The organism is Klebsiella spallanzanii (genome assembly GCF_902158555.1).
GTDB classification, from domain to species: domain Bacteria; phylum Pseudomonadota; class Gammaproteobacteria; order Enterobacterales; family Enterobacteriaceae; genus Klebsiella; species Klebsiella spallanzanii.
Genome location: NZ_CABGGS010000010.1, coordinates 1 through 49,536 on the forward strand (window position 1 = coordinate 1; position 49,536 = coordinate 49,536).

Annotated in this window: 45 protein-coding genes, 1 tRNA gene and 3 rRNA genes; 29 read left to right on the forward strand and 20 right to left on the reverse strand. The window is 51.4% G+C overall.

Annotated elements, in window-relative coordinates; all coding sequences use genetic code 11:
• The 4 genes from FN082_RS10715 to rrf (FN082_RS10730) all read left to right on the forward strand — a co-directional run.
• A 23S ribosomal RNA gene (locus FN082_RS10715) occupies positions 1-91 on the forward strand; the annotation flags it as partial.
• Positions 92-155: 64 nt separating this feature from the next.
• Positions 156-271: ribosomal RNA gene (gene rrf / locus FN082_RS10720) — 5S ribosomal RNA — on the forward strand.
• A gap of 14 nt (positions 272-285) precedes the next feature.
• Positions 286-361: transfer RNA gene (locus FN082_RS10725), tRNA-Thr, on the forward strand.
• Positions 362-398: 37 nt separating this feature from the next.
• A 5S ribosomal RNA gene (gene rrf / locus FN082_RS10730) occupies positions 399-514 on the forward strand.
• A 180-nt stretch (positions 515-694) separates the two neighbouring features.
• On the opposite strand, the gene FN082_RS10735 is transcribed toward rrf (FN082_RS10730), so the two are convergent.
• The 3 genes from FN082_RS10735 to FN082_RS10745 form a co-directional block, all read right to left on the reverse strand.
• Positions 695-916, reverse strand: coding sequence for a hypothetical protein (locus FN082_RS10735; RefSeq protein ID WP_142981548.1), 222 nt, complete (start codon positions 914-916; stop codon positions 695-697).
• Between the two features lie 283 nt (positions 917-1,199).
• Entirely contained in the window at positions 1,200-4,310 is a 3,111-nt protein-coding gene (locus tag FN082_RS10740) for an efflux RND transporter permease subunit (protein ID WP_139540755.1), read from the reverse strand.
• 13 nt (positions 4,311-4,323) lie between these two features.
• Complete coding sequence (locus tag FN082_RS10745; RefSeq protein WP_142981549.1) at positions 4,324-5,463, reverse strand: efflux RND transporter periplasmic adaptor subunit; 1,140 nt, start codon at positions 5,461-5,463, stop codon at positions 4,324-4,326.
• Positions 5,464-5,840: 377 nt separating this feature from the next.
• Between FN082_RS10745 and envR the strand changes: the two genes are divergently transcribed.
• Positions 5,841-6,482, forward strand: a complete 642-nt coding sequence (gene envR / locus FN082_RS10750; protein WP_139540753.1) for an acrEF/envCD operon transcriptional regulator — start codon at positions 5,841-5,843, stop codon at positions 6,480-6,482.
• A 73-nt stretch (positions 6,483-6,555) separates the two neighbouring features.
• On the opposite strand, the gene fis is transcribed toward envR, so the two are convergent.
• The 8 genes from fis to FN082_RS10790 form a co-directional block, all read right to left on the reverse strand.
• Positions 6,556-6,852: a DNA-binding transcriptional regulator Fis gene (fis, locus tag FN082_RS10755; protein WP_000462905.1), complete on the reverse strand. Its 297-nt coding sequence runs from the start codon at positions 6,850-6,852 to the stop codon at positions 6,556-6,558.
• 24 nt (positions 6,853-6,876) lie between these two features.
• The gene (gene dusB, locus FN082_RS10760) at positions 6,877-7,842 is read right to left on the reverse strand and encodes a tRNA dihydrouridine synthase DusB (protein WP_139540752.1); all 966 of its coding nucleotides are present in this window, start codon (positions 7,840-7,842) and stop codon (positions 6,877-6,879) included.
• A gap of 328 nt (positions 7,843-8,170) precedes the next feature.
• A complete protein-coding gene (locus tag FN082_RS10765) occupies positions 8,171-8,911 on the reverse strand; it encodes a carbonic anhydrase (protein WP_142463234.1) in 741 nt (246 codons plus the stop codon).
• 139 nt (positions 8,912-9,050) lie between these two features.
• A complete protein-coding gene (gene prmA, locus FN082_RS10770; RefSeq protein WP_142463233.1) occupies positions 9,051-9,932 on the reverse strand; it encodes a 50S ribosomal protein L11 methyltransferase in 882 nt (293 codons plus the stop codon).
• Between the two features lie 11 nt (positions 9,933-9,943).
• On the reverse strand, positions 9,944-11,395 hold the full coding sequence (gene panF, locus FN082_RS10775) for a sodium/pantothenate symporter (protein ID WP_142981550.1): 1,452 nt from the start codon (positions 11,393-11,395) through the stop codon (positions 9,944-9,946).
• Positions 11,385-11,627, reverse strand: a complete 243-nt coding sequence (locus FN082_RS10780; protein ID WP_142463231.1) for a YhdT family protein — start codon at positions 11,625-11,627, stop codon at positions 11,385-11,387. Before FN082_RS10780 ends, panF begins: the two co-directional genes overlap by 11 nt.
• Positions 11,628-11,722: 95 nt before the next feature.
• A complete protein-coding gene (locus FN082_RS10785; protein WP_139540747.1) occupies positions 11,723-12,682 on the reverse strand; it encodes a sugar kinase in 960 nt (319 codons plus the stop codon).
• A gap of 10 nt (positions 12,683-12,692) precedes the next feature.
• Positions 12,693-13,526 (reverse strand): DeoR/GlpR family DNA-binding transcription regulator, encoded by an 834-nt coding sequence (locus FN082_RS10790; RefSeq protein WP_142981551.1) that lies wholly within the window; start codon positions 13,524-13,526, stop codon positions 12,693-12,695.
• A gap of 517 nt (positions 13,527-14,043) precedes the next feature.
• Between FN082_RS10790 and FN082_RS10795 the strand changes: the two genes are divergently transcribed.
• From FN082_RS10795 to FN082_RS10815, 5 genes are all read left to right on the forward strand, one after another.
• Positions 14,044-14,934 carry a substrate-binding domain-containing protein gene (locus FN082_RS10795; RefSeq protein ID WP_139540745.1) on the forward strand — a complete coding sequence of 297 codons (891 nt, stop codon included), beginning with the start codon at positions 14,044-14,046 and terminating at the stop codon, positions 14,932-14,934.
• Between the two features lie 188 nt (positions 14,935-15,122).
• A complete protein-coding gene (locus FN082_RS10800; RefSeq protein ID WP_139540744.1) occupies positions 15,123-16,622 on the forward strand; it encodes a sugar ABC transporter ATP-binding protein in 1,500 nt (499 codons plus the stop codon).
• The gene (locus FN082_RS10805) at positions 16,623-17,612 is read left to right on the forward strand and encodes an ABC transporter permease (RefSeq protein ID WP_139540743.1); all 990 of its coding nucleotides are present in this window, start codon (positions 16,623-16,625) and stop codon (positions 17,610-17,612) included. It abuts the gene before it with no gap.
• Positions 17,613-17,633: 21 nt separating this feature from the next.
• On the forward strand, positions 17,634-18,593 hold the full coding sequence (locus tag FN082_RS10810) for a sugar kinase (RefSeq protein WP_139540742.1): 960 nt from the start codon (positions 17,634-17,636) through the stop codon (positions 18,591-18,593).
• The gene (locus FN082_RS10815; RefSeq protein WP_139540741.1) at positions 18,593-19,645 is read left to right on the forward strand and encodes an aldose 1-epimerase family protein; all 1,053 of its coding nucleotides are present in this window, start codon (positions 18,593-18,595) and stop codon (positions 19,643-19,645) included. Before FN082_RS10810 ends, FN082_RS10815 begins: the two co-directional genes overlap by 1 nt.
• A gap of 78 nt (positions 19,646-19,723) precedes the next feature.
• Here the strand turns inward: FN082_RS10815 and accC are convergent, their stop codons facing one another.
• From accC to acuI, 5 genes are all read right to left on the reverse strand, one after another.
• Positions 19,724-21,073, reverse strand: a complete 1,350-nt coding sequence (gene accC / locus FN082_RS10820; protein ID WP_139540740.1) for an acetyl-CoA carboxylase biotin carboxylase subunit — start codon at positions 21,071-21,073, stop codon at positions 19,724-19,726.
• Between the two features lie 10 nt (positions 21,074-21,083).
• Positions 21,084-21,557, reverse strand: coding sequence for an acetyl-CoA carboxylase biotin carboxyl carrier protein (gene accB, locus FN082_RS10825; protein WP_142981552.1), 474 nt, complete (start codon positions 21,555-21,557; stop codon positions 21,084-21,086).
• A 393-nt stretch (positions 21,558-21,950) separates the two neighbouring features.
• Positions 21,951-22,550: a protein-methionine-sulfoxide reductase heme-binding subunit MsrQ gene (gene msrQ / locus FN082_RS10830; protein ID WP_142981553.1), complete on the reverse strand. Its 600-nt coding sequence runs from the start codon at positions 22,548-22,550 to the stop codon at positions 21,951-21,953.
• Positions 22,550-23,551, reverse strand: coding sequence for a protein-methionine-sulfoxide reductase catalytic subunit MsrP (gene msrP, locus FN082_RS10835; protein ID WP_139540737.1), 1,002 nt, complete (start codon positions 23,549-23,551; stop codon positions 22,550-22,552). Before msrP ends, msrQ begins: the two co-directional genes overlap by 1 nt.
• 77 nt (positions 23,552-23,628) lie before the next feature.
• Entirely contained in the window at positions 23,629-24,603 is a 975-nt protein-coding gene (gene acuI, locus FN082_RS10840) for an acrylyl-CoA reductase (NADPH) (protein WP_139540736.1), read from the reverse strand.
• A gap of 219 nt (positions 24,604-24,822) precedes the next feature.
• Between acuI and csrD the strand changes: the two genes are divergently transcribed.
• From csrD to tldD, 8 genes are all read left to right on the forward strand, one after another.
• The gene (gene csrD, locus FN082_RS10845; RefSeq protein WP_139540735.1) at positions 24,823-26,763 is read left to right on the forward strand and encodes an RNase E specificity factor CsrD; all 1,941 of its coding nucleotides are present in this window, start codon (positions 24,823-24,825) and stop codon (positions 26,761-26,763) included.
• A gap of 305 nt (positions 26,764-27,068) precedes the next feature.
• Positions 27,069-28,112, forward strand: a complete 1,044-nt coding sequence (mreB, locus tag FN082_RS10850) for a rod shape-determining protein MreB (protein ID WP_002918653.1) — start codon at positions 27,069-27,071, stop codon at positions 28,110-28,112.
• Positions 28,113-28,182: 70 nt separating this feature from the next.
• Positions 28,183-29,169 carry a rod shape-determining protein MreC gene (mreC, locus tag FN082_RS10855; protein WP_004106252.1) on the forward strand — a complete coding sequence of 329 codons (987 nt, stop codon included), beginning with the start codon at positions 28,183-28,185 and terminating at the stop codon, positions 29,167-29,169.
• On the forward strand, positions 29,169-29,657 hold the full coding sequence (gene mreD, locus FN082_RS10860) for a rod shape-determining protein MreD (protein WP_004139709.1): 489 nt from the start codon (positions 29,169-29,171) through the stop codon (positions 29,655-29,657). The genes mreC and mreD overlap by 1 nt, the downstream gene beginning before the upstream one ends.
• A gap of 7 nt (positions 29,658-29,664) precedes the next feature.
• The gene (locus FN082_RS10865) at positions 29,665-30,246 is read left to right on the forward strand and encodes a Maf family protein (RefSeq protein ID WP_139540734.1); all 582 of its coding nucleotides are present in this window, start codon (positions 29,665-29,667) and stop codon (positions 30,244-30,246) included.
• A gap of 2 nt (positions 30,247-30,248) precedes the next feature.
• Positions 30,249-31,718 carry a ribonuclease G gene (gene rng, locus FN082_RS10870; RefSeq protein WP_142466262.1) on the forward strand — a complete coding sequence of 490 codons (1,470 nt, stop codon included), beginning with the start codon at positions 30,249-30,251 and terminating at the stop codon, positions 31,716-31,718.
• An 88-nt stretch (positions 31,719-31,806) separates the two neighbouring features.
• Complete coding sequence (gene yhdP / locus FN082_RS10875) at positions 31,807-35,604, forward strand: AsmA2 domain-containing protein YhdP (RefSeq protein WP_142981554.1); 3,798 nt, start codon at positions 31,807-31,809, stop codon at positions 35,602-35,604.
• Between the two features lie 213 nt (positions 35,605-35,817).
• Entirely contained in the window at positions 35,818-37,263 is a 1,446-nt protein-coding gene (gene tldD / locus FN082_RS10880) for a metalloprotease TldD (protein WP_139540731.1), read from the forward strand.
• 48 nt (positions 37,264-37,311) lie between these two features.
• Here tldD and aaeR read toward each other — a convergent pair whose 3' ends face one another.
• Complete coding sequence (gene aaeR, locus FN082_RS10885) at positions 37,312-38,241, reverse strand: HTH-type transcriptional activator AaeR (protein ID WP_139540730.1); 930 nt, start codon at positions 38,239-38,241, stop codon at positions 37,312-37,314.
• A gap of 131 nt (positions 38,242-38,372) precedes the next feature.
• On the opposite strand from aaeR, the gene aaeX reads away from it, so the two are divergent.
• The 4 genes from aaeX (at position 38,373) to FN082_RS10905 (ending at position 41,897) form a co-directional block, all read left to right on the forward strand.
• Positions 38,373-38,576, forward strand: coding sequence for a p-hydroxybenzoic acid efflux pump operon protein AaeX (aaeX, locus tag FN082_RS10890; protein ID WP_002918640.1), 204 nt, complete (start codon positions 38,373-38,375; stop codon positions 38,574-38,576).
• 7 nt (positions 38,577-38,583) lie between these two features.
• The gene (gene aaeA, locus FN082_RS10895; protein ID WP_139540729.1) at positions 38,584-39,516 is read left to right on the forward strand and encodes a p-hydroxybenzoic acid efflux pump subunit AaeA; all 933 of its coding nucleotides are present in this window, start codon (positions 38,584-38,586) and stop codon (positions 39,514-39,516) included.
• A gap of 5 nt (positions 39,517-39,521) precedes the next feature.
• On the forward strand, positions 39,522-41,489 hold the full coding sequence (gene aaeB, locus FN082_RS10900; RefSeq protein WP_139540728.1) for a p-hydroxybenzoic acid efflux pump subunit AaeB: 1,968 nt from the start codon (positions 39,522-39,524) through the stop codon (positions 41,487-41,489).
• A gap of 138 nt (positions 41,490-41,627) precedes the next feature.
• Positions 41,628-41,897, forward strand: a complete 270-nt coding sequence (locus FN082_RS10905) for a barstar family protein (RefSeq protein WP_142981555.1) — start codon at positions 41,628-41,630, stop codon at positions 41,895-41,897.
• 58 nt (positions 41,898-41,955) lie between these two features.
• Here the strand turns inward: FN082_RS10905 and yhcN-B are convergent, their stop codons facing one another.
• The 3 genes from yhcN-B to argR all read right to left on the reverse strand — a co-directional run bounded on the left by yhcN-B (position 41,956) and on the right by argR (position 43,414).
• Positions 41,956-42,222: a DUF1471 family stress response protein YhcN-B gene (gene yhcN-B, locus FN082_RS10910; RefSeq protein WP_004106229.1), complete on the reverse strand. Its 267-nt coding sequence runs from the start codon at positions 42,220-42,222 to the stop codon at positions 41,956-41,958.
• A gap of 103 nt (positions 42,223-42,325) precedes the next feature.
• The gene (gene yhcN / locus FN082_RS10915; RefSeq protein ID WP_004106226.1) at positions 42,326-42,589 is read right to left on the reverse strand and encodes a peroxide/acid stress response protein YhcN; all 264 of its coding nucleotides are present in this window, start codon (positions 42,587-42,589) and stop codon (positions 42,326-42,328) included.
• Positions 42,590-42,943: 354 nt separating this feature from the next.
• Positions 42,944-43,414, reverse strand: coding sequence for a transcriptional regulator ArgR (argR, locus tag FN082_RS10920; RefSeq protein WP_139540726.1), 471 nt, complete (start codon positions 43,412-43,414; stop codon positions 42,944-42,946).
• Between the two features lie 413 nt (positions 43,415-43,827).
• Between argR and mdh the strand changes: the two genes are divergently transcribed.
• From mdh to FN082_RS10955, 7 genes are all read left to right on the forward strand, one after another.
• Positions 43,828-44,766 carry a malate dehydrogenase gene (gene mdh / locus FN082_RS10925; RefSeq protein WP_142463220.1) on the forward strand — a complete coding sequence of 313 codons (939 nt, stop codon included), beginning with the start codon at positions 43,828-43,830 and terminating at the stop codon, positions 44,764-44,766.
• Positions 44,767-44,897: 131 nt separating this feature from the next.
• Complete coding sequence (locus tag FN082_RS10930; RefSeq protein ID WP_139540724.1) at positions 44,898-45,542, forward strand: GntR family transcriptional regulator; 645 nt, start codon at positions 44,898-44,900, stop codon at positions 45,540-45,542.
• Positions 45,514-46,179 carry a GntR family transcriptional regulator gene (locus tag FN082_RS10935; protein WP_139540723.1) on the forward strand — a complete coding sequence of 222 codons (666 nt, stop codon included), beginning with the start codon at positions 45,514-45,516 and terminating at the stop codon, positions 46,177-46,179. Before FN082_RS10930 ends, FN082_RS10935 begins: the two co-directional genes overlap by 29 nt.
• A 210-nt stretch (positions 46,180-46,389) precedes the next feature.
• Complete coding sequence (locus FN082_RS10940; RefSeq protein ID WP_139540722.1) at positions 46,390-47,658, forward strand: SLC13 family permease; 1,269 nt, start codon at positions 46,390-46,392, stop codon at positions 47,656-47,658.
• 32 nt (positions 47,659-47,690) lie between these two features.
• Positions 47,691-48,590 (forward strand): L(+)-tartrate dehydratase subunit alpha, encoded by a 900-nt coding sequence (gene ttdA, locus FN082_RS10945; RefSeq protein WP_000045349.1) that lies wholly within the window; start codon positions 47,691-47,693, stop codon positions 48,588-48,590.
• Positions 48,590-49,207: a L(+)-tartrate dehydratase subunit beta gene (ttdB, locus tag FN082_RS10950; RefSeq protein WP_142981556.1), complete on the forward strand. Its 618-nt coding sequence runs from the start codon at positions 48,590-48,592 to the stop codon at positions 49,205-49,207. Before ttdA ends, ttdB begins: the two co-directional genes overlap by 1 nt.
• A gap of 156 nt (positions 49,208-49,363) precedes the next feature.
• Positions 49,364-49,536: oxaloacetate decarboxylase subunit gamma (locus tag FN082_RS10955; protein WP_142981557.1), on the forward strand; the 173-nt coding region annotated here is incomplete at its 3' end.

A 49,536-nucleotide genomic window follows, 5' to 3' on the forward strand; every position in this document is an offset into this window, starting at 1 on the left:
ACGTTGAAGACGACGACGTTGATAGGCCGGGTGTGTAAGCGCAGCGATGCGTTGAGCTAACCGGTACTAATGAACCGTGAGGCTTAACCTTACAACGCCGAAGATGTTTTGGCGGATTGAGAGAAATTCAGCTTGATACAGATAAACAGAATTTGCCTGGCGGCTGTAGCGCGGTGGTCCCACCTGATCCCATGCCGAACTCAGAAGTGAAACGCCGTAGCGCCGATGGTAGTGTGGGGTCTCCCCATGTGAGAGTAGGGAACTGCCAGGCATCAAATTTAGTGTGCTGATATGGCTCAGTTGGTAGAGCGCACCCTTGGTAAGGGTGAGGTCCCCAGTTCGACTCTGGGTATCAGCACCAGTTTTTAGGTTAAAGTTCGGCGATTTGAAAGAATTTGCCTGGCAACGATAGCGCGGTGGTCCCACCTGACCCCATGCCGAACTCAGAAGTGAAACGCCGTAGCGCCGATGGTAGTGTGGGGTCTCCCCATGTGAGAGTAGGGCATTGCCAGGCACCAAATAAGTAGAAAGCCCATCCGTCAGGATGGGCTTTTTGCGTTTATACAGGTGAAAATTTTTGTAAGGTGCTCTCGAACAGATAGTGATTTTATCCTGTTGAGGCGCGAATTCTTACCTTAGAGGAAAAAGGTACCGGATATCTCGCCGGTACCTGCCGTAGCCGAAAAGAAGGGAATTAACGAGTTAATGCAACAATGCCAAGCGTCAAGCCTGCTACCGCAGCGGCGCCTCCGGCAATAGCGCCAGCGGTTTCCCAGTTGTCCTGAGTCGTTCCTTTCACACAGGTATTTGTGTGAACTAATCTACCTTCCGAATCATAGACCGGTACGCACGGAGAGTCATGTGCACAGCCGGCGAGTAACGTTGCCAGCAATGTCACAATAATAAATTTATTCATGATGTTACCTCTAAATAATCCGCTGAGTTGTATTGGTGAGCCCACACATATACGGAACAACTTATTTTATCATCGAGGATATAGAAGGCTGATAGAGATAAATAATCTCAATTTATGATTAACGTAAATATCGTGAAGAAAGTTATATGAATATGTAGGAATAATATGATTTTCGGTCCGGTAAAAGTATTAAAAAATAATAAATATATTTAATTTCATCAGGATAGATATTGAATCTTAGATAAGAAAAAGGCACCTGAACGGTGCCTTTAGAAAAGAATACTTATTCTGCGTGCTTCGTAAATCGCCGCCTTACGACAACAAAGAAAACGGGCACGAAGAAGATAGCCAGCAGCGTTGCCGTCAACATTCCCCCCATAACACCAGTACCTACAGCATTCTGGGCTCCGCTACCTGCCCCATGGCTAATAACCAAAGGCAGAACCCCCAGGATAAAGGCCAGTGAAGTCATCAGGATAGGGCGCAAACGCATGCGAGATGCTTCAAGCGTTGCTTCGATGATTCCTTTGCCTTCTTTATCCATGAGGTCTTTCGCAAACTCGACAATAAGAATGGCGTTTTTGGCGGAGAGGCCGATAGTTGTTAATAGACCAACCTGGAAATAAACATCGTTATTTAGTCCCCGGAATGAAGCCGCTAATAATGCCCCAACGACACCTAACGGAACGACGAGCATGACTGAGAATGGAATAGACCAGCTTTCATAAAGGGCGGCAAGGCACAGGAACACCACTATAAGTGATATTGCATACAAAGCCGGGGCCTGATTACCGGACAGGCGTTCTTGCCAGGACATTCCCGTCCAGTCATAACCAATACCTGTTGGTAGTTTACTGGCCAACTGTTCCATCAAAATCATGGCATCGCCGGTACTTTTACCAGGCGCGGCTTCGCCCAAAATCTCCATTGACGGTAGTCCATTATATCGCTCGAGGCGCGGCGAGCCGTAAACCCAGCGTGAGGTCACAAATGCGGAGAACGGAACCATTTCACCATTAGCGCTGCGGACGTACATATTATTGATATCACTCGGCAGCATACGGAATTTGGCATCGGCCTGAACATAGACCTTTTTCACTCGCCCATGATCAATAAAGTCATTTACGTAGTAGCCCCCTAGCGCTGCGGAAATTGTTTCATTGATATCAGATAGTGATACACCCAATGCCTGGGCCTTCTCTTGATCGACATCGAGCTTAAACTGCGGCGTGTCTTCAAGCCCGTTTGGTCTAACACGTACCAGCTGATCTGGATGTTCCTTCACCATGCCAAGAAGCTGATTTCGCGCCTGGGTCAATGCACTATGGCCAAGGTTACCCTGATCGATAAGCTCAAAGTCAAAGCCGGTAGCCGTACCCAGTTCGATAATTGCGGGCAGATTGAAGGGGAAGACCATCGCATCTTTAATCTGGCTGAAAGCGCCGGTGGCCCGTTTAATGATCGCCTCAACGCCATTTTCTGAACCACTGCGTTCTTCCCAGGGTTTCAGACTGACAAACGCCATACCGGAGTTTTGCCCCTGGCCGCTAAAGCTAAAGCCGTTGACGGTAAAGACGCTTTCAACATTCGCTTTCTCTTTATGCAGGTAGTAATCAGTCACCGTATCAAGAACTTTCTGCGTGCGTTCCTGCGTAGCGCCGGAAGGGAGCTGGATCATGGTCATAAATACCCCTTGATCCTCATCAGGAAGAAATGACGTTGGCAGACGCATGAATAACACAGCCATACCAACGACGATTAGTAAATAAATGATGAGATAGCGCCCGGTACAGCGCAAGATCCCGCTAACGCTGTTGGTATAGTGATTGACGCTACGATCGAATTTCGCATTAAACCAGCCAAAAAAGCCTTTCTTCTCATGATGATCGGCTGATGCTGGCTTCAGTAGCATGGCGCAAAGTGCAGGGGTCAGGATCAGCGCGACCAGCACGGATAGCGCCATGGCGGAGACGATGGTGATAGAAAATTGCCGATAAATTGCCCCTGTAGAACCGCCAAAGAAGGCCATTGGGACAAAAACTGCCGATAGAACCATGGCAATACCAACCAGCGCCCCCTGAATTTGCGACATTGATTTTTCCGTCGCCTCTTTTGGGGAAAGCTTCTCTTCAACCATCACGCGTTCGACGTTTTCCACCACCACGATAGCATCGTCGACCAACAGACCTATTGCCAATACCATGCCAAACATGGTTAGCGTGTTGATGGAGTAGCCGAAAGTTGCCAGTACGGCGAATGTGCCAAGCAGGACGACCGGAACCGCAATGGTGGGGATAAGCGTGGCTCTGATGTTCTGTAAGAACAGATACATCACCAGGAAGACGAGGATTATTGCTTCAAATAGCGTCTTCACGACTTCATGAATAGAGATCTTCACGAACGGCGTGGTGTCATAGGGATAGACAACCTTCATCCCCTGTGGGAAGAAGGGCTGTAATTCGGCAAGCTTCGCTTTAATCGCAGCAGCAGTATCGAGCGCATTAGCGCCGGTAGCAAGCTTAATCCCCAATCCGGAAGCCGGTTTACCATTAATTCGGGCGACGACGTTATAGTTTTCGCCTCCAAGCTCAATACGAGCCACATCTTTCAGATGAACAACTGAGCCATCAGCATTCACCCGTAGCGTCACCTTGCCAAACTCTGCAGGGTCTTTCAGCCTCGTCTGAGCAATGATGGACGCATTCAGCTGTTGGCCTTTAATCGCTGGCGTACCGCCAAGCTGACCCGCGGCAATCTGATCGTTTTGTACCTGCAACTGGTTGATGACGTCGACAGGCGTCAGGTTGTACTTATTCAGCAGGTTGCCATCCAGCCAGACGCGCATTGCATACTGCGCGCCGAAAAGCTGTACATCACCAACGCCGTTAAGGCGGCTGATGGTATCTTTGACGTTTGAGGCGACATAGTCTGATATATCGTCCTGAGTGGTACTGGGATTATCGGAGATGAAGCCTGCGACCAACAGGAAGCTGCTGCTCGATTTCTCCACGCTGATCCCCTGCTGTTGAACCTCCTGCGGCAGCAGCGGCGTAGCGAGCTGGAGCTTATTCTGCACCTGCACTTGTGCGATATCCGGGTCCGTGCCCGACTTAAAGGTCAGGGTGATAGTCACGCCGCCGGCTGAATCGCTGGTAGAGGACATGTACATCAGGTTATCAATACCGTTCATATTCTGTTCGATAACCTGTGTGACGGTATCCTGCACTGTTTGCGCATCTGCACCGGGATAGGTTGCGGAAATGGCAACAGCCGGTGGCGCGATCGTTGGGTATTGAGCAATAGGCAGTTGCATAATGGCAAGGCCGCCAGCAATCATCATGATGATGGCCAGTACCCAAGCGAAGACTGGTCGATGAATAAAAAACTTAGACATAGTGATTCATACCTTATTGCGCGACAGATGCCGCGGTGTCCTCTTCGGCTTTCACCGTGACGCCGGGACGAATCTTCTGCAGGCCGCTGATAATAACTTTTTCGCCAGATTTAAGGCCGCTAGTGATGAGCCACTTATCGCCAATAGCCTGTGATGCCGTGACTTCACGACTCTCAACCTGGTTTTTGTTATTAACAAGCATGACGCTGGCATCGCCACGTGGTGTACGGGTTACACCCTGTTGGGGAACCAGGATCGCATTCGGAGAAACACCCTCGTCAATACGGGCGCGAACAAACATCCCCGGGAGCAGTGCGTGCTGCGGGTTGGGGAAGATAGCGCGTAGCGTAATAGAACCAGTACTCTCATCGACAGTGACATCAGAGAACTGCAGTGTGCCCTTAAGCGCATAGGGTTGGCCGTTTTCCATAATCAATTGCACGCTTTTAGTGTCGCTGCCGTGCTGTAGACTTTCCTGTTTCAGGCGCATGAAATCATTACTGGATTCAGTAACATCGACATAAATCGGATTGAGCTGCTGTACCGTCGCCATCGCGTCAGCCTGACCATTTGTCACCAGGGCGCCTTCGGTCACGCTGGATTTGCCGATGCGTCCGCTGATGGGAGATGTCACTTTGGTGTAAGCCAGGTTAATACGCGCGCTTTCAACAGCGGCTTTTGCGGCAATAACGTCGGCATCAGCCTGGCGTGCTGTTGCGACGGCCTGATCATATTCCTGCTGGCTGATGTATTTTGTGCCGAGAAGCGGTGCATAGCGTTTCACCGTCAAATGGGCGATGGCTGCTGCGGCCTCTGCTTTTGCTTCATCGCCCTTTGCGCTGTTGTAAGCGGCCTGATAGGTCGCAGGATCGATTTGGTAAAGCGACTGCCCTGCGGTGACATCGCTTCCTTCGACAAAGTTACGTTGCAGGATTATTCCACTGACCTGCGGACGTACTTCCGCTACGCGGTAGGCTGATGTGCGACCAGGCAGCTCTGTGGTCACCGATAGAGGAGCGCTGTTCACCACATGAACGGAGACCTGGGGTATCTGAGCGTGCGGTTGCCGATCGCCTGAATTATCGCAACCGCTAAGTAAGATGGTCGAGATAATTAGGCTGGATAAAAGTGTAACTCTGACGTGACGTGTCATTGCTGTTCCTTATCGATTACGAGCTGGGTTGGCCACGAATCTGTGCAAGAAATAATGAATTGAAATGCGGTTTGTTATCCTACAAATAAAAAACGATGGATGTAAGGAATAGTTATTTTTTAGCCATCAGCAAGGCACGCAAAAACAAAATGGTATTGGTTATGTTTTGAGAATGACCTCAAGTTAAAATTTACTTACATTGATATTTTAATTCTGAATGATTTTAATTTTATTATTCATTTGGTGTATTTATTGTGCTTTTGATTGAGATTTAGCTTATCTGTGTTTTTGCTAAGCAATATTAATTGTCAGGTGCTAGGGTTATACGTATTAAGCTATTTCACATACTCTTAATCTGGCATTAAGCGGAGCATCGTATGCCTAGAAGAACGAAGGAAGATGCGTTAAAGACGCGACAACTTCTGATTGAGGCCGCCATTCAACAGTTTGCAATACGTGGCGTAACCAGCACCACGCTGACTGATATCGCAGATGCTGCGGGCGTGACGAGGGGGGCGGTATACTGGCACTTTTCCAGTAAAGCAGAACTCTTTAATGCAATGTGGCAACAGCAGCTACCGCTACGCGATCTGCTTCAGCATAGATTTAACTCATGCGGTAATCTGGATCCGCTGAATAAACTGCGTGAGAAATTTATTATAGGGTTGCAATATATTTCTGGAAATCCTAAGCAGCGTGCGCTGATGCAGATCTTGTATCAGAAGTGTGAGTTTTCCAGCGATATGATGTCAGAGGTTGAGATTCGAAAAAAAATTGGGTTTAGTTATCCAATTATTCGAGAGGTACTACAATGCTGTATTCGTAACGGATTATTACCAATGGAAACGAACATTGAAATTTCATTAATTGTATTGCACAGCGCATTTGTTGGTATTATTAAAAACTGGCTTGTGGAGCCCGAGCAGTTCGACCTGTATCACCAGGCACCCGCTTTGGTCGATAATATTATGTCTATACTTTGCGGAACCAACAGGCTACAGATGATTGTTAATCAATAAATCAGACGAAATAAAAAAGGCGCTTCCCCATGCCGAAGAGCGCCTTTTTAATCATACAGTTAACTGATTAGTATCAGTTCATGCCGTATTTTTTCAGTTTCTTACGCAGAGTACCACGGTTGATGCCCATCATCAGGGCAGCACGGGTCTGGTTACCGCGGGTGTATTGCATCACCATGTCCAACAGGGGCTGTTCTACTTCAGCCAGTACCAGCTCATACAGGTCATTCACATCCTGACCGTTCAGTTGAGCAAAATAGTTCTTCAGTGCCTGTTTAACCGAGTCACGCAGGGGCTTTTGAGTCACCTGATCCTGAGAGTTAACGGTAGAAACGGTCAGTACGTCAGAATTTACGCGTTGTTCGAACATAGTTCTGTCAGCTCTTTATTTCTATTACGCAAAATTTTCGAAGTATGCCTCCAACGCCGCCAGCTGTTCGCTGGAATCTTCTATGGCGTTGAATGTGCGCCGAAACTGGTCATCTGGAGCGTGTTCCTGGAGATACCAGGATACGTGTTTACGCGCGATTCGGTACCCTTTTGCCTGGCCGTAAAAGTCATGCAGTTCCCGAACGTGCGCACAAAGCAAGCGCTTAACCTCTGCCAACGGCAGCGGGGGCAGCAGCTCCCCAGTGTCCAGATAGTGCTGGATTTCCCGAAAGATCCAGGGTCTTCCCTGAGCTGCGCGGCCTATCATAAGGGCATCCGCCCCCGTATAGTCGAGCACAGCTCTGGCTTTAAGCGGGTCAGTAATGTCACCATTCGCGATAATCGGAATGGAAACTTTCTGCTTAACTGCCCGAATACTGTCGTACTCAGCTTCTCCGTTAAACAAGCAGGCGCGCGTGCGTCCGTGAATAGTCAGAGCCTGAATGCCACATTCTTCAGCCAGTTGGGCAATCTCTACACAGTTACGGTGTTCCGGTTCCCAACCGGTGCGAATCTTGAGAGTTACGGGAACGTCCACTGCTTTAACGACCTCCGTCAGGATTGATTTCACCTGCTCGGGGTACTGCAAGAGGGCTGAACCTGCAAGCTTACGATTCACTTTTTTAGCCGGGCACCCCATATTGATATCAATAATTTGGGCACCGCTTTCCACGTTAATACGGGCGGCTGCAGCCATCTCTTCCGGCACGCTACCGGCGATTTGCACGGTACGAATACCGGGCTCATCAACGTGCACCATCCGTAAGCGGGACTTGTCGCTCTCCCAAACCTGCGGGTTGGAGGACATCATCTCGGATACGGTCAAGCCTGCTCCCATCTCATAACACAACGTCCTGAATGGTCTGTCAGTAATGCCAGCCATAGGCGCTGCGATCAGTCGATTTCTGAGCTGGTGGTGTCCGATGCGCATGAGTTAAGAAATGACCATACTGTGACTGCAAGGCGGCGTATATTACGCATTTTTTGCACGAGATGAAAGGCCAAACTTTGACCAATCCTCTGCGGTGGATCAAAGAATCGCCGTGCAAGTAAACAGTCATGAATAATTAGCTTTATAAATCATTGCATTATAAATATGCGGTGAAATTATCTACACACATAATTTTGCATAACTTCTCATTTTTTCTTCCCTGCGCAGGGAAGCAACAAGATAATCTGCTGAATAAATCAGCAAATTATCTTAGCTTTGTGTGAGTTGGCTCTCATTTCAGAACATGATCGTGAAGCGTACCTGATGTTTACTCTACGACTACGCGACCATTCAGAGGCTGCACCGGACGATTATTATCGTGGTGCATGGTATGGCTAAATTTTTCCAGCTGTGCTGCAGAAAGCGTCAGAGGATGTTTAAGGACAATCCAGGTTACCCCTTCGGAGCAAGGCGGAGTCGTCAATGAGCCGCTGAAGCGCCAGTATGTTTTATCCGTTGGAAGAAGGGCGTTGAGGTCCATCTGTGTGCTAATTTTGGTATTCTGCTCAGCTTTCTCGGGCATGGTTGCCCATAACTTATCCAGCTCTGTGTTTGCAGCTCCTTTATCAAACATGACGGCCACGACGGCAACCGCGCCTGTGGCGTCTTTGTGAACCAAGTGCATCTCCATCGCATAGTGCTTACCGTGAACGGTATTTTCGCTCGGCGCGTGGAAGTGGAACTGCTGAAGTGTAAAAGGAGTACCGTCAATTGTGATGGTATCTGCCGTGTCGGTTTTTAACCCGGCCTGGATGGTATGACCATTGTTGATGAGCGTGATTGGCCCATCGGTATAGTGGGTATCCAATGGCGAAAGATGTGCTTTGAGCGTGGTATCAATGTTGATTGGCGATTGGTTCATGCCGGTCTGGCAGGTTTTGAACTCTTCGCCGAGCGATCCCCAATGTTCCGGTGAACCTTCGCCTTCGTAACCCCAATGGGAAGCCAGAACAGTAACGGGCATGATGCTGAACGCCAGCAATGCCGCCTTGCCTAAAGATGTTTTCATGTAATTCATCCGATGAATAGAATGGTGTTTTTTATTTGTAACAGCAACGTGCTACTTCACTATTTTATTCCGAATGAGTAGAGGATTTTGTACAGAAAACGCGGAAAAGCGTGGCCTGCAGCGAGGCCACGAGGAGGCGTTATTTTTTATAACCAGTGATTCGGCACCACTCTTCTTTCTCGACGACAGGGTCAAGGACGAAGAGATCGGTATAGGCTTCACAAACGCTGTCAGCCTGGCTGGCGAGAATGCCGGAAAGGCCTAGCAGGCCACCTGTAACAGGCAGCACGCTGATGAGTGGGGCTAGCTCGCGTAAGGGGCCAGCCAGGATGTTTGCGACCACCACGTCGGCTTTCATCGCCTCTGGCTGATCCTTGGGCAGATAGAGTTCCAGGCGTTCGGAAACGCCATTGCGCTCGGCATTATCGCGGCTGGCCTGAATGGCCTGCGGGTCAATATCAATGCCGATAGCTTTCGCTGCGCCCAGTTTTAGCGCTGCGATGGCCAGAATGCCGGAGCCGCAGCCAAAATCGATAATCGTCTTGCCTTCCAGATCGAGTCCATCCAGCCACTGCAGGCACATTGCGGTTGTGGGATGCGTCCCCGTACCGAAAGCGAGGCCGGGATCGAGCATTACGTTGACGGCGTTTTCATCCGGAACGTCGCGCCAGCTAGGGCAAATCCACAGACGTTTCCCGAAACACATAGGGTGGAAGTTATCCATCCATTCGCGCTCCCAGTCTTTGTCTTCCAGCTGTTCAATTTTATGCACGAACCCGCTACCCAGAAGCGGGTGCTGTTCCAGGATTGCTACCACCTCTTTCATGTCAGTTTCTGCGTCAAACAGACCGATAACGTCAGTATCGCCCCACAGACGGGTTTCGCCCGGTAGAGGTTCGAATACTGGCGTATCGTGCGTGTCCTGGAAAGTAATGGAAACGGAACCCGCTTCCATCAGAGCATCACTCAGTTCTTCCGCGTTTGCACCGGTAGTATTCAGTTTCAGTTGGATCCATGGCATGGCAAAACTCTTTATTTATCAGTAGTCAATACGGCGGCTTGTGGGACGGAGGAACCAAAACGGTTTCCGGCCAGGAAAGCCAACAAGCTTAACAGTAACGAGGGCACTATAGGGTGGAAGCCCAGGTACTGAATATTAAACGTGGCGAGAACAGCATACAGTACGCCGCCGACGATCATCGCGCTCAACGCGCCTTTCGCGTTTGCTCGTTCCCAGTACAAACCCAGAACCAGCGGCCATAAGAACACAGCCTCAAGGCCACCGAAGGCCAGCAGGTTGAGCCAGATAATCATCTCCGGCGGACGCCAGGCTGCCAGCATCATCAGGATCCCCAACACCAACGTGGTGATCGTTGAGATCCGCTTTAGCTTCTGCTCGTTATGCTTTTTCGTCGGTTGGGCGCTTAGCCAAAGATCTTTAATGATCGTAGCTGATGCCTGCAATAAATGGGCGTTAACGTTCGACATAATTGCCGCCATTGGCGCCGCCAGAAACAGTCCAGCAGCCCACGGTGGCAGTACCTGCACCATTAGTGTCGGAATCACCTGATCCGGAACGGTCAGGTCAGGCAATACTGCTCTGCCCAGCGCCCCTGCGAGATGCATACCAAACATCAGAATGGCGACGACGATGGTGCCGATGATAATTCCGCGGTGAACCGCCTTACTATCCTTATAAGAGATGCAGCGCACGGCGGTATGCGGCAGGCCGATAACGCCGAAGCACACCAGAACCCAGAAGGAAGTCATAAATGCCGGGGTGAGGATGTCATCAGCGCCGTGCGGCGATACCAGTTGCGGATCGATGTGTTGCAGCGTATCTACGGCATTATGCAATCCGCCCGCCGCATGCACGACGCCAACCAACAGGACAATTGTGCCGATCAGCATGACCATGCCTTGCATCGTGTCGTTGAGGACGCTGGCGCGGAAGCCACCGAAGGCGGTGTATAACGCGATAGTGATACCGAAGATCAGCAGACCCGTTTCATACTTAATACCGGCGGCAGTTTCTAACAGGCGGGCACCGCCGATAAACTGTACGGCGATCGCCCCGACAAAAGCGACCAGCAGACTAACGCTGGCGATCCAGACGACCGCGCGGCTTTGGTAGCGCGCCTGTAGCATGTCGTTCAGGGTAATCGCGTTGTATCGTCGCGCCAGGATGGCGAATTTCTTGCCGAGGATCCCCAATGACAGCCAGATCGTCGGCACCTGGATCATGGCCAGTAATACCCAGCCAAGCCCGTATTTATAGGCGGCTCCTGGCCCGCCAATAAATGAACTGGCGCTGATATAGGTGGCGGTGAGCGTCATTGCAAGAACGAAGCCGCCCATTGAGCGGCTACCGAGAAAATATTCACTGAGAAAGCTACCGCTGCTGCGCTTGCGCATCGCGTAAAACGATAGACCGAATACCACTAACAGGTAAACGAGCAGCACAACGATGATTTCAAACTGCATCGTTATCCTCCAGAGAGATATCGCGGAAGATGAAACGCACCATTGCCCAGCACAGCAGAATAAATAACAGCGGTACCAGCAGGCAGGCCATTTCGAACCAGTGCGGCAGGCCGGTTATGCCAATACCGACGCCCGGTAGATAGGCAGCAGCCAGCCAGGCGGCAAGATAGAGGAGAGTTAGCCACAGCGCCCAGCGCGCTTCTTTATGGGCCTGAACAAACCTTTTGTCCATGGAAGGGGTCTTCCTTATGGTGGTGAAACATGAAGCGGGCAATTCTACGGCAATAGCCAGGATGGGGAAAACAATCTGACAGGAAATATTCGCCATCAGCGCTGGTTGCGCAGGAAATCCTCGATATCAGTAAGGGAAGATATCCCTTCCATTGGCCCTTGCTGCGTGACGGCGATTGCCGCACTTGCGTTAGCGTAATCCAGCGCTTTTTCGGCAGTCTCGCCCGCCAGAAATAGCGTAACAAAAGTGGCGCCGAAGCAGTCTCCTGCACCTGTAGGGTCAACGCTTTCCGTACAATAGCCGGGAAGGTGCAAGGTTTGCAGCTCACCGTTTTTCAGCCGGTAGTAGCTGGCTCCGTTTTGTGCACGTTTTACGACGACATGCTTCACGCCAGAGCGCAGTAAATCGCTGACAATGTGCTCTTCCTTTAGATTTTTGTGCCGGGCGAAAAAAGGCAGTTCATTTTCATCTGGCAAGAAAATATCTGTATATTCAATTAGATAATCAAATGCCTGCTCCATCTCCGGTATATTGAGCATCTCTTTACGAATATTGGGATCAAAAGAAACGGTACCGCCTGCCGCCTTGATCGCCATCATTGCTTTGCGCGTGGCATCAATCATACGGAACGAAAAAAGTGATGAGCCCATAATGTGGATATGTTGGCACTGCTGCAGTAACTCTTTATCAATATGCTTATCGGTGAACAGGCCGCAGGCGCTGTCGGGAATATTAAAGATAAAGTCTCGTTCCTGCGGGCTATGGTAGCTAACAAACGCGGTTCCGGTGACGGCATTATTCATAATGTGAATGCCGTCGACAATCACCCCTTCATGACGCAGACGTTCAATATTCAAATGACCAAAATCATCATTACCCACGCAGCCGAAAACCATCGCCCGATGGCCTAATTTGGCTGCCTGCGCGGAGAAAATAGCAGGAGCGCCGCTGGGAAACGGGCCAATGAATTCGCCGGGGCGGGTAAATTCCTGCTGTGGGTTTCGGGATAAAAACTCCACCAGAAGTTCACCGATCGTACAGATGGTTAGTGTCACAGATGCCCTCTTATTGCTGCATTTTTTCGCGGTTCGACCAGGTGAAGCAGTTGTTATTAGTGTACAAAGTAGCGAAATCCGCATCGCTTAATTGTTGCTGATATTGTTCGCTAATGCTGTCACTGGCGATCACATTTTCCACTTCATTGAGATGGCCTATAGAGGACGTCGCCATGCCAGCCGCCGTTGTGAGCAGTATGGTTTTATTGCGGGAATGATCGAAACAGTGTCGGCATGCCACCGCCAGCTCGGGGATAGTGATGCCCAACGTACCATCGGCGTCGATACTGTTTATTTCCAGAATGCTGTGGGTAATGGTGTGGTGCAAAAATGCCTGCTCCAGAGATCTACCGACTAGCACCCCTTCAGGACGCAGCATTTCACTGCCGACGAGAATAATTTCGCCATCAATAAACTGATTTGCCAGCAGGGCGCTTTCCGGATCGTTGGTGATCAGGCGAATTTTTTTCAGCTCGTTGAGCAGCGGTACGATCTTACGGCAAATGGCGCCATGGCCGAGAAACAGCGTATCGCGATCGCGTATTAACCGCATACCGTGCCGGGCTATCTCCATCTGCAGCGCATGGCTCGGTATGGCCACTTGTACAGGTGTTTCAGGTTCTGTTGTGAGCTGTTGCGTTGAGATAGCTCCGCCAAAAGAACGTTTGAGATAACCCTGTTGCTCCAGATAGCTCAGATCACCGCGAATAGTGACGCCGGAAACGCCCAGCTGAGCTGAGAGTTCGTCAACTTTTATTTCCCCTTGGGCGCTGACGATTTCGGCGATTTTTAGCCTGCGTTTCAGCAGATTAGATGATTTTCTGGGCACGGTAATACTCGTCATTGGCCTGCAATGGCTGACACTATAGCGGTATGCCTTTTTCTTTGAAAGTTATCCGTAGGGAAGTATTTGAAAGTTAAGGAGGGGTCTGGAGTATCATTTTTGCGGTGTGAAACAGCGTAACCAATTGAAATTACTGTTTTTATCAAATTCAACTCTTTATGGTTAAACTTTTGTTTTGTAAGTTATGTGGAAAAATAAATTACATTTTGTAAGTTATTTTCCATCATTTGAGCTACCTCACGCTTTTTTGCCTGCTCATTGTGCTAATTTGCTTTCAAAATGAAAATACAACATGATTTAGCCTTCGTTTTGTAAGAGCAGGGGCTGGAACAAGCGTTGGAATGCTTGTCGTTGCAAACCAACGCTTGTTGCAGAAGGTCCGGGCAGGGGAGCGTTATCCAGCGTTTCATTGCCACTATTCCATGGTCGGGGGCTATTTGTTCGACGCAGTTCACTGGCGGCAGTGGAGGCTCATTTTAGCCGCAACTAACCCTACAATAACAATGAGGATGTATTGATGAATAAGTTTAAATTACCCGGTTTGGCCATGCTGGTGGGGCTGGCTATTTTTTCTCAGAGCACTTTTGCTAAAGAGTATAAAATAGGTGCATCCTTGTTGACGCAGCAGCATCCTTTTTATATTGACCTTGCCAATGCGATGAAGGATGAAGCGAAAAAAGATAACGTTGATTTAAGCATTTCGATTGCCAATCAGGATCTTAATAAGCAGCTTTCTGATGTCGAAGATTTTATTACGAAAAAAATGGATGCCATTATTATTTCTCCTGTTGACTCTAAAGGCGTCCAGGCTGCAATTATTAAAGCTGATAAAGCCGGTATTCCGGTTATTACCGTTGACGTTGCCGCTGAGGGGGTACCGGTTATCGCGCATGTTGCGACCGATAACTATGCAGGAGGCGTCGAGGCCGGTAAATTAATGGGGAAACTGCTCGATGGTAAAGGCACAGTAGCGATTATTAGCTATCCAGCATTGCAATCCGTTGTCGATCGTGTTGAAGGATTTAAAAAGGGATTGACGGATACGCCGGATATCAAAGTTGTAGCGGAACAGCCGGGAATTACACGTGCCGACGCATTAACCGCAGCACAGAATATTATGCAGGCTAATAAGAACCTTAGTGGCCTGTTTGGTTTTGGTGACGATGCGGCGCTGGCTGCGGTGATTGCCGCGAAATCGGCCCGTAATGAGAATATCAAAATTATTGGTTTTGATGGCATGAAAGAGGCGCGAGATGCCGTAGATAGTGATAAAACGTTCGCGGCCGTAATTCGTCAGTATCCCGATAAAATGGGGGCTAAAGCCATCGATGCTGCTGTTGACCATCTGAATGGCAAGCCCGTTGATAAGCTCATTCCTGTTCAGCCCGGGGTGTATACCGGGAAATAAAAAAAGAACGCTATCGTAAACATTATTGTCCCTATCTTCAGGTTGTGCCCCTTTGCCAGCCTGAAGATCGCGTTTACTTTCTGAATAATAATGTATTTCGATTATTTACCTCTGTTGTTGGCAATATATCTGCCATGTAAATCACACAAGTATATTTACGATGTTTTTACTATGGTGTTGAGGTGGTTATGACGGACGTTGTCCTGGAAGTCTCCCATGTGGCTAAAATTTTTGGTCACGTTCAGGCTCTGAAAGATATCACGCTCTCTATTCGTAAAGGGCGCGTTCATACCTTATTGGGTGAAAATGGAGCAGGAAAATCGACATTGATGAAAATTCTTGCTGGTGTTTATCCACCCACGCAGGGAACCATTACGTTGCATGGTAGCCCTGTTACCATTAATAACCCGCAGCATTCACGAAAGCTTGGCATTGCGATTATTTTTCAGGAATTAAGCCTGAGCAATAATATGACGGTCGCCGAGAATATCTATGCCAATAATGAGCCAATGCGTTTTGGCATTATCGACGACAGAAAAATGGTGGCTGACTGTCAGCGTTTATTAACGGAGCTGGGGATCCCATTGAATGCCCATGACATGGTAGGCGATATGTCGATGGCGCAGCGTCAGCTGGTGGAGATCGCTAAAGCGTTAAGTTATCCCGCAGACGTCGTCATTATGGATGAACCTACATCATCACTGAGCGATAACGAAGCCGAAATTTTATTCAATATCATTGCGAAACTGACGCAGCGTGGCAGCGCGGTGATTTATATCTCGCACCGCATGGATGAAATCATGCGTATCTCTGACGATATTTCGGTCATTCGCGACGGCGAATATATCGCGACGCATGAGAAGAAAGATAGCCATATTCAGCAGCTTATTGCTCAGATGGTCGGGCGGGAGATGAAAAATATCTGGCCGCCGCGTATTGGTGAGAAACCGGACGCCAGCGTCACGCCAAGGCTGGAAACCAGGGCGCTGACGCATCCGGCCTTTTTTCATCAGATCGATTTTGCCGTGCGGCCCGGTGAAGTATTGGGTTTCTTCGGTCTGGTTGGGGCCGGTCGTTCCGATGTGATGAAGGCTATTTTCGGCATCGTTTCGTACCAGGGAGAGATCCTGATCGATGGCAAAAAAGTCGACATTCGTTCGCCGAAACAGGCCATTGAGCATGGTATTGCGTTTGTGACGGAGAACCGCAAGGAAGAGGGGCTGGTGCTGATGCACGATGTGAATATGAATACGCACCACGTGGCTTTTCAGTATAACGCGTCGCGGCTGGGACTGATTAACCATCGGCAAGAAGAGCGGCGAACGCTTAAGTCAGTTGAGCTGATGAACACCAAAATTAACTCGATCCACCAGCCGGTAAGCGCGTTAAGTGGTGGAAATCAGCAAAAGATCGTGTTGTCGAAATGGCTGGAAAAAACGCCGCGTATTTTAGTGCTTGATGAGCCGACGCGCGGCGTGGATGTGGGGGCGAAATTTGAAATTTATAACGTTATTCGTCAACTGGCTGCCGCAGGGACGGCAATTATCCTTGTTTCGTCCGAACTGCCGGAAGTTATGGCGCTGAGCGATCGCCTGGTCGTTATGCGTAATAAAACCATTGCTGACATTTATCCGTGTGAAAACCTGACTCAGACACAGGTGATGACCGCTGCAACAGGAGTACAGTAAATGACTGAGAAAGCTATCTCTATACCAAATGAACGGAATTTGGCGACGAGCAATAGTTTCAAAAAGATCTTTAAACAATATGGTGGGATCCTGAGTGGAATGATCGTGTTGATTATTCTCTTTAGCTTTCTGAATGATAGTTTCTTTACCAGTAATAATATCACCAATATTATTCTTCAGGTTTCTATTATCGCGATTACTGCGTACGGTATGACCTATGTTCTACTTCTTGGCGATATTGATTTATCCGTCGGATCCACCATTGCGCTGATTGGTACTTTTGCCGCGCTTGGCGCATCCTGGGGGATCCCTTTTATTTTATTGATCCCGCTTTCTATCATTGCAGCACTGGTTCTTGGCATGATTAATGGCGGTCTGACGGCTATCGCCGGGATACCTTCTTTTATTGTCACCGTCGCGACCATGGGGATTTTCCGCGGCATTGCCTATATTGTTACCGATGGTATGCCGATAATGATTAAAGATAATGCCTTCCTCGCGTTAGGCAATAGCGAGTTTCTCTATATCCCTATCCCGATCTGGATTTTGTTAGTCCTGCTACTGGTTAATCATTTCGTTCTCACCAAAACGACCTTCGGTCGCAAGATTTATATCACCGGTGGAAATAAAGAGGCGGCCGTATATTCCGGAATTAACGTTATTCGTCTGAAAATTAAGGTCTTTATGATCACTGCCGTTTTGGCGGGTATCAGCGGTATGATTTTGGCATCACGTCTTTACTCCGGTCAGCCGAATGCGGCATTGAGTTATGAGCTGGATGCCATTGCTGCGGCGGTTCTCGGCGGCACTAGCCTGAATGGAGGCTATGGCACGGTGGTCGGTACAATGATTGGTGCGTTGACCATTGGCGTAATTAATAATGGCATGAACTTAATGAACGTTCCCTATTTCTATCAGATGGTGGTCAAAGGACTGGTCATTCTGATAGCGGTTTATGTCGATGTTAGAAATAAAAGAAAACGCGGCTAAATATTTCAAGGAACTAATTGTATGAGTAAAGTATTTACCATTGGAGAAATTCTGGTTGAAATCATGGCAGACCAGAAAGGCCAGCAGTTTGATCAAACCGGCGTCTGGAATGGCCCATATCCCAGCGGCGCACCGGCTATTTTCATCGACCAGGTTACGCGCTTCGGCGTTCCGTGTGGAATTATTAGCTGCGTAGGGAAAGATGGTTTTGGCGATATTAATATCAACCGCCTGGCAGCGGACGGTGTGGATATTCGGGGAATTTCCGTGCTACCGCTGGAAACGACCGGTAGCGCTTTTGTCACCTATCATGAGTCTGGCGATCGGGACTTTATATTTAATATTAAAAATGCCGCCTGTGGGAAACTATCGGCCAGCCATGTTGATAATGCACTGCTTCAGGACTGCACGCATTTTCATATTATGGGGTCCTCGCTCTTTTCGTTTCATATGGTTAATGCCGTAAAGAAAGCGGTGATGCTGGTCAAAGAGAATGGTGGCACAATCTCTTTCGACCCGAATATTCGTAAAGAGATGCTCGATATTCCAGAAATGCGTGATGCTTTGCATTTTGTATTAGAGCTGACGGATATTTATATGCCCAGTGAAGGTGAGGTGCTGCTGTTATCGCCGCATTCAACCCCGGAGAGAGCGATTGCAGGGTTCCTTGAGGACGGCGTGAAGGAAGTGATCGTCAAACGCGGCAGCAAGGGCGCGAGTTTCTGGTCCGCAACAGAGCAGTTTCATGTCGACAGTTATCCGGTAGAGGAAATTGACCCTACCGGCGCAGGAGATTGCTTCGGCGGCGCATATATTGCCTGTCGTCAGCTGGGTTACGATGTGCGGCAGGCTCTGCAATATGCGAACGCCTGCGGAGCGCTGGCGGTAACTCGCCGCGGCCCCATGGAGGGAACGTCGATGTTTGCGGAGATTACCGATTTTATTAACCACCACCACGCGATGGTACAGGAAGGCTGTTGATGAAAAATGCCAACGACATTCGCCCGTGGATTGGTCATCTTTCTCAGGTGGCGGGGATTAAACATTACGAACTATGTAGCGGTAAGGCGAAGGGAACGGAAGCTTTTGACGTCCGAACCGGCGCGGGGCTGGATTTTACGGTAGTGAAAGACCGGGCGTTGGATATTGCGTGGGCCAGCTACAAAGGCACTGCGCTCTCTTTCATCACCGCCAATGGCATGGTGGCACCAACCTTTTTTGACGCTCAGGGCAACGGTTTTTTACGCAGCTTTTATGCCGGGCTCTTAACCACCTGTGGACTGAGCTACATCGGCACGCCCTGCGAAGATGAAGGCGAAGCGCTAGGTCTGCATGGCCGCATCGCTGCTACGCCAGCCGAAGAGGTGGGCTATCGCACGGAGCAGACGGTTAACAGCATGGAATTTATTATTACCGGTAAAGTCCATGAAAGTCGGTTATTCGGGGAAAATCTGACGCTGGAAAGAACGATCCGCTGCGCTTATGGTAGCAATACGCTGTTTATCGAGGATAAGGTCACTAATAACGGCTTTACCGCCCAGCCGCTGCAAATTCTTTACCACTTTAACTACGGCTGGCCGCTGCTTTCGCCGGAGGCGGAAATTATTTTATCGGCTAAAAGCGTTACTCCGCGTAATTCCCGTGCGGCGGAAGGGCTGGCGGAACATTTGGTGATTAACGCACCGCAGCCCGGCTTTGAGGAGCAGGTTTACTATCTGACGCTGAACGGCGATAGCAAAGGGATGAGTAAAGTTGCGCTCATTAACCATCAGCTCGGCTGGGGGGTCTATGAGAAATTCGATACTCAGGTGCTGCCGAACTTCATTCAGTGGAAAAATCTGGGAGCAGGTGAATACGTGATGGGGCTGGAGGTAAGCAATAGTTTTCCTGATGGGCGCAGTACGGAACGTGAGGCGGGCCGTTTGCCGTTTATCCAGGCGGGTGAGACCAAACGATATTGCTTTGAGCTGGGGATCGTCGAAGGTGAAGCGGAGATTGCGGCATTAAGGGCGGAAATTGCCGACTATAGCTAGATATTGAATGTAAAAAAGGGAGGTTTTGGCCTCCCTTGTCGTTGATTGCGTCCGTCGTTACGTTGACGGACGAAAGCATTACTTCTCCTGCAACCCGAGCTTTTTCTCCAGATAGTGGATGTTGGTACCACCATGCTGGAAGTGCTCGTCGTTCATGATGCGGATCTGCAAATCGACGTTGGTTTTGATACCGTCGATAATCAGTTCCTGCAGCGCATTTTTCATACGCGCGATGGCCACATCACGGTTTTCACCGTAGCAGATAAGCTTGCCGATCATTGAGTCATAGTACGGAGGTACCGTGTAGCCTGCGTAGATATGAGACTCCCAGCGTACGCCAAACCCGCCCGGCGCGTGGAAGCGGGTAATTTTACCCGGGCTCGGCAGGAAGGTGTTCGGATCTTCGGCATTGATACGGCATTCCACCGCATGGCCTTTAACCGCCACTTCTTCTTGCTTGATAGACAGCGGTTGGCCCGCAGCGATACGCAGCTGCTCTTTGATCAGGTCAACACCGGTGATCATTTCGGTTACCGGGTGTTCAACCTGAATACGGGTGTTCATTTCAATGAAATAGAACTCGCCGTTTTCGAACAGGAACTCAAAAGTACCCGCGCCGCGATAGCCGATATCAACACACGCTTTGGAGCAACGTTCGCCGATATAGCGACGCAGTTCCGGCGTAATGCCTGGTGCCGGCGCTTCTTCTACGACTTTCTGGTGACGACGCTGCATAGAGCAGTCGCGTTCCGCCAGATAAATAGCGTTGCCCTGGCCGTCAGCCAGTACCTGGATCTCAATGTGACGAGGATTCTCCAGGTACTTCTCCATATAAACCATGTCGTTGTTGAAAGCCGCTTTCGCTTCCGCTTTGGTCATGGAGATGGATTGCGCCAGCTCGGCGTCGCTGCGCACAACGCGCATACCGCGACCGCCGCCGCCGCCGGAGGCTTTGATAATCACCGGATAACCGATGCGTTTCGCATGGGCGCGGTTAACGTCCATATCTTCGCCCAGCGGGCCGTCAGAACCCGGAACGGTCGGAACGCCTGCTTTTTTCATTGCGGTGATAGCGGACACTTTATCGCCCATCAGGCGGATTGTGTCAGCTTTCGGGCCGATAAAGATAAAGCCGGAGCGCTCAACCTGTTCAGCGAAGTTGGCGTTTTCGGACAGGAAACCATAGCCTGGGTGAATAGCTACCGCGCCAGTGATCTCAGCAGCGCTGATAATCGCCGGGATATTCAGATAGCTTTTTACGGACGGAGCCGGGCCGATACAGACCGTCTCATCCGCTAACAATACGTGTTTTAAATCGCGATCCGCCGTTGAGTGCACAGCAACGGTCTTGATGCCTAATTCTTTACAGGCACGCAGGATACGCAATGCAATCTCGCCACGGTTGGCGATAACAATTTTATCCAGCATGTTCGCCTCGTTATTCGATGACGACCAGTGGCTCGTCAAATTCTACCGGTTGACCACTTTCGACCAGAATGGCTTTCACCACGCCGGATTTATCGGCTTCGATCTGGTTCATCATTTTCATGGCTTCAACGATGCACAGGGTATCGCCCGCGTTAACTTTCTGACCGATTTCGATGAATGCTTTCGCGTCCGGGCTCGGGGTGCGGTAGAAAGTACCAACCATTGGGGAACGTACGATGTGACCACTGATTTCCGCTGCCGCAGGGGCTTCCATTGCTGGAGTTGCCGCCGGAGCGACAGCGTTAGACAGAGCTGGCTGCTGCTGCATCATTGGTGCAGAGTAAGCCTGTTGCATCACCGGGAAACCTGCATTTGGCGCAGAACGACTGATACGTACAGATTCTTCGCCTTCAGAAATTTCCAGTTCGGAGATGCCTGATTCTTCAACCAGCTCGATCAGTTTTTTTATCTTACGAATATCCATGAGTGGGTTCCGTACTCTTTGTTTAGTGTGATTGTGACAGGCGTGTTAGCACCGTCTGTAAAGCATATGAACTACTGCTACGAACAAGACGCCGCGTCTCTTTTGAGGTCGACATGTAAGCTCCGATAGTCTAGTAGCAAAATGCGGAACTTATCAGCCATCATGCGGCCATCTTCTGCCATTCTCGGGTAAAAAACAAAATATACCTTCGATGCGCGATTGTCACCTTTTCGGGACTCAAAAAGCCCGTCAGGAAAACCAAAGTCGCACATTATAACTATTTCGTAGCATTTGGCAGCTAAATACTGGTCTTATCAGGGAAGATTATCAACCGCTATCGTGTAAAGAGTCGCGGTTGATAAAAGATCTGCGGGAAACTGCACACATCCGAAATTAGCGCCACCACTGGCGGAACTTCTTGTATCGCCATGCTAAAACTAGGACCGCCAGCAGTGCATAGATTATCGGCTGCGGGGATAAAATCTTCACCGACCACAGGTAGTGAATCGGAGCGAGGATCGCGACAACATAGACGAAATTATGCAATGTTTGCCAACAGCGGCCCAATTTTCGCTGCATGGCTTGTGTTGACGTCACCGCCAGCGTCAGCAGAATCAACCAGCTTATTAAACCCAGCGTCAGATAAGGCCGGGTGAGTACTTCCGTGCCCAATAACGCCAGATTATTGATTCCGAGCTCGAGTAGCGTATAGCTGGTCAGATGCAGAGTCGCCCAGGCAAAGCACCATAGACCTAATAAGCGTCGGGTACGAATCAATAACGGCTGTTTAGCGTAGCGCGCCAGCGGCGAGACCAGCAAGGTCGCCAGCAGGAATTTCAGAGCCATCCTACCGGTAAAGTGTTGGATATCCTTTGCCGGATCGGCGCTGAAATACCCCTGATGTCCGGCCCAAAATAGCCAGATAAAAGGCAAAAAACCAGCCAGATTGAGAAGCACTTTCAGCCAGGTTATCTGCTTTACGTTCAGGCGCACTAGTAATTCTCCCGCAAATTCAGGCCCCGATAGAGCGATGCCACTTCATCAGCATAGCCGTTGAATAGCAGCGTCGGCTGGCGTTTGACATCCAGTACGCCGCCTGAGCCGATAAAACGCTCGGTGGCCTGCGACCAGCGAGGGTGATCGACGTGCGGATTAACGTTAGCGTAGAAACCATACTCATCGGGTCCGGCAAGGTTCCAGGTCGTCGGGGGACGCTCGCGGGTCAACTCGATGCTGACGATGGACTTAATCCCTTTAAAACCGTACTTCCATGGAACGGTAAGCCGAACCGGCGCGCCGTTTTGCGGGGGCAGCGCCTTACCGTACACGCCTACGGTAAGCAGAGTTAGAGGGTGCATGGCTTCATCGAGCCGCAATCCTTCAACATAAGGATACGCCAGGCCACCGCCGATAAAACGGTCCTTTTGACCGGGCATTTGCTCTGGGGCATAAAGCGTTTTGAATGCGACATAGCGTGCGTTGCTGGTGGGTTCGACCAGTGACAGTAATTTATGCAGCGGGAATCCGACCCACGGAACGACCATCGACCAGGCCTCTACGCAGCGCATTCGGTAAATTCGTTCTTCCAGAGGGAATCTGCTGGTCAGGTCGTCATGATCGAGCGTCAGCGGTTTTGCCACTTCGCCGCCGATCGTCAGCGTCCAGGGGTCAGTGACCAGGCTACCGGCATTCGCCGCCGGGTCGGCTTTATCCAGGCCAAACTCATAAAAGTTGTTGTAGCCGGAGACCTTATCTTCCGGCGTCAGCGTCAGATTGTTTTGCCACTGCATTGGTTTGTCGAAAGTCAGCGCTTTACCCGCAGGCGCCGGTGGGCGGTCGTTGCCTTTAAACCAATTCAGCAGGTCAGCTTGCGCAGAGGGTGAAAGGGACAGGGCGGTCGCGCTGATGCCTAGCATTTTCAGGACCTGGCGACGTTGCAGCATAAAAACGGATTCTGCCGTTACGTCGGCTTCCGTCAGTTTTTTGGGTTTCATGGCATCCTCCGTCATGCATTTTTCTAAGCATGACGGAGGCGGAGAGTTATCGCGAATATGTCACGAAAAATTGCAGATTAGGCGATCTTCACCAGCGTGCGGCCCTGGATCTGGTTAGCCATAATTTTATTGGCAAACTCAGGGGCCTCGGCGAGGGTAATTTCGGTTGCGCTTTGCGCATAGAAAGATTCCGGTAGATCGCGAACCAGCCGCTGCCATGCTTCAGCGCGGCGGGCGGGGGGAGTCATCACCGAATCAACGCCCTGCAGGCGCACGTTACGCAGAATAAACGGCATCACGGTCGTTGGCAGAGCAAAACCGCCCGCCAGGCCGCAGGCCGCGACGCAGCCGCCGTAGTTCATCTGCGCCAGCACTTTTGCCAGCACTTTATCGCCGACGGTATCAACGGCACCGGCCCAAAGCTGCTTTTCCAGCGGACGGGTTTCGGCGAACTCATCGCGGCTAAGGATGCGTTGAGCGCCAAGACTTTTCAGATATTCATGGGTACTTTCGCGCCCGGAAACCGCTGCCACCTTGTATCCCAGATGATGCAGCAGCGCGACTGCGGTGCTGCCAACGCCGCCGCTGGCCCCGGTGACCACGATTTCGCCATCTTCAGGACGAACCCCCGCGTCTTCCAGCGCCATTACGCACAGCATAGCGGTGAAGCCCGCGGTACCAATAGCCATTGCTTTACGCCCATCCAGGCCTTGAGGCATTGCAACCAGCCAGTCGCCTTTGACGCGAGCGCGCTCTGCCAGACCACCCCAGTGGTTTTCGCCAACGCCCCAGCCGGTCAACAGCACCTGCTGGCCCGCATGGAAACGCGGATCTTCGCTGCTGTGCACGGAACCAGCAAAGTCGATGCCAGGAATCATCGGAAAGTTACGGATGATTTTTCCTTTACCAGTGATAGCCAACGCATCTTTATAGTTGAGACTCGACCATTGGATATCCACTGTCACATCGCCCTGCGGCAGCTGGCTGGCGTCAATGGTTTGCACCGAAGAGAGAGTTTTGCCATCCTGCTGTTCTAAGATTAAAGCCTGCATGCGCCGGTCCTCATAGGTTGGATGATTGGAAAATTTTTTCTGCAGACTATACTCGCTAACGGCATTATTACACCGATGTAACGCAATAAATTGCCAGATACGCCAGCTTTGGTAGTATGCGTCGCTCTTTAGCAAGTTAGTGCTTACTTTAGCTTAGGCGCCAGCACAGGAGCCCGGATGTTTATCGGGTCGTCATTCACACGCGGAGTTAACACAGGGATGCGATTAACGACGAAATTCTCAGCCTTTGTCACGCTACTTACCAGCCTGACTATTTTTGTCACGCTGATTGGCGCTTCGCTGAGTTTTTATAATGGTATTCAGCTAAAAATGACCAACCGCGTTCAGGCGGTGGCGACGATGCTGGATAACCGGCTGGTCTCCATGTCTTTTGATCAGCTTGAACCGCAGATGGATGAGCTGATGACGCCGGTCGAAGTGGTACGTGTCGATTTCCAGCTTAATGGTAAATCGGCGTACAGCCATTCGCGTACCGATAACTATCGCCCCTTAGGCAGCAGTAATCAGTTCCGTAATATCACTGTCCCATCGCTTAAACATCCCGGTATGACCATTCATCTGGTTTATCTGGATCCGATGGCGAATTACTTCCGTTCATTACATGTCACCGCACCGCTGTCGATAGCCATCGGTTTTATGGTGCTGATTATCTTTTTTTCGGTGCGCTGGATCCGCCGCCAGCTCGCAGGCCAGGAGTTACTGGAACTGCGGGCCGTGCGTATTCTTAACGGCGAACGCGGACCGCAGGTGCGCGGTTCGGTACACGAATGGCCAACCAATACCAGCAGCGCGCTGGATATGCTGCTATCAGAACTCCAGTTTGCCAGCGATCAGCGCAGCCGTATGGATACGCTGATTCGTTCTTATGTTGCGCAAGATTCAAAAACCGGACTGAGTAACCGACTGTTCTTTGATAATCAGCTGACGACGCTGCTCGAAGATCAGGAAAAGGTAGGGTCGTATGGCATCGTCATGATGATCCGCTTGCCGGACTTCGATCTGCTGCGAGATAACTGGGGACGTGCCGCGACCGAAGAGCATTACTTTACGCTGATCAACATGCTTTCCACCTTTATTATGCGCTACCCCGGCGCGCTGCTGGCCCGCTATCACCGTAGCGATTTTGCCGTCCTGCTTCCTCATCGCACGTTAAAAGAGGCTGACAGCATTGCCGGATTGCTATTGAAAGCCATGGATGCCCTGCCGCCGACGCGAATTCTCGATCGTGACGATATGATGCATATCGGGATCTGTGCATTCCGCAGTGGGCAAACGGCGGCTCAGGTCATGGAGCATGCGGAAGCGGCGACGCGTAATGCAGTATTACAGGGCAGCAATAGCTGGGCTGTCTATGATGATTCTCTGCCGGAGAAAGGGCGCGGAAACGTTCGCTGGCGTACGCTTATCGAGCAAATGCTAAGCCGCGGCGGGCCGCGACTCTACCAGAAACCTGCCGTTACCCGTGATGGTCGCGTGCACCATCGTGAGCTAATGTGCCGTCTCTATGATGGTAAGGAAGAGGTGATTGCGGCGGAATATATGCCGATGGTGTTGCAGTTCGGCTTAGCGGAAGAGTATGACCGGTTGCAAATAACCCGGCTGATGCCGTTTTTAGGCTTCTGGCCAGAAGAAAACCTTGCGCTACAGATCACCGTTGAGTCGTTGATCCGCCCCCGATTCCAGCGTTGGCTGCGCGATACTTTGATGCAATGCGAAAAATCGCAACGTCGGCGTATTATTTTTGAACTTGCGGAGGCGGATGTTTGTCAATATATCGGCCGCCTGCAGCCTGTTATGCGGTTGATTAATGCTTTAGGTATTCGGGTTGCTGTTGTTCAGGCGGGTCTGACGCTGGTTGGAACCAGCTGGATTAAGCAACTTGACGTTGAAGTGATTAAGCTGCATTCGGGGTTATCACGAAATATAGAAAAACGCAGTGAGAATCAGCTATTGGTCCAGAGTCTGGTAGAAGCCTGTAAAGGAATGCCGATTCAGGTTTTCGCGACTGGCGTACTCAGCCGGAGCGAGTGGCAGGTACTGTCCCAATGCGGTGTCACCGGTGGTCAGGGGGAATTTTTTGCCGCCTCACAACCACTTGACACAAATGTGAAAAAATATTCGCAAAGATACTCTGTTTGATCTGCCGTTTGGCGTGATTTCACGTAGAATAATGCGCGCCATAGTGATGGGGGTGTGCTTGTCTACCTGCCGGATTGTCGCAATGTAAATGCCAGTGAATGACCTTTGACAGGTTGCAGATTCAAGCGCGGAGCGCTGCTGAAGATATCGGCATCGGACGGACTCAGTCAAATTTGTAACAAAGGTAACGAACTGCACTAATTTTCACCGCAGCAGATGATTTTTGCGCCTTGTCGCTGCTGCGCGTGGTTGGTAAAGTAAGCGGATTTTGTTTTCCGCCCCAGCTTTCAGGATTATCCCTTAGTATGTTAAAAAAATTTCGTGGCATGTTTTCCAATGACCTGTCCATTGACCTGGGTACCGCGAATACCCTGATTTATGTAAAAGGACAAGGCATCGTATTGAATGAGCCTTCCGTTGTGGCCATTCGTCAGGATCGTGCCGGATCGCCGAAAAGCGTCGCCGCTGTTGGTCATGAAGCGAAGCAGATGCTTGGGCGTACACCGGGCAACATAGCAGCTATTCGCCCAATGAAAGACGGCGTTATCGCCGACTTCTTCGTTACCGAAAAAATGCTCCAGCACTTTATTAAGCAAGTGCACAGTAATAGCTTTATGCGTCCGAGCCCGCGCGTGCTGGTCTGCGTACCGGTTGGCGCGACTCAGGTTGAGCGTCGCGCTATTCGCGAATCCGCGCAGGGCGCAGGCGCTCGTGAAGTTTTCCTGATTGAAGAACCGATGGCTGCTGCGATTGGCGCAGGCCTGCCGGTCTCTGAAGCAACCGGTTCTATGGTTGTAGATATCGGCGGCGGTACCACTGAAGTCGCGGTTATCTCCCTGAACGGTGTGGTTTACTCCTCTTCCGTACGTATCGGCGGCGACCGTTTTGACGAAGCCGTGATTAATTATGTGCGCCGTAACTATGGCTCCCTGATCGGCGAAGCCACCGCAGAACGTATCAAGCACGAAATTGGCTCTGCTTATCCGGGTGATGAAGTTCGCGAAATCGAAGTTCGCGGCCGTAACCTGGCGGAAGGCGTACCACGCGGCTTTACTCTGAATTCAAACGAAATCCTCGAAGCGCTGCAGGAACCGTTGACCGGTATCGTTAGCGCGGTGATGGTTGCCCTGGAACAGTGTCCGCCGGAACTGGCTTCCGATATCTCCGAACGCGGTATGGTTCTGACCGGCGGTGGCGCTCTGCTGCGCAACCTCGACCGTCTGTTAATGGAAGAGACAGGAATTCCTGTCGTAGTTGCAGAAGATCCACTGACCTGCGTCGCTCGTGGCGGCGGTAAGGCACTGGAAATGATCGATATGCACGGCGGCGACTTGTTCAGCGAAGAGTAGTCAGCCTGAGATCAGGGTGGCTGATTTACGGCTGCCCCGGTCTTAACTGACACGAGAATACGCATAGCCTATGAAGCCAATTTTTAGCCGTGGCCCGTCGCTACAGATTCGCCTTATTCTGGCGGTTTTGGTGGCGCTTGGCGTGATAATCGCCGATAGCCGCCTGGGTACGTTCAGTCAAATTCGAACGTACATGGATACTGCCGTCAGCCCTTTCTACTTTGTCTCTAATGGTCCCCGGGAACTGCTTGATAGCGTCTCGCAAACGCTGGCCACCCGCGACCAGCTTGAACTGGAAAACCGCGCGCTGCGTCAGGAGCTGTTGCTGAAGAACAGCGACTTACTGATGCTGGGGCAATACAAACAGGAGAACGCGCGTCTGCGCGAGCTGCTGGGCTCTCCGCTGCGTCAGGACGAGCAAAAAATGGTGACTCAGGTCATCTCAACGGTTAACGATCCCTACAGCGATCAGGTTGTTATCGATAAAGGCAGCGTTAACGGCGTTTATGAAGGCCAGCCGGTCATCAGCGATAAGGGCGTTGTCGGTCAAGTGGTCGCGGTCGCGAAACTGACCAGCCGCGTGCTGCTAATTTGCGATGCAACGCACGCGTTGCCGATTCAGGTACTGCGTAACGATATTCGCGTGATTGCTGCCGGTAATGGTTGTACTGACGATCTGCAGCTGGAGCATTTGCCGGCCAATACCGATATTCGCGTAGGCGATGTCCTGGTGACTTCGGGTCTTGGCGGCCGCTTCCCTGAAGGGTATCCGGTTGGCGTGGTCTCGTCCGTGAAGCTGGATACGCAGCGCGCGTATACGGTGATTCAGGCGCGTCCGACTGCCGGTCTTCAGCGTTTACGTTATCTGCTGCTGCTGTGGGGAGCCGATCGCAACGGCGCGAATCCGATGACGCCGGAAGAGGTTCATCGCGTGGCGAATGAGCGCTTGATGCAGATGATGCCGCAGGTTCTGCCTGCTCCGGATGCGATGGGGCCGCAGATGCCGGCACCGGCAACCGGTATGCCTCAGCAACCTCTGCCTGCAGGGGGGCAATAGTGGCAAGTTACCGTAGCCAGGGACGCTGGGTTATCTGGCTCTCGTTTCTTATCGCACTATTGCTACAGATTATGCCCTGGCCGGCGGACATTAGCGTTTACCGGCCAAATTGGGTATTACTTATCCTGTTGTACTGGATCCTCGCGCTACCTCACCGGGTTAACGTCGGCACGGGCTTTGTGATGGGCGCAATTCTCGATCTTATCAGCGGTTCGACGCTCGGCGTTCGCGCACTATCATTAAGTATCGTGGCTTATCTGGTTGCGCTGAAATATCAACTGTTCCGCAATCTGGCGCTCTGGCAACAGGCGCTGGTGGTGGTCATGTTATCCCTCGCCGTGGATATCATTGTTTTCTGGGCAGAGTTTTTAGTGATCAACGTCTCTTTCCGTCCAGAAGTGTTCTGGAGTAGTGTAGTAAACGGTGTGCTCTGGCCATGGATCTTCCTGCTGATGCGTAAAGTGCGCCAGCAGTTTGCGGTGCAATAAGGTTGATATGACGACTCTGTATCTTGCTTCTGGTTCCCCGCGTCGGCAGGAACTACTGACCCAGCTTGGGCTCTCTTTTGAACGTGTGGTTCCCGGTATTGAGGAACAACGCCAACCGCAGGAGAGCGCCCAGCAGTATGTTGCCCGACTGGCGCGTGAGAAAGCGCAGGCTGGCGTGGCTCTGGCACCGCTTGACCTCCCTGTTTTAGGGGCGGATACCATTGTCATCCTCAACGGTGAAGTGCTGGAAAAGCCGCGTGATGCCGCACACGCTGCAGAGATGCTGCGTATGCTTTCCGGGAAAACGCATCAGGTTATGACCGCCGTCGCGTTGGCCGACAGGCAGCAGACGCTGGATTGCCTGGTGGTGACGGAAGTGACCTTCCGTGTACTCTCAGGGCAGGATATCGCCGACTATGTTGCCAGCGGCGAACCTTTAGATAAAGCAGGCGCATACGGTATTCAGGGGCTGGGTGGCTGTTTCGTCAGGAAGATAAATGGCAGCTATCACGCCGTAGTTGGCTTACCGCTGGTGGAAACGTATGAGTTGCTGAGTAACTTTAACTCACTGCGTGAAGAAAAGGGATAAAGATGACAGCTGAATTATTAGTTAACGTAACGCCATCAGAAACGCGCGTCGCGTACATTGATGGCGGTATTCTTCAGGAAATTCATATTGAGCGTGAAGCGCGACGCGGAATCGTAGGCAATATCTACAAAGGTCGTGTCAGTCGTGTGCTGCCGGGAATGCAGGCGGCTTTTGTAGATATTGGTCTGGATAAGGCCGCATTTCTGCACGCTTCCGATATTATGCCGCATACCGAATGCGTGGCTGGCGAGGAGCAAAAACAGTTCACCGTCCGCGATATTTCCGAACTGGTGCGTCAGGGGCAGGATCTCATGGTACAGGTGGTGAAAGACCCTCTTGGTACCAAAGGCGCTCGTCTGACTACCGACATCACCATTCCTTCCCGCTATCTGGTCTTTATGCCTGGCGCTTCGCATGTTGGCGTCTCTCAGCGTATTGAAAGCGAGGCGGAACGAGAGCGCCTGAAAAAAGTGGTATCTGAATACTGCGATGAGCAGGGTGGATTCATCATCCGTACCGCTGCTGAAGGCGTACACGAGCAGGAGATGGCCGCAGATGCTGCCTATCTCAAGCGCGTCTGGACTAAAGTGATGGAGCGCAAAAAGCGCCAGCAGACACGCTATCAGATGTACGGTGAACTGGCGCTGGCGCAGCGCGTGCTGCGTGATTTCGCCGATGCGCAGCTTGACCGCATCCGCGTCGACTCCCGTTTGACCTACGAATCGCTGCTCGAATTTACCGCCGAATATATACCGGAGATGACCAACAAGCTGGAGCACTACAGCGGCCGCCAGCCGATCTTCGATCTCTTTGATGTCGAAAATGAAATTCAGCGGGCGCTGGAGCGTAAGGTTGAATTGAAATCAGGCGGTTATCTGATTATCGATCAAACGGAGGCGATGACCACCGTTGATATCAATACCGGTGCATTTGTTGGTCACCGCAATCTTGACGATACTATCTTTAATACCAATATAGAGGCGACTCAGGCGATTGCCCGCCAGCTGCGGCTGCGTAATCTCGGCGGGATCATTATCATTGATTTTATTGATATGAATAATGAAGATCACCGTCGACGAGTGCTGCATTCCCTTGAGCAGGCGCTCAGCAAAGACCGGGTAAAAACCAGTATTAATGGTTTCTCCCAGCTTGGTCTGGTGGAGATGACCCGCAAGCGCACCCGTGAAAGCGTGGAGCATGTGCTGTGCAATGAGTGCCCGACCTGCCACGGCCGCGGTACGGTGAAAACGGTAGAAACGGTGTGTTATGAAATCATGCGCGAGATCGTGCGCGTGCACCATGCCTACGATTCCGATCGGTTCCTGGTCTATGCTTCTCCTGCGGTGGCGGAAACGCTGAAAGGTGAAGAGTCACACGCGCTGGCGGAAGTCGAAATCTTTGTCGGCAAACAGGTCAAAGTGCAAATTGAGCCGCTCTATAATCAAGAGCAGTTTGATGTAGTAATGATGTAATCATCCGCTTTGCTTGCTTCCAGGCTTTCGTGCCGGGACAAGAGGCAGGCAAAAGGATGACGCGTAACAGGCTGACAAGGAGAGATGCGTGAGGCGACTGCCCGGGATATTACTGCTCACCGTGGCAACATTGATTGTTGTCGTCGCACTGCTGGTGAGTGGTTTGCGTCTCGTACTGCCGCAACTGAACAACTGGCGTCCGCAGGTGCTGGAAAAGGTATCCGCGATTGCCGGCGTACCGGTAGATGCCTCACAAATTACCGCCAGCTGGCAGACTTTTGGCCCGACGCTTGATGTTCGCGATATTAAGGCCGGACTGAATGATGGCGGTGAGCTTTCCGTTAAACGCGTGACTCTTGCGCTTGATGTGTGGCAAAGCCTGCTGCACATGCGCTGGCAGTTTCGCGACCTGACTTTCTGGCAGCTTCAGGTTCATACCAATACACCTATTCAGACTAATGACGGCGGCGAAGGGCTGAAAACCGACCGTATCAGCGATCTTTTTCTCCGCCAGTTCGATCACTTTATCCTCCGCGATAGCCATCTGAGCTTTCTGACGATTTCCGGCCAACGCGCAGAGCTGGCAATCCCGCAGCTTACCTGGCTGAACGGGAAAAACCGCCATCGCGCTGAGGGGCAGCTTAGCCTCAGCAGTCTGACTGGCCAGCATGGTGTGATGCAAGTGCGTATGGATCTGCGCGATGAAGACGGCCTGCTCAATAAGGGCCGCGTCTGGCTTCAGGCCGATGACATCGACGTCAAGCCGTGGCTTGGGCGCTGGATGCAGGACAACATCGCCCTGCAGAGCGCACGGTTTAGCCTTGAAGGCTGGATGACTATCGACAAAGGCGATATCGCCAGCGGCGATATATGGCTGAAAAAAGGCGGCGCCAGCTGGCAGGGCGATAAAGATAAGCATCATCTGTCGGTGGATAATCTGACGGCGCACATCTATCGCGATAATCAGAGCTGGGGCTTTCGCATCCCGGACACACGCATCTCCATGGATGATAAACCTTGGCCACGCGGCGCGTTGTCGATGGCGTGGATCCCGGCTCAGGATGTCGGTGGAAAAAATAGCCAACGCAGCGATGAGCTGCGTATTCGCGCCAGTAATCTTAACCTGAGCGGCCTGACCGGGCTGCAGCCGATGGCGGACAAGCTGGCCCCTTCGCTGGGTGAAATCTGGCGTACGACGCAGCCGAGCGGCAAGATCAACCTTCTGGCGCTGGATATTCCGCTACAAATGGCGGAAAAAACGCGCTTCCAGGCAGACTGGAGCGAGATGTCGTGGAAGCAATGGAAGCTGCTGCCGGGCGCGGAGCATTTCTCCGGCAGCGTTGCCGGGAGCGTTGAAAACGGCACGCTGCATGCCAGCATGACGCAGGCGAAAATGCCTTATGAAACGGTCTTTCGCGCGCCGCTGGAAATTGCCAAAGGTGATGCGACCCTTAGCTGGGTGAAGAATGATAAAGGCTTTATGCTCGATGGTCGTGATATCGATGTGCAGGCTACCGGCGTTCGCGCCCGCGGCGGGTTCCGCTATCTACAGCCGCAGGGCGACGAACCCTGGCTGGGTATTCTGGCCGGTATCAGTACCAACGATGGCGGTCAGGCATGGCGCTACTTCCCGGAAAATTTGATGGGTAAAGAGCTGGTGGATTACCTTAGCGGGGCAATTAAAGGCGGCCAGGCCACCGATGCGACGCTGGCGTATGGCGGTAATCCACACCTGTTTCCGTATAAACATAACGAAGGTCAGTTCCAGGTTTCGGTGCCGCTAAAAAACGCCACCTTTGCTTTTCAGCCTGACTGGCCAGCGCTGACAGGGTTGAATATCGACCTTAACTTTATCAATGACGGCTTATGGATGAAGGCCGATAAGGTCATGCTGGGTAAAGTGGCTGCCAGCAACCTGGATGCGGTTATTCCCGACTATTCGCGTGAAAAGTTGCTGATTGATGCCGATGTTAATGGCCCGGGTAAAGAGGTTGGTCCTTACTTTGAGGAGACGCCGCTGAAGGAAACTCTGGGCGCGGCGCTGGATGAGCTTCAACTGGACGGGAATGTGAGCGCTCGCTTACATCTTGATATTCCGCTGAACGGCGAGATGACCACCGCAAAAGGTGATGTCCAGCTCAAGAACAATAATCTGTTTATTAAGCCCATTGATACCACATTGCAGAACCTGACCGGCAAGTTCAGCTTTGTCAACGGTGACCTGAAGAGCGAACCGATGAGCGCAACCTGGTTCAACCAGCCGCTGAATATTGATTTTTCAACCACTGAAGGCGAAAAAGCGTTCCTGGTGAACGTCGGGATGAACGCTAACTGGCAGCCTGCGCGTACAGGCTTGTTGCCGAAAGCGCTGGATAGCGCCCTGAGCGGCAGCGTGCCCTGGGACGGTAAAGTCGCGATCGAGCTACCGTATCGCGGTAGCGCAAACTACAAAGTGGATATCAACGGCGATCTGAAGAATGTAAGCAGTCACTTACCTGCGCCGGTCGATAAGTCGGCCGGAGAACCTTTGCCGGTAAAAATCAACGTTGATGGTGGGCTAAGCAGCTTTAACCTGACCGGCTCCATTGGCGCGAAAAATCATATTAATAGTCGTTGGCTGCTGGGGCATAAGCTGACGCTGGACCGCGCTATTTTGACCTCCGACAGTAAAGCCGTTTCACCTCTTCCCGAACAGTCAGGCGTTGAATTGAATATGCCGCCGATGGATGGCGCGCAGTGGCTGGCGCTGTTACAGGGCGGTGCGGCAAATGATGTCAGCAGTAATATGGTGTTCCCGGAGCAGGTTACGCTGCGTACGCCAGCGCTGACGATGGCGGGTCAGAGCTGGAATAACGTCAGTCTTGTCTCCCGGCCCGATGCCGGTGGGACGAAGATTGAAGCCCAGGGGCGTGAAATTAATGCGACCCTGACGATGCGCAAAAATGCTCCGTGGCTGGCGGCAATTCGCTATCTCTACTACAACCCAACTTCAGTGAAGAGCAGCGAGACGGCTACAACCAGTGGCCCGTTGGCTGACACCAAAATTGATTTCCACGGTTGGCCGGATCTGCAGTTGCGCTGCGCGGAGTGCTGGTTGTGGGGGCAAAAATATGGTCGCATCGAAGGGGACTTCAATATTAGCGGCGATACCCTGACGCTGGCGAACGGGTTGGTGGATACCGGTTTTGGTCGTCTGACGACCGATGGCGTGTGGGTTAGCGCCCCGAGCGGCGTACGGACCTCATTGAAAGGTAAGCTGCACGGTAATAAAACCGATGACTTTGTGAACTTCTTTGGCGTATCCACGCCAGTAAAAGGTTCGTCGTTTGATATCGATTATGACCTGCACTGGCGCGCGCCGCCGTGGCAGCCGGACGTTGCTTCGCTTAATGGGATCCTTAAAAGTCATCTTGGAAAAGGCGAGTTTACCGACTTGAGCACCGGCCATGCCGGTCAGCTCCTGCGCTTACTGAGCGTTGATGCGCTGTTGCGCAAACTGCGCTTCGACTTTAGCGATACGTTCAGTGAAGGTTTCTACTTCGATTCAATTCGCAGCACGGCGTGGATTAAAGATGGCGTGCTGAATACCGATGATACGCTGGTTGATGGTCTGGAAGCGGATATCGCGATGAAAGGGTCGGTAGATCTCGTCCGCCGCCGGCTGGATATGCAGGCCGTGGTCGCCCCGGAGATTTCTGCAACCGTAGGCGTAGCCGCAGCCTTTGCCGTTAACCCGATTATTGGCGCCGCGGTCTTTGCCGCCAGCAAGGTGCTCGGGCCGCTGTGGAACAAGGTCTCTATTTTGCGCTATCGCATTACCGGTCCTATCGATCAGCCGCAAATTAATGAAGTGCTGCGCCAGGCGCGGAGCGACAAAAAGCAATGATTTGACGATTGTGCGTAATTATCGCACTCTCAATAGATAGCGTTCTATACCCGTTATATTTCAAGCCGCAGATGCGTTGGCTACGCTCGTTCATCCCAGTCACATAGTTATCTATGCTCTTGGGGATTCTCTTGCTTGCCGCCTTCCTGCAACTTGAACTATTTAGGGTATCTATTTCCGCCTGAGAGGCGGCAACAAACGAGTAGCATAACGATGAGTCTGAACCTGGTAAGTGAACAATTACTGTCAGCAAACGGCCTGAATCATCAGGACCTGTTTGCCATTCTTGGCCAACTGGCCGAGCGCCGTCTGGATTACGGCGATCTCTATTTTCAGTCGAGCTATCACGAGTCCTGGGTTCTGGAAGACAGCATCATTAAAGATGGTTCGTACAATATCGACCAGGGCGTTGGCGTTCGTGCGGTAAGCGGAGAAAAAACCGGTTTTGCCTATGCTGATCAGATAAGCCGACTGGCGCTGGAACAGAGCGCGCAGGCGGCTCGCACTATCGTGCGTGACCACGGTGATGGTAAAGTTCATACCCTTGGCGCGGTGGAGCATAGCTCTCTCTATACCAGCATCGACCCGCTGCAAAGCATGAGCCGGGAAGAGAAGCTGGATATCCTGCGTCGGGTTGATAAAACCGCCCGTGCTGCCGACAAGCGGGTGCAGGAAGTTTCCGCCAGTCTGACCGGTGTCTATGAATTAATTTTGGTCGCCGCCACCGACGGTACGCTGGCGGCTGACGTTCGCCCGCTGGTTCGTCTTTCAGTTAGCGTGCTGGTGGAAGAAAACGGCAAACGCGAGCGCGGTGCCAGCGGCGGCGGCGGGCGCTTTGGTTATGACTATTTCCTCGCCCCTCAGGATGGTGAAGTGCGCGCCGATGTTTGGGCGAGAGAAGCGGTACGTATGGCGTTGGTTAATCTGACCGCCGTCGCCGCGCCTGCCGGAATGCTGCCGGTTGTGCTGGGCGCAGGCTGGCCTGGCGTACTGCTGCATGAAGCCGTGGGCCACGGTCTGGAAGGCGACTTCAACCGTCGCGGGACTTCTGTATTCAGCGGTCATATGGGTGAACTGGTTGCCTCTGAGCTGTGCACCGTCGTGGATGATGGCACCATTGCCGACCGTCGCGGCTCTGTCGCGATTGATGATGAAGGCACGCCTGGCCAGTACAACGTATTGATCGAAAACGGCATCCTGAAGGGCTACATGCAGGATAAGCTTAACGCCAGGTTGATGGGCGTGGCGCCCACCGGCAACGGTCGTCGTGAATCCTACGCGCATCTGCCTATGCCGCGAATGACCAACACCTACATGCTGGCGGGGAAATCCACGCCGCAGGAGATTATCGAATCGGTTGATTACGGTATCTATGCGCCGAACTTCGGCGGCGGCCAGGTGGATATCACCTCCGGTAAGTTTGTTTTCTCTACCTCTGAAGCCTACCTGATTGAAAAAGGAAAAGTGACGAAAGCGGTAAAAGGCGCGACGCTTATTGGCTCCGGGATCGAAGCGATGCAGCAGATTTCGATGGTGGGGAACGACCTGAAGCTGGACAGCGGCGTTGGCGTTTGCGGTAAAGAGGGGCAGAGTGTGCCGGTTGGCGTCGGTCAGCCAACGCTCAAAGTCGATAACCTTACCGTTGGCGGTACCGCCTGATACACTCTCTCTCTTCCCGGCTGCGAAGCATCGCTGCCGGGACATCAATTAACGGGCCATCCCGCGCCCGTGCATACCCTGGTAGATCTTTGCCACTTCGACAAAATAATCAGTCAGATAATTAATGCATACCTGTACCTTCAGGGGCAGCTTATCTTTCTCGGTATACAGCGCGTAAACCGGGCGCGGGTCTGACTGGTAGCTCGGCAGCAGGATCTCCAGCTCGCCGCGGTTGATCTCGTCGATCGCCCACATCAACGGAACGTAAGCGACGCCGACGCCTGCCGTCAGCCAGCGCACCAGCGTCATCGGATCGTTGGTAACAAAACGTCCCTGAGGGATCAGCTTGGTTGAGATCCCTTCCGGCGCGATAATTTCAAACTCATTATCCGGGCGAACGCTGTATTCAAGCCAGGAGTGGCTAGCGAGATCCCCTGGTTTTTCCGGGCACCCCGCATGCTGAAGGTAGCTTTTCGCCGCGCAAAGCACCATCGGCATTGAACCCAGGCGACGGGAAAAGAGGCTGGAGTCCTGCAGTGCGCCCACGCGAATAACCACGTCCAGACCGTCCGCAATCAGGTCCGGTGCGGGAATGCCGGTGACCAGATTTATTGATAATCCAGGATGCTCTTTGAGCATTTCGGCGGTTATGCGAGCCAGGACATTCTGTGCCATAGTTGAAGAACAGCCGATGCGCAGCGTACCTATGGGCGTATTGTTAAATGCGTAGAGCTGTTCGTGAACATCCTGGACTTCGAACAGCATCCGTCGACAGCCTTGATAATATATTTTTCCTGCTTCTGTTAAGCCAAGGCTACGAGTACTACGATTAAGCAGCTTTACCTGCAGTTCATCTTCCAGTTTGGCTACCGTCTGGCTGATGGAGGAAACGCTCATCTGGAGCTGGCGAGCCGCGGCGGTAAATGAACCTAGTTCAACCACTCTGGCGAAAACGGACATGCGTTTTAGTCGTTCCATTATTCACTCTGGCTTAAAAGTGATTTAGATCACACAATATAGATAAGACGGCAATTGTTACGTTACTATATTGTTAGCTGCATAATAAACGCATCGCGCATACCACCTGTACGCTTCTTACCAAGGTCATCATGAGTCTGTTTCCTGTCATTGTGATTTTCGGCTTGTCGTTTCCGCCGATCTTCTTTGAGTTGCTATTGTCGCTAGCCATCTTCTGGCTGGTGCATCGCCTGCTGGTTCCGACCGGCATCTATGATTTTGTCTGGCACCCGGCACTGTTTAATACCGCGCTATATTGCTGCCTGTTTTATCTGATATCGCGTTTGTTCGTTTGAGGTAGATGTGAAAACACTAACAAGAAATATCCTCCGTACCGCAATCACTGTGATACTGGTTATCCTGGCATTTATGGCGATTTTTCGCGCATGGGTCTATTACACCGCTTCGCCCTGGACGCGCGATGCGCGCTTTAGTGCGGATATCGTGGCCATCGCTCCCGATGTCTCCGGGCTAATTTCGCAGGTGAATATTAAGGATAACCAACTGGTTAAGAAAGACCAGGTTTTGTTCGTCATTGACCAACCCCGTTACCAAAAAGCATTAGCTGAAGCGGAAGCTGATGTCTCCTACTATCAGACCCTGGCACAAGAAAAACGCGTTGAGGCTGGTCGTCGTAACCGCCTTGGCGTTCAGGCGATGTCCCGGGAAGAGATCGATCAGGCGAATAACGTTTTGCAAACCGTTGAACATCAGCTGGCAAAAGCAACGGCGAGTCGCGATCTGGCGAAGCTGGACCTCGAACGTACGGAGATTCGCGCGCCGGCTGATGGCTGGGTGACCAACCTGAACGTTTACAGCGGCGAGTTTATCACCCGCGGTTCTACCGCCGTTGCGCTGGTGAAGCAGAATACCTTCTATGTTATGGCCTATCTTGAAGAGACCAAGCTTGAAGGCGTGCGCCCCGGTTTCCGCGCGGAAATCACCCCGTTAGGAAGCGGGCAAACCATTAAAGGTACCGTCGACAGTATCGCCGCCGGTGTGACCAACGCCAGCAGCAGCAGCGATGCAAAAGGGCTGGCTTCTATTGATTCCAACCTTGAATGGGTGCGCCTGGCGCAGCGGGTACCGGTGCGCATCCGCCTTGACCAGCAGCAGGGCAACCTGTGGCCTGCGGGGACGACCGCGACGGTAGTGATTACCGGTAAAGAAGATCGCGATACCAGTCGGATAAGTTTCTTCCAGAAACTGGCGATGCGCCTGCGTGAGTTCGGTTAATCGCCATGGGGATCTTCACCATCGAACTCCGGCATCTCCGCTTTGCCGTTAAGTTAGCATCTGCGGTGGTGCTGGCGTTATTCGTCGGTTTTCACTTCCAACTGGAAACCCCGCGCTGGGCGGTGCTTACCGCGGCAATCGTTGCTGCCGGTCCGGCGTTTGCCGCCGGAGGGGAACCTTACTCCGGAGCCATCCGCTATCGCGGGATGCTGCGTATTGTCGGGACCTTTATCGGCTGCATTGCCGCACTGGCGATTATCATCGTGATGATCCGCGCTCCGCTGCTGATGGTGCTGGTCTGCTGCCTGTGGGCGGGGTTCTGCACCTGGATCTCCTCGCTGGTGCGGGTTGAGAACTCCTATGCCTGGGGCCTGGCGGGCTATACCGCGCTTATCATTATTATCACTATCCATGAAGAGCCGATGCTGGCGCCGCAGTTTGCTGTTGAACGCTGTAGCGAGATTGTTGTTGGTATCGTCAGCGCCATCGTGGCCGACCTGCTGTTTTCACCGCGCTCGATAAAAAAAGAGATCGACCTTGAGCTGGATAATTTGTTGATCGATCAATATCGCCTGATGCAGCTTTGCGTAGCGCATGGCGATAAAGAAGAAGTTGATAAAGCCTGGAGCGCATTGGTTCGCCGTACCAATGGGCTGGAAGGTATGCGTAGCAACCTGATCATGGAGTCCTCGCGCTGGGCAAAAGTGAATCAGCGGCTGAAAGCTATCAACACCCTCTCTCTGACCTTAATTACCCAAGCCTGTGAAACCTATTTAATTCAGAATACGCGGCCAGAGATGGTTACCGATGACTATCGGGAGCTGTTTGCTGAGCCGGTTGAGACCGTTCAGGACGTTCATCGGCAGCTCAAGCGTATGCGTCGCTTTCTGACCTGGAAAGGGGAGCATAATACGCCGGTAACGGTCTACAGCTGGGTTGGTGCTGCGACGCGCTATTTGCTTTTAAAACGGGGGGTGGTTGGCAATACCAAAATCAGCCGTATTGAAGAGGAAGTACTGCAAGGGGAAGTGGTGGTAAAGGTGGAATCGGCAGAGCGCCACCACGCGATGGTCAACTTCTGGCGCACGTCTATCTCCTGTATCCTCGGTACGCTGTTCTGGCTGTGGACCGGCTGGACTTCAGGCAGCGGGGCGATGGTCATGATTGCAGTTGTCACCTCGCTGGCGATGCGCCTGCCTAACCCGCGAATGGTGGCCATTGATTTCCTTTACGGCACGTTGGCGGCTTTACCGTTGGGGGCATTATTTTTCCTCGTGATTATGCCAGCGACTCAGCAAAGTATGCTGCTGTTGTGCATCAGCCTTGCGGCAATGGCCTTTTTTATTGGTATTGAGGTACAGAAAAGACGCCTGGGTTCGCTGGGGGCGTTGGCCAGCACTATCAATATTCTGGTGCTCGATAACCCCATGAAGTTTGAATTCAACCAGTTCCTTGATAGCGCCTTAGGGCAGATAGTGGGATGCTTCCTTGCGCTGATGGTGATCTTACTGGTCCGCGATAATTCGCAGGCTCGCACCGGCCGCGTATTGCTCAACCAGTTTGTCTCGGCGGCGGTATCATCGCTGACCACGAATACGGCGCGGCGCAAAGAGAACCATTTACCAGCCCTGTATCGTCAGCTCTTTTTGTTGCTGAACAAATTCCCTGGCGATATCGCCCGTTTTCGTCTGGCGCTAACCCTGATTATTGCACATCAGCGTTTGCGCGATGCGCCTGTACCAATAAATGACGACCTGTCCGCGTTTCACCGGCAGCTGCGTCGTACAGCGGATCGGGTTATTTCCGCCAGCAGCGATGATAAGCGTCGCTACTATTTTGCTCGCCTGCTTGATGAACTGGATATCTACCAGGAAAAATTACAGCTCTGGGAAGCCTCTGCGCAGGTAACGGAGCCAGTGCGAAGGCTGGTGGATGTGTTGCATAAATACCAGCATGTGCTAATCAACAGCTAGCAGCCGGAACCGACGCGTAAAGCGTCGGTTTTTTTATCGCTATACTTACCCTCAGACTAAGAATTCCGCCACCAGAGTGGAACGACACGCTGGGATACCGGGCGATGAAGAGTTGCAGGTGTGGACAGGATGCGGGCAATGACTACCCATACCTTTGATTTTGACGAAATAGCTGAGCAGCAGGATTTTTATCGTGAGTTCTCACATACCTTTGCTTTAGAGCGTGAGAAAGTAAACAACCTTGATTCGCTGTGGGAAGCGGTGACCTGCGGACAGTTGCCCCTACCGCTGGAGATTGAGTTTATTCATTTAAGCGATAATCAGCGGCGGCGCTTTGGTGCGTTAATTCTGTTATTTGATGAAGCAGAAGAGGAGCTGGAAGGGGAGCTGCGTTTTAATATGCGATAGTGATAAAAAAAAGCCCCCGACAGGGCGGGGGCAAGTCGTCGGATAAGACGACGAGGGTTTATTTGTACAACTCAGCCGTTGCGTGCCAGTTATCGCCGGTACGGGCTTCAATAATACGGTAGCTGCTGGCGCCTTCTTTTTCAGCTTTAGCCGCCAGTTCTTGACGCATGTCCATCGGGGCGCTGCCGACCTGGGAAACGGAAACGGTACCCATGGACTGCAGATTTTGTGCCTGTTCAGCGTTCACTTGATTAACGGCGGCGTTAGCGCCGAAGGAAAGAACGGAAGCCAGACCCAGGGATGCGATGATAATTGCGCTTTTCATAATCTTTTCTCCAACCTTAATATTTTGCAGCGGCGGGAGGTTGTGATGAACCTGGGCCGCTGGAGAGATTCTGTTTCAGTTAATAACCGACAATTGTTAAATCTTATTTATACAGTTCAGCTGTTGCGTGCCAGTGGTCACCGGTACGAGCTTCAATAATGCGATAAGAAGAAGCACCTTCTTCTTGAGCTTTCTTGTTCAGCATTTCGTGCATATCCATCGGGGAAGAACTTACCGCGCCGACGGAAACGGTGCCGATTGCCTGACGGCCTTGAGCCTGTTCGCTGTTGATTGAGTCAGCGGCGAAGGCGCCAAAAGACAGAACGGAAAGGATGCTTAATGCTGCTACAGTGGTTTTGATTTTCATGATGTTCACCTCGTCGAATCTTATTGTTGGGGGTCTTTGTTTCGTGACCCTCATCACAAAATCAAGTATACACTAATCACTGAAAATATTAATACCGTGCTAATTGTTGTTCTTGTAAATAATTACAAAGAAACGTCGTTTTTATAACGTATAAGTATTAGAAATGTCATTCTTTCGCCATGTTAGTTTTTTATAGCGAATAAAATCATAAGGATAGGAAGATTTGATCTTTTGTGCGCTTAACGCGGGTTCATTAGGTAAAGGAATGTATAGAAGTGAAAAAGCACACGAAATGTTAAAGAAATGATAATTTTTTGAAGGGGAACCCTCCGGTGTGAACCAGAGGGGAGGACATCAGAGTTCCTGTTCGAACAGGACAAGAATGGCGTCGTGCAGTTCTTTAACGGTAAAACCTCTGGCCGGGGTAGTAAAGATGGTATCGTCACCCGCAATACTGCCAAGGATACCTTCAGCTTTACCAAGAGAGTCAAGAAGCCGGGCGATCAGCTGCGCAGCGCCTGGGCTGGTACGGATGACCACGACCGAATCGTTATAGTCGATATCCAGCACCAGATTTTTTAGCGGGCTGGAGGTCGTTGGGACGCCAAGCTCGGCAGGCAGGCAGTAAACCATTTCCATCTTGGCGTTGCGCGTACGTACCGCGCCAAATTTGGTAAGCATACGCGAGACTTTCGATTGATTGATATTATCGAAGCCTTCCTCTTGTAGCGCCTGTACGATTTCACCTTGAGAGCTGAATTTTTCTTCTTTAAGCAGCGCTTTAAACGCTTTAACCAGTTCTTCTTGTTTTGCCGAACTTCGCATAAGTCACCCAATTATGGTGGTAAAAACAACATCATTATGCATAAACATGCATTTTTATGCAAATAATCCGCAGAGGAGAAGCGTAAATAATGTTATGAAGGGCGCATATTTTAGCAAAAAACCCTGATAAGGAACATGCTTTCGTCACGGCCCGCAAATTGCTACAAAAGTAAATGAAATGTTATTAAATGATGTTGTTCTGCTCAATGCGCTGGGTGTATTGTAACCAACAGTCGATCCGGTACTACGCTTTGCTGGATGGTCAGTCTCAGGGAGGAAAATGCGAAGCTGCTGCATCGCTGCGCACGACCACGCATTCTTCAGCCATAATTATTGTAATTGTTCATCTTGTGAATTAAGGTCCAGGCGACGGAGTAACGAAAGACTATTTTAACCATAATAAGGAGTTTAGGATGAAAGTTGCAGTCCTCGGCGCCGCTGGTGGAATTGGCCAGGCGCTTGCCCTACTACTTAAGACCCAACTGCCTTCAGGTTCAGAACTCTCGTTGTATGACATTGCTCCGGTAACTCCGGGCGTGGCGGTTGATCTTAGCCATATCCCTACCGATGTAAAAATCAAAGGTTTTTCCGGCGAAGACGCCACCCCTGCACTGGAAGGTGCTGATGTAGTGCTGATATCCGCGGGCGTGGCGCGTAAGCCCGGCATGGATCGCTCCGATTTATTCAACGTGAACGCCGGTATTGTGAAAAACCTGGTACAGCAGATTGCCAAAACCTGCCCGCAAGCCTGCATCGGGATTATTACCAACCCGGTGAATACTACGGTGGCGATAGCGGCAGAAGTGCTGAAAAAAGCCGGCGTGTACGATAAGAACAAGCTGTTTGGCGTGACTACGCTGGATATTATTCGTTCGAATACTTTTGTGGCCGAACTGAAAGATAAATCCTCATCCGAGGTTGAAGTCCCGGTGATTGGCGGCCACTCCGGCGTGACGATCCTGCCTTTATTGTCTCAAATTCCTGGCGTGAGTTTTAGCGAACAGGAAGTGGCTGATTTAACTAAACGCATTCAGAATGCCGGGACTGAAGTTGTTGAGGCAAAAGCAGGTGGCGGTTCAGCGACGCTGTCAATGGGCCAGGCTGCGGCACGATTCGGTCTCTCTTTGGTTCGCGCCATGCAGGGCGAAAAAGGGGTTGTGGAATGCGCCTACGTTGAGGGTGACGGTCAATATGCCCGCTTCTTCTCGCAACCGTTACTGCTGGGTAAAAATGGCGTAGAAGAGCGACGCGCTATCGGCAAACTTAGTGTTTTTGAGCAACATGCGTTGGAAGGTATGCTGGACACCCTGCAGAAAGATATCGCCCTTGGCGAAGATTTTGTGAACAAATAACCTTTCGTCAAAAGAGAAGCCGGGGCCTGTGCTCCGGCTTTTTTATGCACTTCACCTGCCCCCGAATGGCTCAACCTGCTGGTAAATCTGCTAAACTCCCCGCGTCTTGACCGGTAACAAACGAGGACGTTGTGAAAAAAATCGAAAGAAAGCAGACCCGGGACCACATTACTCAGATGATCCGCTACGAGATTCTTTCCGGCAGTATGAAACCGGGGGAGGAACTCGCGCAGGAGAGTATTGCGGAACAATTGGGGCTTTCTCGTATGCCGGTTCGTGAAGCGCTACAGGCCCTTGAGCAGGAAGGGTTTCTGGTGCGTTTGCCGAACCGTCATATGCAGGTATCACGGCTAGAACCTGACCACGTTAGTCATATTTTTCGAACGATAGCGGTGATGGCGACGGAGCTTTTTTCACTGGTGCCCGCAACGGTCGGAGAGTTGCTACGACCGCGTGCGCAAGAACTTGCTCATCCTGGTGATAAAGTGCGTGAACTGGCGTTCCATCAGGCGCTGATTTCTTATATTGATAACCGCTATCTGGAAAAGATTTATCAACAATTTCTGGATGGTTATATCTCCTATGTCATTCTGTATCTGAAAGAGGATAATCAGGAGTCGGCACCGGTTCTGAGCCGCCTTATGAATGCGATTACACAAGGCGATCGCGGTGAGATTGCGCAGGAAACACAGCGTTATTTCCTCTCTCTGGCGGAAATAATGCGTCAACACATGAAGGATTGGGAAAGTGCAGAAGCCTCGATTAGGGAAAATTAAGCTTCTTTCAGCGAAAGAGCAGGTCGCCGCGGTATTGCGTAAAGCCATACTGTCGCGAGATTTGGTTGAAGGGCAAGAAATTACCCTTGAAGGGATCGCCAGTATGGTCGGCGTGTCCAGCATGCCCGTGCGTGAAGCATTTCAGATTCTGGCGGCTGATGGGCTTATCAAAGTACGTCCCAACAAAGGAGCGGTTGTTCTGGGGATTAACGAGCAGACGATTCGCGAGCATTATGAGATTCGCGCCCTGCTGGAGAGTGAAGCGGTTGCCAAAGCTTCTCGCCCCGGAACCGATATTTCGCGCATTGCCGAAGTGCATTACTCAGCGGAAAAGGCGCTGGCGGAAAATAACTCCGCTGAATATTCCGACATGAACCAGGCTTTTCATATGGAAATATGGAACGCGGCGGGCAATGGGAAAATGAAGCTGTTGCTGAGCAACATGTGGAACGGACTCTCGATGGGCCATAAGGTCACCGAGGAGGAGTACGCCACCATTTCAATACGTGAGCACAAGGGCATCTTGCAGGCTCTGGAGCAGCACAACGAAGAGCTGGCGCGTCAGCGAATGCGGGAGCATATCATCCGTTCAATGGAAAACATGTTGACGCGCTATATCGCCGAGCCTTCCGCATAATTTAAACGCCTGTACGCTCGTGACAGGCGCTCTATCTATTCTTTTTGTTTATTAATAACGCTAAGTAACTGCTTTTTTGAGATTTTGATAAAGATCTCAATCCTGACGCTTTCCTGAAAAACGCATTGACTTACTCTTTGTATGGGAATAATTTCCATTACGTCAATATTGGATACAATATCATATATCGTTGATAGGATAATTATAAATATGGAACCCATTACCATCACCCTATGTTTACTGGTGTTCGCTATAGCAATGTTCGTGTGGGAGAAAATACCGCTCGCGGTCACTTCCATGGTGGTTTGCGTGGCGTTAGTCCTCACCGGCGTGCTGGACCTGAAGCAGGCGTTCGCTGGCTTTATCGACACCAACGTCATCCTCTTTGTTGCGATGTTTATCGTCGGCGGTGCGCTATTTGAAACCGGAATGGCGAATAAAGTGGGCGGCGTGATTACGCTCTTCGCAAAGACTGAAAAACAGCTGATTTTCACCATCATGGTGGTGGTCGGCGTGATGTCCGGTTTTCTCTCCAATACCGGTACCGCAGCGGTGCTGATTCCCGTTGTTATCGGCGTCGCGGCGAAATCTGGTTTTGCCCGTTCCCGCCTGCTGATGCCGCTGGTTTTCGCCGCTGCGCTTGGCGGCAACTTGTCCCTGATTGGCGCGCCGGGCAACCTGATTGCGCAATCGGCATTGCAGAATATCGGCAGCGGCTTTGGTTTCTTTGAATACGCTAAAGTGGGCCTGCCGATGCTGGTCTGCGGCATTATTTACTTCCTGACTATTGGCTATAAATTTCTTCCCAATAATCCGAACAGCGGTGAAGTTGGCAGCGTTGGCGAGCAGCGGGATTACAGCAATGTTCCACGCTGGAAGCAGATCCTGTCGCTGGTTGTCCTGATCGCCACGATCCTTGGCATGATTTTCGAAAAGCAGACCGGTATTAGCCTTGCAGTAGCTGGCTGTATCGGCGCGCTGGTGCTGGTCGTAACCGGCGTGCTCACTGAAAAACAGGCTTATAAAGCCATTGATTCACAAACTATTTTTATCTTCGGTGGCACTCTGGCGCTGGCGAAAGCTCTTGAGATGACCGGAGCAGGAAAACTGGTTGCGGATCACGTGATTGGCATGTTGGGCCAAAACTCTTCGCCGTTCATGCTGCTGGTGGTTGTTTTTGCGCTGTCCGTCATCATGACCAACTTTATGTCCAACACCGCTACCGTCGCGCTGCTGGTGCCGGTGAGCTTATCAATTGCTGCCGGCATGGGAGCCGACCCTCGCGCGGTATTGATGGCGACGGTTATCGGTAGCTCTTGCGCCTATGCTACACCAATCGGCATGCCAGCCAACATGATGGTGTTGTCGGCAGGCGGCTATAAGTTTGTTGACTACGCCAAGTCCGGCATTCCCCTAATTATCGTTTCAACCATTGTCAGCCTGATTCTGCTGCCAATCCTTTTCCCTTTTCATCCGTAATTAACGGAAGCTGTTCTGACTAAGGAGCATTTATGAGCAAAAGTGAACAGATATCCCATATGACCGACGTTATGGCCAAGTTTGTGGGATATACCGGCAAAGTTTTGCCTGATGATGTCACTGCAAAACTGGAAGATTTGCATAAGAAAGAGACCAGTAAACTGGCCGACGTCATCTTTACTACCATGATTGAGAACCAGCGTCTGGCGAAAGAGCTGGATCGACCTTCCTGCCAGGACACCGGTGTCATTCAGTTTCTGGTGGAGTGCGGGACAAACTTTCCGCTGATTGGCGAGCTGGAAGCGTTGTTGCGTGAGGCGGTGATCAAAGCAACTGTAGATTCTCCGCTGCGCCACAACAGCGTAGAAACTTTTGATGAATACAACACCGGTAAAAACGTTGGTAAAGGTACGCCGACGGTCTTCTGGGAGATCGTTCCCAATTCCGATCAGTGCAGCATTTATACCTATATGGCGGGCGGCGGTTGTTCTCTGCCGGGGAAAGCGATGGTGCTGATGCCGGGTGCAGGCTATGAAGGTGTGACCCGCTTTGTACTGGATGTGATGACCAGCTACGGCCTCAACGCTTGTCCGCCGCTGCTGGTTGGCGTGGGCGTAGCGACCTCTGTTGAAACAGCGGCACTGCTATCGAAAAAAGCGCTGATGCGTCCGATCGGTTCGCATAACGAGAATGAGCGTGCAGCCTCGCTGGAAAAAATGCTGGAAGACGGCATTAACAAAATTGGCCTGGGGCCGCAGGGGATGTCCGGTAATACCTCCGTTATGGGCGTGAATATTGAAAACACCGCACGTCATCCTTCCACCATCGGCGTGGCGGTAAACGTCGGCTGCTGGTCGCACCGTAAAGGGCACATCGTTTTCGATAAAGATTTGAATTACACCATTACGTCTCACAGCGGAGTGAATTTCTGATGACTAAAAAAATCCTGACTACGCCAATTAAAGATGAAGATTTAGCAGATATTAAGGCTGGCGATATTATTTATCTCAACGGTCATATTGTTACCTGCCGTGACGTAGCCCATCGCCGTTTAATTGAAGGTGGTCGCGAGCTTCCGGTAGATGTTCGCGGCGGCGCTATTTTACACGCTGGCCCAATTGTCCGCCCAATTAAAGGCGAAGACGATAAGTTTGAAATGGTCTCCGTTGGACCAACCACCAGCATGCGGATGGAGAAATTCGAAAAAGAATTTATTGCGCAGACTGGCGTGAAATTAATTGTGGGTAAAGGCGGAATGGGCAAAGGCACGGAAGAGGGCTGTGCTGAACACAAAGCGCTGCACTGCGTATTCCCGGCCGGTTGTGCGGTTGTAGCCGCCGTGTGCGTGGAAGAAATTGAAGATGCCCAGTGGCGCGATCTGGGGATGCCGGAAACGCTGTGGGTCAGTCGGGTAAAAGAATTTGGCCCGCTGATTGTTTCTATTGATACCCATGGGAATAATCTGTTTGAACAGAACAAAATTATTTTTAACCAGCGTAAAGAGATCGTCGCTGATGAAATATGCCAGAACGTAAGTTTCATCAAATAAACCTGATTACGTAAATTGCACGATAATGGTGGTAATACGTTATGACGATAATAATAACCAAGGGTTCTGGCCGGGGGCGGCTCAGGGAAATCCACTCTTATTATTTCATCGTCATAAATAACACCATTATCGTGCCTCCTGCCTGAAGGCTATTTTATGACTGATGCAGCTCTGCTATTAGGTGAAGGTTTCACCCTGATGTTCCTCGGCATGGGATTCGTGCTGGCGTTTCTGTTCCTGCTGATTTTCGCCATCCGCGGCATGTCCGCCGCCGTCAACCGCTTCTTCCCCGAACCGGTCCCGGTACCGAAGGCGGCACCTGCCGCCGC

What these genes read in the sequence shown, in the direction of transcription:
- tldD (WP_139540731.1), top strand. Translation starts at nt 35,818, where the DNA reads ATGAGTCTGAACCTGGTAAGTGAACAATTACTGTCAGCAAACGGCCTG.
- FN082_RS10790 (WP_142981551.1), bottom strand. Translation starts at nt 13,526, where the DNA reads ATGACGAGTATTACCGTGCCCAGAAAATCATCTAATCTGCTGAAACGC.
- acuI (WP_139540736.1), bottom strand. Translation starts at nt 24,603, where the DNA reads ATGCAGGCTTTAATCTTAGAACAGCAGGATGGCAAAACTCTCTCTTCG.
- FN082_RS10865 (WP_139540734.1), top strand. Translation starts at nt 29,665, where the DNA reads ATGACGACTCTGTATCTTGCTTCTGGTTCCCCGCGTCGGCAGGAACTA.
- FN082_RS10795 (WP_139540745.1), top strand. Translation starts at nt 14,044, where the DNA reads ATGAATAAGTTTAAATTACCCGGTTTGGCCATGCTGGTGGGGCTGGCT.
- ttdB (WP_142981556.1), top strand. Translation starts at nt 48,590, where the DNA reads ATGACTAAAAAAATCCTGACTACGCCAATTAAAGATGAAGATTTAGCA.
- fis (WP_000462905.1), bottom strand. Translation starts at nt 6,852, where the DNA reads ATGTTCGAACAACGCGTAAATTCTGACGTACTGACCGTTTCTACCGTT.
- prmA (WP_142463233.1), bottom strand. Translation starts at nt 9,932, where the DNA reads ATGCCATGGATCCAACTGAAACTGAATACTACCGGTGCAAACGCGGAA.
- FN082_RS10735 (WP_142981548.1), bottom strand. Translation starts at nt 916, where the DNA reads ATGAATAAATTTATTATTGTGACATTGCTGGCAACGTTACTCGCCGGC.
- FN082_RS10745 (WP_142981549.1), bottom strand. Translation starts at nt 5,463, where the DNA reads ATGACACGTCACGTCAGAGTTACACTTTTATCCAGCCTAATTATCTCG.
- msrP (WP_139540737.1), bottom strand. Translation starts at nt 23,551, where the DNA reads ATGAAACCCAAAAAACTGACGGAAGCCGACGTAACGGCAGAATCCGTT.
- aaeR (WP_139540730.1), bottom strand. Translation starts at nt 38,241, where the DNA reads ATGGAACGACTAAAACGCATGTCCGTTTTCGCCAGAGTGGTTGAACTA.
- argR (WP_139540726.1), bottom strand. Translation starts at nt 43,414, where the DNA reads ATGCGAAGTTCGGCAAAACAAGAAGAACTGGTTAAAGCGTTTAAAGCG.
- yhcN (WP_004106226.1), bottom strand. Translation starts at nt 42,589, where the DNA reads ATGAAAATCAAAACCACTGTAGCAGCATTAAGCATCCTTTCCGTTCTG.
- FN082_RS10815 (WP_139540741.1), top strand. Translation starts at nt 18,593, where the DNA reads ATGAAAAATGCCAACGACATTCGCCCGTGGATTGGTCATCTTTCTCAG.
- envR (WP_139540753.1), top strand. Translation starts at nt 5,841, where the DNA reads ATGCCTAGAAGAACGAAGGAAGATGCGTTAAAGACGCGACAACTTCTG.
- accC (WP_139540740.1), bottom strand. Translation starts at nt 21,073, where the DNA reads ATGCTGGATAAAATTGTTATCGCCAACCGTGGCGAGATTGCATTGCGT.
- csrD (WP_139540735.1), top strand. Translation starts at nt 24,823, where the DNA reads ATGCGATTAACGACGAAATTCTCAGCCTTTGTCACGCTACTTACCAGC.
- FN082_RS10810 (WP_139540742.1), top strand. Translation starts at nt 17,634, where the DNA reads ATGAGTAAAGTATTTACCATTGGAGAAATTCTGGTTGAAATCATGGCA.
- ttdA (WP_000045349.1), top strand. Translation starts at nt 47,691, where the DNA reads ATGAGCAAAAGTGAACAGATATCCCATATGACCGACGTTATGGCCAAG.
- FN082_RS10765 (WP_142463234.1), bottom strand. Translation starts at nt 8,911, where the DNA reads ATGAAAACATCTTTAGGCAAGGCGGCATTGCTGGCGTTCAGCATCATG.
- panF (WP_142981550.1), bottom strand. Translation starts at nt 11,395, where the DNA reads ATGCAGTTTGAAATCATCGTTGTGCTGCTCGTTTACCTGTTAGTGGTA.
- rng (WP_142466262.1), top strand. Translation starts at nt 30,249, where the DNA reads ATGACAGCTGAATTATTAGTTAACGTAACGCCATCAGAAACGCGCGTC.
- mdh (WP_142463220.1), top strand. Translation starts at nt 43,828, where the DNA reads ATGAAAGTTGCAGTCCTCGGCGCCGCTGGTGGAATTGGCCAGGCGCTT.
- FN082_RS10780 (WP_142463231.1), bottom strand. Translation starts at nt 11,627, where the DNA reads ATGGACAAAAGGTTTGTTCAGGCCCATAAAGAAGCGCGCTGGGCGCTG.
- aaeB (WP_139540728.1), top strand. Translation starts at nt 39,522, where the DNA reads ATGGGGATCTTCACCATCGAACTCCGGCATCTCCGCTTTGCCGTTAAG.
- accB (WP_142981552.1), bottom strand. Translation starts at nt 21,557, where the DNA reads ATGGATATTCGTAAGATAAAAAAACTGATCGAGCTGGTTGAAGAATCA.
- dusB (WP_139540752.1), bottom strand. Translation starts at nt 7,842, where the DNA reads ATGCGCATCGGACACCACCAGCTCAGAAATCGACTGATCGCAGCGCCT.
- FN082_RS10940 (WP_139540722.1), top strand. Translation starts at nt 46,390, where the DNA reads ATGGAACCCATTACCATCACCCTATGTTTACTGGTGTTCGCTATAGCA.
- FN082_RS10805 (WP_139540743.1), top strand. Translation starts at nt 16,623, where the DNA reads ATGACTGAGAAAGCTATCTCTATACCAAATGAACGGAATTTGGCGACG.
- FN082_RS10740 (WP_139540755.1), bottom strand. Translation starts at nt 4,310, where the DNA reads ATGTCTAAGTTTTTTATTCATCGACCAGTCTTCGCTTGGGTACTGGCC.
- mreC (WP_004106252.1), top strand. Translation starts at nt 28,183, where the DNA reads ATGAAGCCAATTTTTAGCCGTGGCCCGTCGCTACAGATTCGCCTTATT.
- FN082_RS10905 (WP_142981555.1), top strand. Translation starts at nt 41,628, where the DNA reads ATGACTACCCATACCTTTGATTTTGACGAAATAGCTGAGCAGCAGGAT.
- mreB (WP_002918653.1), top strand. Translation starts at nt 27,069, where the DNA reads ATGTTAAAAAAATTTCGTGGCATGTTTTCCAATGACCTGTCCATTGAC.
- FN082_RS10800 (WP_139540744.1), top strand. Translation starts at nt 15,123, where the DNA reads ATGACGGACGTTGTCCTGGAAGTCTCCCATGTGGCTAAAATTTTTGGT.
- yhcN-B (WP_004106229.1), bottom strand. Translation starts at nt 42,222, where the DNA reads ATGAAAAGCGCAATTATCATCGCATCCCTGGGTCTGGCTTCCGTTCTT.
- aaeX (WP_002918640.1), top strand. Translation starts at nt 38,373, where the DNA reads ATGAGTCTGTTTCCTGTCATTGTGATTTTCGGCTTGTCGTTTCCGCCG.